This is a genomic window from Pseudomonas sp. 37 R 15, assembly GCF_900004865.1.
GTDB classification, from domain to species: Bacteria; Pseudomonadota; Gammaproteobacteria; order Pseudomonadales; family Pseudomonadaceae; genus Aquipseudomonas; species Aquipseudomonas fluorescens_AM.
The window spans coordinates 57672-115342 of sequence record NZ_CVTV01000020.1; the positions used below are offsets into that span (position 1 = coordinate 57672).

Genomic DNA, 57671 nt, shown 5'->3' on the forward strand with positions numbered 1-57671 from the left:
TCCCCCGTTCCTTGTACTAACTTATTCGGCGATCTGATGGCTAAGTAATGGCATTTTCCCGATATGGCAATAAGAGCTGACGTTCTATCTCCAGCCAGCCTGACGATCGCATGTCGACAGTAATGAGCGAGCCCCCAGCGCCGGTTACTGCTGCATGTCCTTAATGCCCGCTGCAACGAGACTACGAAAATGGATGTTCGACAATTCGCCTTCCTGGCCCGCCAACCTTCTGCTGCCCTGAAGCCGCGAAACGCATTCTTCGGCCTGCCCAAGCGCGGGCTGGCGTTGATCCTCGCCAACGCGCTGTTCTGGCAGCCGTTGCTGGCCCAGGCCGAGGGCATCGTGGTCAGTGCGCCGGGTACCACGGTGGGCGCGGCGGGCAATGGCGTGCCGGTGGTGAATATCGCCACGCCGAACGGCGCGGGTCTGTCTCATAACCAGTTCAAGGACTACAACGTCGGCCCCAACGGCGTGATCCTCAACAATGGCAACGGCCCTATGGTCAACACCCAACTGGGCGGGATCATTGTCGGCAACCCCAACCTCAAGGGCGGCGCGGCCAACGTCATCCTCAACGAAGTCAACGGCGGCAGCGCCAGTCAGTTGCGCGGTTATACCGAAGTGGCGGGGCAGTCGGCCAAGGTCATCGTGGCCAACCCGTACGGTGTGACGTGCAGCGGTTGCGGCTTTATCAATACGCCCAACGTGACCCTGACCACGGGTAAGCCGGTCATCGACCCGACCGGCCAGTTGAAAAGCTACCAGGTCGATGGCGGTGCCGTGACCATCGACGGCGAAGGCTTGAACGCCAGCAACGTCGAGCGCTTCGACATCATCACCCGCTCGGCCAAGATCAACGCACAAATCAACGCCCGCGAACTCAACGTGATCGCCGGGCGTAACGACGTCGATGCGCAAAGCCTGAAAACCAACGTGCGCGCTGACGACGGCAGCGCCAAGCCGGAGCTGGCGATTGACTCGTCGGCCCTGGGCGGCATGTATGCCGGCGCGATCAAGCTGGTGGGCACCGAGGCCGGTGTGGGCGTGAAGCTCGACGGTACGCTCGCAGCCAGTGGTGGCGATATCCAGCTCGACGCCAACGGCCGCCTGAGCATGGCGCAGGCGGCGGCCACCGGTAACGTCAAGGTCAGCGCACAGACCGTCGACCTCACCGACAAGGTCTACGCCAACGGCAACGTGCGACTGAGCAGCGCCCAGGCCCTGGTCAACCGCAAGAGCATTGCCGCCGGCCAGCGCATCGAGATCAACGCGACCAGCGTGAACAACCCCGGCATCATCGAAGCCGGCGTCGCTGCCGATAACACCCGCAACACCACCGGCGATCTGGTGGTGAGCGCGCAAACCGTCACCACCAGCGGCGACCTGCTGGCCAGCCGAGGCCTGGCGATTACCGCCGCGCAAGCGCTGACCAACCAGGGCGCGATCATCCAGGCCAAGAACATCGAGGTCAGCAGCGCCAAGCTCACCAACCAGGGCGCCACCGCGCGCCTGTTCGGCGAGCAGAGCCTGGTGATCAGCTCGCCGGCCATCGTCAACCTCGGTGGCCTGATCCGCTTCGGCGAAGGCCAGGCCGCCACGCTCAACAGCGCCTCCCTGGACAACCGCCAGGGCCGTATCGAAATGGCCGGCGGCAGCCTCGCGCTGACCAGCGCCGACCTGAACAACAGCGGCGGGCAAGTCATCGCCAACGACCTGAGCGTCAACGCCGGCAACCTGAACAACCAGAACGGCGTACTGGTAGCCAAAACCGCGACCGTCAATGCCAGCGACCTCGACAACAGCCTCAAGGGCCTGATCCAGGCTGACGGCGGCGCGCTCAACCTGGCCGTCGCCAACACCTTCAACAACAACCAGGGTTTCGCCCAGGCCAGCACCGACCTAAACGTTACGGCCGGCACCCTCAGCAGCAACGCAGACGGCGTACTGAGCGCCGACACCGGCAAGCTCACGCTGGCCGCCGCGCAACAGCTCAACAACGCCCAGGGCCGCTTGCAGGCCGGGCAGGGCGATATCGAACTGCACGCCGCCCACCTGGATAACCAGAGCGGCGTGATTGTCGGCAAGCAACTGCTGCTCGACGTGGCCGGCGGCGACATCGACAACCGTGCCGGGCGCGTGTTGGGCGACCGCCTCGACCTACGCGCTTCCGGCCTCGACAACCGCAATGCCGGCCTGCTGGCCGGTGGCGCCCAGGGCGTAAGCCTGCTGCTCAAAGGCCCGGGCCAGTTGCTCAACGCCCAGGGCCGCATCCAGAGCGAAGGCCTGCTGCAACTGCAGGGCGAGCGCTTGGACAACAGCGCCGGCATCCTGCTGGGCCAGACCGTCGACGTCACCGCGCAGACCTTCACCAACAGCAACAAAGGCGCGCTGGTCAGCGATGGCGGCGACGTGGTGCTCAAGGTCAGCGACCTGCTCACCAACGCCGGCGGCCAGATCGACGCGGGCGAACGCAGCGTGCTGGTCAAGCAACTCACCACCCTCAACAACGACGGCGGCACCCTGCGCGGCAAGCGCCTGGACATCGCCGCGCAGCAGCTGAACAACGACAACGGCCAGCTGCTGGCCGGTGCCGAAGGCGTGACCTACAGCGGCCAGGACCTGAGCAACCGCAAGGGCCTGATCCTCAGCAGCGGCGCCCCCACCGTGCTCACCACCACCAGCCTGCACAACCAGGGCGGCACCGTGCAGGGCGACAGCCTGAGCGTCACCGCCAACAGCGTCGATAACGGCAGCGGCGGGCTGATGGCAAGCCTGGTCGGCAACCTGCAATTGACCGTCGAAGCCCTAGCCAACCGTGGCGGCAAACTGTTCGGCAAAGAACACGTGACCGTCAGCGGCGCCACCCTTGACAACAGCGCGGGCGGCCAGGTCAGCGGCAATCAGATCAGCCTGACCTCACGCGACACCCTCGCCAACCAGGGCGGCCTGATCGAAGCCAACCAGGGCCTGACCCTCACCGGCGGCAACCTGGATAACAGCGCCAGCGGGCAACTGCGTGCGCTGGGCGGCACCAGCAGCAGCGTCAACCTCAGCGGTGCGTTGAACAACCAGAACGGCACCCTCGAATTCGGCAGCCAGGCCTTCAGCCTTGACGCCGCCAGCCTCAACAACCAGAACGGCATGCTGCAACACGCCGGCACCGGCCTGTTCCACCTCAACACCGCCAGCCTCTCCGGCAGCCAGGGCAATATCCAGGGCATGGGCAGCGCCGACTGGGCCTTCGGCAACGTCGACGGCCTGGGCCGCGTGCAACTCAACGATGTGCTCACCTACAACAGCGATCAGGCGCTGGCCCTCAAGGCCGGCGACCGCATGGCCAGCGCCAAGGGCTTGATCCTCAACGTGGCGAGCCTGAACAACGGCGGCGAACTGCTCAGCGACGGTGACATCAGCATCACCACCGGCGATATGAACAACAGCGGCCGCGTCTCGGCCCTGCAAACACTCACCGTCGCCGCCAACAACCTCAGCCAGAACGGCGGCCGCCTGGCCGCCACCAATACCCGCCTGACCCTGGGCGGCACCCTGGACAACCTCGGCTTCCTCACCGCCCGCCAGCAACTGGATATCGCCGCCGCGCAAATCAACAACCGTGGCACCCTCGGTGCCCAGGGCGCGGTGAACCTCACGGCGGTCAACGGCATTACCAATGCCGCCGATTCGCTGCTGTTCAGCGGCGGCGACATGACCTTGCGCGGTAACAGCTTCAGCAACCTTTACGGTGATGCCTACAGCAAGGGCAGCCTGACCTTTTCCGCCGTCAATGGCGGGCGCGCGGCAGGTTTCAGTAACCTTTCGGGTACTGTGGAAAGCGAAGGCAATATCGGCATCAATGCCGCATTCGTGGAAAACGCCAAGGCAGCGTTCGAACTGGGCCAGACACTGACCACTGGTCGTATAGAGTGGGTGTGTGGCCAGCATTGCGGCGGCCATGACTCGTTCAAGCGCGGGCAAATCAACATCTACCAGACCTACCTTGAGTCGGCGATCAAGGACTCGGCGCCTGCTCGCCTGGTCTCCGGCAAAGACCTGGTCATCCAGGGCGACAACGTTCAGAACCGCTACAGCCTGTTGGCTGCCAATGGCAACCTGAGCATCAGCGCCAATGACCTGCTCAATCAAGGCGCGGGCAGCCGCACCGGCCAAAACACCATCGTCGTGGGGACTCCCAAAAGGATCGACATCGACTACTGGGACCAGATGGAGTTTCGCGACATCCCAGCGTTCAACGCCGCCGTCGCTGCGGGCAACTTCGATCTGGCGCGGTTTGAAGCGCTCAAGGCGCGGTCTTCCGATGACCGTTTTGCCGAGGTCAGTAATGTCACCACTTGGACTGACAACGGTGGCCCAGGCTACGCGGCCACGCTGCAAGCCGGCGGCACGGTCAACCTCAACGTTGCTCGCACCCTGCAAAACGGCACCCTGCACGAAAACACCTTGGCGCAACTCACCGGCCGACTCGGCGACGACCAGACCGGCATCCCCGTCGGCGGCATCAACATCAACCTGAGCAAACACGCCAACGACCCGAGCGCCCAGGCCCCCGGCAGCGTCTTGCCCGTCGTGGGCGTGGCCCCCGGCGGCGGCTTCGTGCCGGTGGACTACACCGGCACCGCCTTCGCCCCGGTCGACCCCACCACCTCGCCCACCTTCCAACTGCCCAAGGGCGAGTACGGCCTGTTCGTCAAGAACGCCGACCCCACCAGCCACTACCTGATCGAGACCAACCCCGAATTCACCTCGGTGTCCGGTTTCTTCAGCTCCGACTACATGCTCGGCAAACTCGGCTTCAACGCCGACAACGCCTGGCGCCGCCTCGGTGACGGCCAGTACGAAACCCGCCTGATCCGCGACGCCGTCCTCGCGCAAACCGGCCAACGCTTCCTCGCCGGCGGCCTGTACAGCGACGCCGACCAGTTCCGCTACCTGATGGACAACGCGCTGGCCAGCAAAGACGCCCTGCGCCTGAGCCTCGGCGTGGCCCTCACCGGCCAGCAAGTCGGCGCCCTGACCCACGACATCGTGTGGATGGAAAACCGCGTCATCGACGGCCAGACCGTGCTCGTGCCGGTGCTCTACCTGGCCCAGGCCGACTCGCGCAACGTGCGCGGCAACAGCCTGATCCAGGGCCGCGACCTCAACCTCGTCACCGGCGGCGACCTGATCAACGTCGGCACCCTGCGCGCCAGCAACAACCTTACCGCCATCAGCAGCGGCAGTATCTACACCGGCGGCCTGGTCGAGGCCGGCAACAACCTGAGCCTGCTGGCCCAGGACAGCATCCGCAACGCCATGGCCGGCGAAATTCGCGGCAAGCAAGTCAGCCTCACGGCCCTCAAAGGCGACGTCACCAACGACACCACCGCCATCCAGGTGCGTGACGGCGTCGGCATGCGCACCCTCACCGACACCAGCGCCGGCACCATCGTCGCCCGCGAAAACCTCGCCATCGACGCCGGCCGCGACCTCACCAACCGAGGCGCGCTGGTAGCGGGCAACGACGCCAACCTCACCGCCGGCCGCGACCTCAATTTAGTCGCCGCCAGTGATACTCGCGTGAAGCACGAATTCAGCGACGGCGGGCACAAATCCAGCATCACCACCGACGTCAAAAACCTCGCCGCCAGCGTCACGGCGGGCGGCAACCTCAACCTGCAGGCCGGGCAAGACGTCAACATCATCGGCAGCACCGCCACCGCCGGCAAAGACCTCAACATCGCCGCCGGCCGCGACCTCAACGTTGCCTCGGTCAGCGACATGCACAACGTCGAAGGCAAGGAAAAACACGGCAAAAAACGCATCAAGACCTCGGACGACCAGACCACCCAAGTGGCAAGCGTGCTGACGGCGGGTGGGGATTTTGTCAGCCAGGCTGGGCGTGATACCACGATTGTGGCGAGCAGGATCAGTGCGGGGAATGAGGCTTATCTGTATAGCGGGGATAAGTTGAGTTTGTTGGCGGCTGAGAACAGTACGCATACGTTGTATGACATGAAGAAAAACAGCGGCTGGGGTTCCAAGAAAACCCAGCGCGACGAGGTCACTCGTATTACTAACGTCGGTACTGAAATCAAGACCGGCGGCGACCTGATACTCAAGAGTGAAGGAGATCAGACCTATCAACTTGCCAAGCTTCAAAGCGGCAATGACATCACTCTGGACAGTGGTGGCGCGATTACTTTTGAAGCGGTCAAAGACCTGCATCAGGAGAGCCATGAGAAGAGCAATAACAACGCGTTTTGGGTTTCTTCCAAGGGCAAGGGCAACACCGACGAGACCGTCCGCCAGAGTCAGCTGATCGCCGAAGGCAATGTGGCAATCAAAGCTGTCGCCGGTTTGAAGATCGACATTAACCAAGTCAATCAGGAGACAGTCAGCCAGTCCATTGATGCGATGGTTAAGGCCGATCCACAGTTGGCTTGGATCAAGGATGCCGAGAAGCGTGGCGATGTGGACTGGAGGCAGGTCAAGGAAATCCACGACAGCTTCAAGTACAGCAACTCGGGCCTGGGGCCTGCTTCGCAGATCATTATTGCGATTGTGATGGCGGCAGTGGTTGGGCCTCTAGCGGCAGTCGCGGCAGGTGGTGGCACTGTGGGCGCTGTCGCTGGTGCTGTAGCGGCGGGCGCGTCTACGAACGCGACTGTCAGCGTAGTCAACAATCGGGGCAACCTTGGCGCTGTGCTCAAGGATGTTACTTCTTCGGATGCTATGAAGGGGTATGTCATTGCCGGCGCTACAGCAGGTCTGACGGCGGAATATTTTGGTGATTGGACTGGAACCGAGACAAACACGGCAACTGGGAAAATCACAACGCCAGGAATACTGAATAGCTGGCGGGGTGTCGGCCAATTTGCGGCTAACCAAACGCTGCAAAGTGGTACTTCCATGTTGTTGAGCAAAGCACTCGGGCAAGGTGGTAGTGCCAGCGATGCGCTTAAAAATGCGTTGTTTAATACTTTGGCGGCAGCCAGTTTCAATTTGTTGGGTAATTACACGAAAAATGTGTTCGCAGATGGTTCGGCACCAAAGGTCGCGATTCATGCCATGGTAGGCGGGCTGTTAGCGGAGGCCACTGGTGGAGACTTTAAAACCGGCGCATTGGCAGCAGGTGCGAGTGAGGCTCTAGTCACTCATCTCGATTCCTTGGTCAAAGGCGACGATGACTTGCTTACGATGAGTTCGCAAATCGTCGGTGTGCTAGCTGCTGCAGCGCAAGGGGATGTCGATGCGTCCAAGCTGGAGAAGGGCAGTTGGGTCGCTCAGAACGGAACGCAATACAACTATCTAAACCACAATCAGCTTGAAAGAGCCGCCAAGAAAATAGCCGCGTGCACGGATACCTCCTGCATTGAAGACACCACTCGTAAATTTAAAGAGTTGAGTCTTCAGCAGGATATTGAAGCGATAGCGGGCTGTAAGGCTGATCCTTCGACTTGCGCGGCACGGTCGAAAGAAGTCGCCAATACCATGGCAGACCTGAACCCCATCAAAGATATTGTGGAATATGGCTCGCCGAAGGCTCGAGAAGCAGTACAGAACCTAATTAATTCAAACTTTGAATTCCAGGAGATGTTAGCAACAGCGACGACTGAGCATACTGTAGGAGCTATGGTCGATACGCTTAAAGCGAAATGGAACCTTAGTGATGCGCAGGCGCAAGAGATCACCAACGATTTGAAAATCGCTCTTGCGGTTGGCTTAGGTACAGCCGCTGGAGCCTTGGCATACAAACGCGCGGTTGCTAGCGCAGGAAAAGATGCTCCGACGAAAAATCATAATCCTACGAGTGCCAAGACAGACTCTGAACCAACGCAGAGCGAATTGCCGAAAATTTGGGATGTTCCAGACACCACGATTGCCAAATTTCCAGATACTTGGGCAGTAACGCCAAATAAGAAGGGGGTAGGATTTAGATGGCAAGATCCAAAAAATCAAGGTAATGGCGTACGGATAGATAAGGGCGAACCTGATATTAGCCAGCCTACTCAGCAAGTGGATCATGTTATTGTGAGGTCCAATGGCCGGGTGATAGGTAGGGACGGCAAGCCTGTTAGTGGATCGATTAAGGAACATGCGGAACAAGTCCATATACCTCTGAGCGAATATAAGAAATGGAAAAATTGGAACTCTCCGAACTGAAATTTCCTAGTATGAGAGAGGAGCTTATCTCATACTTGAGTGGGTTGTCTGACCTTGACTATCAGTACCAGGCTTGGGTAGAGAGGTCATCGCCGAGTTTAGATTATGACGAGTTTAATTACACAGTACATTTTTTATACGATGATACGAGTTTGGCTGAAAACGCTTCCGACTGGATAGGTTTGGTCCTCAGGGATGAAAAAGAAGCAAGGTCCATTGAAAACGTGGTAAGTGCTCTTAATGTGATTTTTGATAAATATGGCACTGAACTTTCTGATAGGGAATATTTGGAGAAAAATGAGTGGTTGTGGGTGGTTAATGCATCTAAGGACGCTCTAAGTATTCTGCTTTCAAAGTAGATTTATCTTCCTCCTTATTTTATATCGCCCGTTCATCGCTAAACGCTTATAGACCGTGAAGCGTGGGGGCGTGGCAGTGTGGAGGAATTTCGAAACTATCACAGCTTTCACTGAGGGGAATACTCATGCGTATACACCTCAGGAAGAATAGTGGGCTGCCCCCTATTTTTCGCTGACAAAGGTGCAAAAAAATTGCCACTTGACGTGCCCAGTATTAGTGGTGGTGTAGATGTCTTGGATTATAAGTCTAGGGTTGAGTTTGGTTGTAAGTTACTAGGCTATGGTGTCAGTCAAGGGTGTAAACCATGACGTTGAATACATATCCCCGAATAAAAGTTTTTTTCGCATTCATGTTGTGCCCCTTTTTTTCGGGGGTGGCCGCTGTGCCCTTAATGTTGATTTCGATATTGATAACGGTGTTTAAGAACTCATCATTAATTGGGGAGGTGAGAGGGGGTGAGGTTTTTTCGTTATTTATTACCATTCCCTTAATGGCGCAGTTGATTTTTTTCTTCCTGCATTAGTTTTTTCTCTAATGTTGGTTTTTGTAAAGCCTGTGGGCAGTTTTAAAGTGTACTTAATGATTTCAGTTGTCGGCGCAGTTGTTTCTACTGCATGGATGTTTGGTGTGGTTTTTTTCTTCATAAGTGAGGTTGAAAATTATCATGTGATGAGAAATATGTTTCCCGTGTTTTTGAGTTTTTTGTTAGGCGGAATCTCTACTTGGGCTGCTGCTTACTGGTGCCTCCCTAAAATAAAAAAATAACTAGAGTGGTTAATAAATGTCTTGGGGTTGAATGAATGGATGAGTCGTTGACAACTGTAACTAGAAGAATTAACTCTGAAGGAAAAGTCGAGTGTCATTTAGGCTTTTCTTCTGATTGGGATGGTTTTGACTCGATTGTAAAATATTTAAAAAAATATTGGCAGGCAAACCCAGTTCAATTTGCTGAAAATATTTATTCTCGACGTTGGGTATTGATATGTAATGGGGTCGCGTTAACTGTTTATCACGACAGTCAGATAGGGAATTATTTAGTTGTGGAAAATGGTGAAGATAAGGATAACTTGCTCGGTCAGATCGAGGCGGATTTGATTGAGCGGTTCCGTTGAATGCTAGCCAGTAACTTTTCTACCTTTTCATCTCCATAGAAAATTGCTTGAAAAGAGCGGGCGAGAGAGGGGGGCATTTTAATTCGAGATAGCAGTGAAAAGTCTATTAATAAATTTGTGCGCTTTTCTGTTGCAAAGCTCGAAAATTACTGTAGATGGTATCGTAGCGACGAAGATTCTGGATATCCGAGTTCAGCCTGGCGGGTTGTCTGATTCGAGTAAAATTATAGAGTATGGTAAGCAATGGAATATTACTGTCATCATTAAAGAATTTGGCAGCTAATCATATGTTTGAGGTTGAAATTGTTTTTAGTGAGGGCTTGTACGATAGCTCTCCAGCTGTATGGACGCGTTTAGAGCAACAACTCAATGACTTTAAAGGCTCCGAGGTGAACGATGGATTCACCGGTGAAAAAATGTTGCTTGCCAAAGTTTCGCACTACTTGAAACAGAATAAGATCAAGAGTTTTTTTGTTGAGTTAGCTGGTGGCTCTGTAGAATTTTCGCTTGTGGCGGATAAAGAACTGTGCCGATTAGATATAAAGAATATCGCAAATTCTCTTGAGATGGCGCACTCGTTGATTGCTGCATTAATAGATGAGCCAGCTTTCGTTCAGGCTCGAGTTTACGATGCTGAATATGATCGGTGGCAAAATGCCGAGAATATCAAACTCTTCGAAGTGGCCCATGTTGAGCACTCCCATCTGCCTAAAAAAAGCAATGGATTACCCTTTCCGCTTACCCAAGAGATTGTAGATATATCAAATAATCCTGGGCGCTGGGTTTTGAGGAAAGGTTATATAGAGGCTGTCGGTTCGCCAATGTGGGTTAGTAAGTCTTTGCTTAACTCATTAGGTGTTGACGAAAAAGAGTTAATGAATGTCGACGGGTTTTTCGTGGAAGATTTGGGTGATGTTTTGAAGATTGTTGCCTGCGAGCACTGTTTCACAGCTGATGTAGGAATCCAGGCTGAGAGGCAAGTCATGCTGAGAAAAATTTTATTTAAAGTGTGAGGGCTAGAGCCGCGCAATGAAAGCCGACTGAATAAGGGCCATAGAGACAGTAGAGAAGCGAATCAAATAGTGATGGAAAGTTATGTTGGATAAACAAGTATACGAACTAACGATTGATGATCTTGATAGTTGTGGTGTTTGGTTTTTTCCGATGGGCGACACCGCGGAGGATGAATTAACTGTACGCCGCGCCGAACAGGAAACGTGCTCAGACTTTCAGATTATCGTTCGAGCTGATTTTTTTGGTGAAAGGGGCTCTGTTTATCGCGGTTATTTGTATTGGGACACCAATTCAGCAATTGAATACTTAAAGCCTGTTGTATTGTCTGATAAGGGAGATGCCGTAAGTTTTTGGAACGGGATAGTAACTCCTGCGTGGGAAAGTTCGGAGTTCGCCGGTTCGATTAGATCCGAGTTGCCTATTTCTTATGCCTCAGAACCGGTGTTTGGCCTTTCTTCCATTTGCGGAAAACTGCAGGGGCTTTATTATCTTTCTGGTGATCACGTTTGCTGCGTGAAATGACAAAAAAAGTGGACTGATTTATTTAGTTGGATTGCTCACGCACAAAGCTGGCGACACAAAGGCCGCCCAATTTTCACTCAGGACGGATCGGCATAAGCCTGCGACCGATGACATCCAGCAAATCGCACCCATCGCGCAGCGGAATGGCCAGCAAGTGGGCGAAGTCTGAAAGTACTACCGCATCGCTGCTGAGGTGTTCGCGGAAGGCCAGGTTTTCCAGCAGTTGGGTGACGGCCCGAATGCGGTGCACGGCGGCGTCGTGAAGGACGTCGCGAGGTGCCTGGGTGTCGATGATCAAGGCTGGGATGGTGCAGTCGTGGCCGGTTAGGGGCATGTATCGATTCATCATTAAGCTCTCTGGATTATTGAGGGCTCGTTCTTCGGGTCGCCAAACCCGGTCGCCTTTTGGGCGACCGCCGGACTATAAGCCGCACCACCAAACCCACGCAAGGCATCAAAATGCTGCCCCGTCGAAGAGTGCCACCACGACTCCTAATGTCTTCCCACTCATTGCCGACATACTGCCGACGAGCAAACGCATCACTAATACGCCAATCCATAAGCCCCACCCCAAACATTAAAGGACCAATGTGAAAAACCTCCTCCTGATCCTCTTCACCACCCTCATCCTGGGCGGTTGCGTCAGCCACCCCCTCACTCCCGAAAACCGTGCCCAGATCAAGACCGTCAACGTTCTGCCCGTGAAGTGGGAAAAGAACATGGTGTACTTCGGCCGCGAGCAGGCTTGGGGCGCTGCCCTGGGTGCCGGGCTGGGTGCGGGTGCCGGCATGGCCAGCGGGGCGTCCAAGGTCGGCACTGCGGCGTTGAGCGGGGCCGGGTTTGCGGCCGGGATGAAGCTTGGGCAGTTGGCCGAGATGCCGACGCCGGTGGCCATCCTGACGGTGATGGAGGCGGAAAAACTCGATGTAGGCGTGTTGCTCAAGCAGGGCTTTGTGGATGCGCTGGGCAAGACTTCGACACTGAAGGTGGTCGGCGACGATGAACCGGCCGATGCGCAGATCCAGTTGACCGTGTCCGAGTGGGGCTTTCGCCTGACCCAGGGTTTCAGCAGCGTGATTTACCCGACCCTCAGCGTGGTGGCGCAGATGAATCGCGGCGATGAAATGATCTGGCGCACCTTTGAAACGGTGACGCCATTCAATGGCCAGAACGTTTATGGCTACACGCCGCTCACCTATCGCACAGACCCTGAAGCCTTGCGTCGGGCGTTGACCGGGATCACGCAGATTTCCGCGCAGTATCTGGTTAGGGAGCTCAAGTAAGTCTGTGCAAAGGCTTGCCGCTTTCGCAGGCAAGCCAGCTCCCACATTTGATCTTCGTTGCGTTGAGTATTGCGTTCGTTATTTCCCTTGCTGTTTCCCGCTGAGCGCCTCAGGGCGTAACGGTGGAGTAGCGTCCGTGGCCGTCGGAGCGGCAGATGTTGGTTGAGACGGGGTGGGTTTCTTGTGGGGATCCGGTGCCGCTGAGTGCCACCAGATCGATAGAGCAATTGGAGGCGTAGAAGTACGGCTTGTGAAATTCAATGCTCGCTTCGTAATCCTTCCCTGCTTGCGGGACGAACTGGACGGTGGGTGGGTAGCAGTATCCTTTATCGGTCTTATAGCCGATTTCGACCAGCACTGGCTGGTTGGCGGGAATGACGAATTCGTCGTAGCCCAGCCGGTCGGTTTTCACTGCTTCTGTATGGGCTGTGGCGGGGATGCCGATCACGCGGTTCTGGTAATCCTCGGCCTTCATATCGAGGACATTGGAGTTGCGCCAAAGGATGTAACGCTGTTTGGGATCGTAGGTACGGGTAGGAATATCACCCTGTAATCGACCATTTTCCGGATGGTTGTAGTAGGCCTCGCAGGTTTTGCCAGGTATATAGCGCGCATGCTTTTCCGGTGCGGAGTAGATGCGAATACGTGCGCTGGTAGCGGGGTCGTATTTGGCTGCTTCAGCTTCGTTACGCAGGGTGGCCTTGTCGTAGCTGCAGCCTATGAGAAGCAGTGCGCCTGCGGTGAGTATGAGCATTTTCATTGAATAACAACCCTCCCTGTCTTTTCTATCATCAGTACTGTTTGATGCGAAGACGCTTGAGCGTGCATCAATCATTTTGCTCCACTCTAAACTGCTTGCCTGCGTACTTGAGGATCAGATGCTTGCGCCAACAATGCGTCATTGCGCATTTGCGACTCAGCGCACATTTCATCTTGAACATTTTGTTTATCTCGATGTCTTTACCCCGCCCACCCGCAACCGGTCGGGCTGCATGGACTGCAGCGTTTTCAAATGACATTAAGGATTGATGTGAACCTCTCCCTATTACGGCCTCCTGTCTGCCACCGCCTGCGGTGCACTGGCTCGCGCCTGCGATTCCCAAGGACGTCGAGAGAGCCTCATTCGGATCGATTGATCCTTTCGTACAGCACACCTACTGCTGCCGGGCGTATTGGCGGCTTTGACTGTAGTTCATGGAGTTTGAAATGAAGCGCAAGCAGTTCCAGAAAAGTCTGTTGGCAATCATGGTCGGCGCAATCAGCACGCAGGTGCTGGCAGTCGAGTTCGACCTGGGTCAGGGCAAGAATATTTGGGCCAATGAGACGTTCAACGAGCCGGTCACCATTAACGGCAAGTTTTCCCGGGTGGTCGATTCCAACACCACTGATCCCGCCGGTCTCGGCTTTGTGAACACCAACATTCAAGGCTCGCTGATCAACCGCGCAGACATCACGCTGGACTCACAGGGCAAAACCATTCGCGCGATCGCCATCGACCCGATGTTCTGGTCTGGCCCTTCCAATCTGACACCCGGCACCATCACCGGGGATGTGGTTCAGGCGGGCAATATCCTGATGAACCATGGCGCCTACGAAGGGCTTGAAATCGGTGCCACGACCATCGGCGGCAGCGTTATCAACTCCGGCACCATCCGTTCCACGCCGCCGGTGAGCGCTGAGCCTTTTCCAGGCTATCTGGGCGGCGGCGAAGGCATTTACCTGCACGGCACCACCATTGCGGGCGACGTTTCCAACACCGGTGTGATCGACATGGCCGGTCCGGATGCGATTGGCTTGATCCTTGACGTCAGCGGCGACACGCCGACCACCATCGGCGGCAAGCTGCTGAACTCGGGCTCGATTATCGCCACCGGTGAAGGCGCCTGGGGCATGGAAGTGGAAACCGACACCAACCCCCTGCGTATTGAAAACAGCGGCCTGATTTCCGCCAATGGCAATGAGTCGAAGGGGCTGTTTTTTTACTCCGGCACCGTCGATTACATTCTCAACACCGGCACCATTGAAGCCAAGGGCGCGTCGGCCAATGCCTTCGACCTTTCCGGCGCCAGCTTCGCGCAGAACAGCGCCACGGGCGCACGCGGTATCGTCAACCGTGGGCTCATCGCGGCGGACGGCACGGCGATCCAGGTGGATGCGGCCAGGCAGGTCGCAGCGTTTGAAATCAACCAGCAAGCCGGCGAAATTCGCAGCAACAGCGGTATCGCCGTCGACGCCAACAACCTCGCCAGCCTGAACTGGACCGGCGGCAAAATCACCGGCGACCTGCTCAACCTCAGCGCCGTCAACATCGGCGGTCAGGCGGGTTTCAGCGGTAGCCGTATCATCGCGCCGGTGTCGGTCAACTCGGGTTCGCTGAACCTCTCGGCGCCCGGCACTGCTATCACCGGCGACCTCAATGTGGCCAGCGGCGCGGGCATTGATATGCACCTGGCCGACAGTGTGGTGCCGACCACGCCGTACCTCACCGTCAACGGCACGGCCAATCTGGCTCAAGCTTCCAAGCTGACGGTCAGCGCCAACCCGGGCGACTTCGCGGCGCCTAAAGCCGGCACGCAATACACCTTGCTGCAAGCCACCAACGTGCAGAACAACGGCGTGGCCGTCGCCAGCGCCTCGTCGTTGCTCAACGTGCTCAGCTACTCGGCCGATGCGCAGACGGTCAAGGCCGTGGTGGCGGTGAAAAGCGACCAGCAAGTTCAGCAGGAACTGGCGGGTGTCAGCGCGGGTGCGTCGGCGGCGACCGCCGTCAATGTGGTGAAAAACGAGGTGCTCGGCCAGCTCAACCAGAACGACCCGGTGTTCCAGAGCCTGGCCAACGCCGGGACTGCGCAGCAACTGGCGCAGCTCGCCGACCAGCTCACGCCTGACGTCAACCGTGGCGCCCTCGACGTGGCGCTGTCAGGGCAAACCGTGGTCAACGGCGCGATCTTCAACCGCCTCACCGACCAGCGTGAAAGCCACCAGGTCGGCGGCGTGTGGGTGCAGGGCCTGAGCAGCAACATGGACCAGGACGGCCGTGGCGGCAACAACGGTTACTCGGCCAACAGCAGCGGCATGGCGGTGGGTGTGGACGGTCGTGTGAACGACACCACCACCTTGGGCGTGGCCTACAGCTACCTCAATTCCAACATCCATTCCGACCTGGGCAACAAGACCGACGTCGAGGGCCACGCGCTGTCGCTGTACGGCAACTGGGCGCTGCAGAACTGGTTCGTGGATGGCAGCCTCAGCTACGGCCATAACGACAATGACAGCAAACGCCACGTCGCGGGCACCACGGCCAAGGGCAGTTACGACAGCAATGTGCTGTCTGCCAGCGTGATCGGCGGCTACAGCTTCAAGCCGACCCAGGCGGTGGTGATCGAGCCGCGTGTGGCCGCGCGCTATGCCAACGTGCGCATGGATGGCTACACCGAGAAAGGTTCGTCGGCGGCCTTGAGCACGTCTTCGCAGCGTTATGAAGTGGGTGAGTTGGGTGCTGGTGTGCGTTTGGCGGGCAACTTGCCGATGGGCGCGGGCAGCCTGCAACCGGAAGCGACCTTGATGGCCTACCACGACCTGATGGGCGATCGCGTGGCGCAAACCTCCAGCTTCGTGGCTGGCGGTTCGGCGTTTACCGTGACCGGCGCATCGGTGGCGCGTGACAGCTACGAGGCCAGCGTGGGCGTGAACTACCAAGTGTCTGACTTCACCGTCGGCGCCAGCTACACCCGCCAGGCGCGCAGCGGTTTTGACGCCGACGGCGTGATGCTCAAGGCCCGCTACGCCTTCTAAGCAACACCGCAAAACAACTGTGGGAGGGGCTTGCTCCCGATAGCGGTGGGTCAGTCAATGATGTGTTGGCTGGCTCGCCGCCATCGGGGGCAAGCCCCCTCCCACATTGGGTTTGCGTGAATCCGGAGCATCGGGGCCGGGGCAGCTTGCACTGTCTCAACCTGCTTACGCAGAGGGTGATGCCTCTGATACCCGTGTGGGAGGGGGCTTGCCCCCGATAGCGGTGGGTCAGTCTATGGATATGTTGGCTGGCTCGCCGCCATCGGGGGCTTGCTCCCGATAGCAGTAGACCAGTCAGTGATAGGGTTGACTGACCACATCGGATCTCCATGTTCTAAAGGTTTGTGTTGGATTCACTACTCGGGGCGAAACACCTTGAGAACGGCTCTCAACCCCGTAAAATGCCGCAGCCGTTGCATCACAGTCTTTCAGGGAAGAATTCAGGCCTGCGTGTTTTCCAGCGGCCTATCTCCTTGGAAAACGCAGCAACGCTGATTTCCTCACCCAAGGAGCACCCTGTGAAGACACTGTCCAAAATCCTGCTGTCGGGCCTCACCGCCGCGGCGCTGTTGACCGTGGCCGGTTGCGCCACCGAGAGCAACCGCGCAATGCCGGTGGAGCAAGTCGCCAGCGCCCATGTCGCCTATTCCGGCGTGCGTGTGCCGATTGCCGTGGGCAAGTTCGATAACCGCTCCAGTTACATGCGCGGCATCTTCTCCGATGGCGTTGACCGTCTCGGCAGCCAGGCCAAGACCATCCTCATCACCCACTTGCAGCAGACCAACCGCTTCAGCGTGCTGGACCGCGACAACATGGGCGAAACCTCCCAGGAAGCCAAGATCAAGGGCACCGTGCAGAAGCTCAAGGGCGCTGACTACGTGGTGACCGGCGATGTGACCGAGTTCGGCCGCAAGGAAACCGGCGACCGCCAGCTGTTCGGCATCCTCGGCCGTGGCAAGACCCAAGTGGCCTACGCCAAGGTCGCGTTGAATATCGTCAACATCAACACCTCCGAAGTGGTGTATTCCACCCAGGGCGCCGGTGAATACGCGCTGTCCAACCGTGAAGTGGTCGGCTTCGGTGGCACCGCCAGCTACGACTCCACCCTCAATGGCAAGGTGCTCGACCTGGCCATGCGCGAAGCGATCAACCGCCTGGTCGACGGCATCAACGCCGGCGCCTGGAACCCGCGTAACTGATCAGCCACACCACAAGGAGCAGTACACGGATGAGCAAGGCAGTGAAGTTGGCGCTGATGCTGACAGCAATCGCGACGGTAGCCGGGTGCCAGACGGCGCCCCAGCCCCTGTATCAATGGGAGAGCTACCAGCCGCAGGTTTACGAATACTTCAAGGGCGAGCCCAAGGAAGCGCAGGTGGAAGCACTGGAGCGCGATCTGCAGAAGATCAACGCCAGTGGCCGCAAGGCGCCGCCGGGTTACCACGCGCACCTGGGCATGCTGTACATGAACATGGGCAAGGATGACCAGATGGTGCAGGAGTTTCGCACCGAGAAGGCCCTGTTCCCCGAGTCCGCTGCGTACATGGACTTTCTGCTGAAAAACGCCAAGACCGGAGTCGCCACCAAATGAGCCTGTTAAAACTCACCGGCGCCTTGCTGGCCCTGGCGTTGCTCGGCGGTTGCGCGGCGCCCAAGACAGTTGATTATTCGGCGTACAAACAGGCACGGCCCAAGTCGATCCTGGTACTGCCGCCGATCAATGAATCGCCGGAAGTGCAGGCGTCCTACAGCCTGGTGTCGCAAGTCACCTACCCGCTGGCCGAAGCCGGCTACTACGTGCTGCCGATTGCCCTGGTGGACGAAACCTTCCGCCAGAACGGCCTGACCACCGCCAACGATATCCAGGCGGTACTGCCGGCCAAGCTGCATGACATCTTTGGTGCGGACGCGGCGTTGTACATTACGGTCAGTGAATACGGCACCAAGTACATGCTGATCTCCAGCGACACCTCAGTGACGGCCTCGGCCAAGCTGGTGGACCTGCGCACCGGCACCACCCTGTGGACCGGCGCGGCGCGGGCGTCCAGCGAGGAAGGCAACAACAACGGTGGCGGCCTGGTCGGCATGCTGATCACGGCGGCGGTCAAGCAGGTGATCAACAGCTCCACCGATGCGGCGCACCCGATTGCCGGTATCACCAGTGCGCGCCTGCTGTCGGCAGGGCAACGCACCGGAATCCTGTACGGCCCGCGTAACCCCAAGTACGGCACAGACTGACATTCTTCAAACACTGAAGATCAACTGTGGGAGGGGGCTTGCCCCTTCCCACATTGTTTTCTGCTGTCAGATAAATTGGGTTTAACCCGAACCTCGCCCACCTCGCGTCTGACCTTGTGAACGGCTCATTCATTCACGAGGCCCAGCCCATGTCCCGCCCTCTGCTCTTCCTGCGTCCTGCTGCCCAAGGCTTCACCGTTACCCTGCTGGTAGCGCTGGCCGGATGCGGGCTGTCGTCGTCCCCTGACCTGGCGAAACCAGCGGAGCCCATCGCAACGCTTCAACGCGCGCCGGCCCAGGGCGCAGTGGTCAAACGCATGGTCATGCCTGCCCCAATGATGATGCGGGAGACGGCGACCCTGGCTGAGCGCAGCGAACCCCGCGAGCAATACGCCAACCTGCCCGACAACCCCGTGCATCGCGTCGCCGAAGCACCGGTCTCCACCTTCAGCGTGGATGTCGACACCGGCAGCTATGCCAACGTACGACGCTTCCTCAACCAGGGCCGCCTGCCGCCCGAAGGCGCTGTAAGGCTGGAGGAAATGGTCAACTATTTCCCTTACGACTACGCGCTGCCTACCGATGGCTCACCCTTTGGCGTCACCACCGAAGTCGCCACTACGCCGTGGAACCCGCGCACGAAACTCTTGCGCATCGGCATCAAGGCCTCCGACAAAACCGTGGCAGAACTGGCCCCGGCCAATCTGGTGTTCCTGGTGGATGTGTCCGGCTCCATGGACCGTCGCGAAGGCTTGCCGCTGGTCAAAAGCACCCTGAAATTACTGGTGGATCAACTGCGTGATCAGGACCGGGTGTCACTGGCGGTCTACGACGGTGAGTCCCGCGTGGTGCTCAAGCCCACCTCCGGCCGTGACAAAACCACAATCCGCAACGCCATCGACCAACTCACCGCCGGTGGCGCCACCGCTGGCGCGTCGGGTATCGAACTGGCCTACCAGATGGCCCGCGAAGGCTTCATCGACCAGGGCATCAACCGCATCCTGCTGGCCACCGACGGCGACTTCAACGTGGGCATCAGCGACTTCGACAGCCTCAAGCAAATGGCGGTCGACCAGCGTAAAAGCGGCATATCGCTGACCACCTTGGGGTTCGGTGTGGACAACTACAACGAGCACCTGATGGAGCAACTGGCTGACGCCGGTGACGGCAACTACGCCTACATCGACAACTTGCGTGAGGCACGCAAGGTGCTGGTGGAGCAACTCAGTTCGACCCTGGCGGTGGTGGCGCGGGATGTGAAATTGCAGGTGGAATTCAACCCGGCCCAGGTCAGCGAATACCGCCTGCTCGGCTATGAAAACCGCGCCTTGAAACGTGAGGACTTCAACAACGATAAAGTCGATGCCGGCGAAATCGGCGCAGGGCACACGGTGACCGCGTTGTATGAAATCGTGCCGAAGGGCGAGAAGGGCTGGCTGGAGCCGTTGCGCTATGCCAGAGCGCCTGCGGCTGAATCCACCTCGGCCGAACTGGCGACGGTGCGCGTACGCTATAAACCGGCTGCGGGCGGTGACAGCCAGTTGATCGAACGGGCCGTCGGTAAAACGTCCACCGAGCCCAGCGACGACCTGCGCTTCAGTGCCGCCGTAGCCGCCTTCGCCCAACAGCTCAAGGGCGAAGGCCGCTACACTGGCAACATGAGCTTGCAGGACACCGCCGCCCTGGCCCGCTCGGCCCGAGGCGACGACCCGTTCGGCCTGCGCAATGAATTCGTGCAACTGGTCGAACTGGCCCAAAGCCTAAAACCCTGATCCCGAGCACAATGAGGATCAAATGTGGGAGGGGGCTTGCCACCGATAGCGGCCTATCATTACCAAATGTGCTGACGGACCCACCGCCATCGGGAGCAAGCCCCCTCCCACACTTAGATCTGCTTCGATCTGACAGAAGGAGTTCGCCCACTACATGGCCGTTCCAGACGATCCACCCAGCGACGAATCGCTGCTGGCCCGCTACCGCACCGGCGACGCTGCTGCGTTCGAAGCCTTGTACGCCCGGCACCGCCAGGGCCTGTATCGCTTCCTCGTATCCCTGTGCAACAAACCCGAACTGGCCGAAGAAATCTACCAGGACACCTGGCTCAGCCTGATCCGCAGCACCACCCTGCCACAAGGCCGGGCGAGTTTTCGCACCTGGCTGTTCCAGATTGCGCGCAACCGCCTGATCGACCACTGGCGCAAGCACGGCCTGCACAACCCGCTGCATGACAGCTACGACGAGTTGCTGCACGCCCAGCCCGACGACAGCGCTGGCCCCGAACAGCAACTGAGCCTGAACCGCGACCAGGCGCGCCTCGACGCCGCCGTGCAAGCCTTGCCCGAAGACCAGCGCGAAGTCTTCCTGCTGCGCCTGCACGGCGACCTCGAAGTCCCGCAAATCGCCACCCTCACCGGTGCCCCGCTGGAAACCGTTAAAAGCCGCTTGCGCTATGCCCTGCAGAAATTGCGGCGCTTGCTGGCCGACGAGGTAACTGTATGACCGACGCCCGAGACCCGAACGATCCGCGCGACGAAGCGCTGATCCAGCACTATCGCCAGAACAGCGCCGGCGAACCGCCCGCATTCCTGGACACATTCATTCTGAACGCCGCACGCCGCGAAGCGCCTGCCCCCAAGCCCAGCCTATGGCAACGCTGGCTGCGGCTGTGCCAGCAACCGCGTTGGCAGATGGCGTTTGCCAGCGTGGCCGGTGTGGCGCTGCTGGCGGGCGTGATCACGCGCAGCCCCGAGCTTGCCCCGGTACAAAACACGCGCCTCGCCGCCCCGGCCACGCTTTCCGCGCCTGCGCCCATGAGCGCGCCGCCGCGGGTCGAGTCGTTCAGCGCCGAAATGAACAGTGATGCCTTGCCCCAAGGCAAGCTGGCCAAGCGCGCAGTGCCTGACCCGCTGGAGCAGGGCTTGCAGGAAGTGTTGCGCCTGCGCGCGGCAGGCGATGAGGGTGCCGCGACGGTGAAACTGGCCGAGTTGCAAAAACGCTTTCCTGCGCAAAATCTTGAGGAGCGGCTCAAGGCATTGCAGCCTCACTGACCCCGTGGCGATGGTATCGCGCGATACCATCGCCCCTGTTCACTCATCTTGCACTGAACCTATTACGCAATAGCCCAATGCCATGGATGCTATTTGCTATCATTCGTCGAGCATGGTAGCCCAGAAGTCTAAAGTGAATTTAAAGTACGAGTTGATATGAGTAAAAAATATCTTATTGAGAATTTTATGATCTCCATTTTCATATTAGTTCTCTTCTTTACCGACATTTTTGGAGAGAGCACTTTTCTGGAGGATATTAGCTTCACTGCTCTGATGTTAGGAGCAGGCAGTATTTTCCTGTTTCCGTTCTCTCGATTTATAATCGAGCAGACAGCGCTTCGATTCACACGTCGTGAATTCTGGACGACCGGCTTATTGACGGAGTCGTCTGGGAAAAACGGGCTGTATGTGATTTTTTATATGGTTTGCATCGCTTTTGCCATTCCGGCCGTACTTGGGTATCTATTCTATTCAGCACTAAAAAAAGTGGCCTGAAAAGGCCACTTCGTGTTTTTAGAAAGGAAGCACCGCGTCGAGTGCATCGTTAAATTGCTTAACACGTTTATCGTCAATAAATGCACTGACAAATGCCATGATCAGCGCAAACGCTACAATCCCGACGGGTGACGAAACAGTCACGCCGAACGCGAAAGCAATCAGGCCTGTTGCTGCAGCACCTGCAAACAGTGTTTCCACTTTCAGTGCAGTGTTATTCCAATCGCCTGTCGCGTAGCTTTTACTCACTTCATTATGCAAGTCATAGGCATCAACGGCTTTGCCCACATAGCCAAAGCCTTTGGCAAACCTGTTCAGGTTTTTTCCCAGTTCAGCGCTATCAAGCGAATCCAGAGCATTGACGATGGCCGCGCGGTCAGCCGCACTGAATTTCTTATCCAGAGCGCCCTTGTATTGCTCAAAGGCATTCAGGGCCTCTTGTGCGCTGCGAAGCTTTTTGCCCTTCGCACTTTCGGCCAATTCTGCTGAGAGCGTAGACATTTGCTGCCCAAATTTTCCTCCGATCTCCTTGTAAAAATCAGCAGTGAATTTAATGGCATCTTTGATTTGCGCATCGGCCTTTGCCTGCTCTTCGGCAAGACGCTCCGCTTCAGCTTTTGCTGCGGCTTCGGCAGCCAGGCGTTCAGCCTCTGCCTGCGCCGCAAGACGTGCATCTTCCTCCGCTTGAGCGGTAGCGATCAAACCTGTCAAGGCGTTAGATTTTTCAGTCAACAATCGAATCTTTTCAGACAGGTATCTGCTTTTATAGGCCGCGCTATAGGAGTCGGCAAGTGCCTGATACGCGTGTTTGAAGCCCAACCGATCTTTATATTCAAGATTGACGAAATCCACCGCATTGTGCGGTATATCTTTTAGTAGAGGATCCCTGCCGAAGTAAGCGTTGGCCGCCGCAAGACTGGCAGTAAGGTCAGCCTGTGAGGTGTTGATTAGAGCATCAACGACGGTTTTTTCTTTCCTGGATTTTTCCAGTGCCGAAAGAGCATCCGCCCCAACGGCTGCGGCAACCTCCGAGTCGATCTCGGCCAGCAGGTTAGGCAGGTTGGCAGCGTACGAATCTGCAATCTGCTTTTGCGCCCTGACCGCCAGCGCCACTTTCGTCATCGTACTGTCAGGATGACTGAAGTTCATCTTTCGCATGAGCGCATCGATGTCTGAAAAATCAACGATTTTCCCATCCCACGGCAAAGGCTTGGCAATAAAATCTCCCCCTGGCAGCGGCCCAGGAGGAAGGGGCAGTGGCGGCTCTGGCGTTACGATAATTGGGGGTAGAGTAATGTCTGTCATGAAATATCTCCTTGATATTTAGCTTCCTTGAGAATGCCCACCTTCCTGACGATTGCAGGGGAGGGCAAACGGTGTGAGGCAGAAGCCATCACACCCACACTGTACATAAACACAGCATTAAGGCCAAGAAAAATATGCATTTGTGCATATTTCTGGAGGGGCTTCATCTGGCAAAACTAGAGAACAAAAAAGCCCCAGGTCTTTCGACCTGGGGCTTTTTCGTTCGTATATGGTGCCCGGCGGGGCTTCTTACCGGATCGCTATCCATTTGAAAATAAACGGTTTTTATTTCTGTTTTTAGGTTGGGGATACACATAGGGATACACCGAGGCAGGGGCCAGCCCTGCCTTGACAACCTGCTGAACCTTATCCGAAGGTGCTAACGGGAGGCTGGGTCTGAGCCTTGAATGCTTTTTCTGCAGCCTTTCTACGGGTAGCAATGTCGCTAGCAAATGTTCTCAACTCATTAATATGAATTTTTATCTCTGCTGGCGATGGCCTATTTTCTGATAGAGATCTAGATTTATCGTGACCATACATCCAGCTACTCGCAAGGGACATGTTAGTAGTTACTCGGTTAGCATCTGAAGGCTCAACTGTTATTTGACCTAGCCTAGTAGTTTGTACGCTGTTTCTTCCGCGGCTAACTATGTCGAAGAAAAGGTCCTGCTCAATCGAAGACTCCCAAGCCTCCCTTAGTAGGCAGTAAAGCATTGCAGATTTTTTATTATAATTTGAAATATCCGAATCATAAAGATCTTTGAAGGAGTTTAACTCCTGCTCTAAGTTGTGCGCTCTGCTATTTGTGCTCATTCCACGCCAAGGTGCTTCTATATGGCAGAATCCAGAATCTTTACCATTTCTTCTGACTGTAAATGAAGAAACGGCAGGGCGTATATTCTTACTTAAAGCCATTTCCGTACACTTGCCATCGATCTCCATAATAAGTGCTAAGTCGTGGGTGAAAATTATTATTTGTCTTGATAAGGCTTCCAAGCATAGACGGGACGCGATTTTTTCACGGTATACGTGATCAAGAGAACTAACTGGGTCATCAAAAACAATGGGTGATGAATTTGAGAATGTTTTAATTTCTGCAAGATACGCTGCCAGTGAAACAACTTTTTGCTCACCCTCGCTGAGAACTTTTCCTGGTTTTTGTGCACCTATTGAAAAGCTGTGGGAAGTGTCGCTGTCCTTAACGATTGGCGCTATATTAACTTCTAGTTCGATACCAAAGGCATCCAGCTCTGCTTTGAAATTACTAATAAAATCTGGCGTTACCAGTTCAGAAATAATTAACTTTGCCTTGCTGGAAAATCGTGTTTTTGTCTGTTTCAATGAGTTGATACCACTTTCTACATCTTTGTTGTGTTTGAGGTTGTTGATGTAGTTGATGATTTTCTCGGACGCGTCTGATAGCAGCTTCTTAGTGTTTTTCTTCTTTAAGTTTTCTTTGGCTAATTCGTATTTTTTGGGAGATACATTTTCTTGAAGTTCTTTAAGTTTTTTGTTGAGCTTCTCAGAGATGTTATCTTTTATAGATTCAGCAGAAATGTTGCTTTTGTTATATGGTGCATTATTAGGCTGTTCCGCTTTGAAAAACTCCTGTCTGGTCTTAAGTGTTCGGAAAGCTTCAGCCAGTCCAAAGTCTGAACCTATTGCCTCCGCCAACTCGTTACAAAGAGGTTCATAAGCTTCTGGCTCGGGTAAAGCCAGATTAATAATTTCATCTTTTTTGTTTTTTAAATTGGTACAAGCTTTGTCATAAGTTACTTTGCTCTCGTCTTGCATGAACTGCCAGAAGCGTTCAAGACGATCTTTTGCATGGTCGTCAAGTGGTTGCATACAAAGAACACACAACGCGTCTTCGCTAGTGTTCGGGAATTCGCTCTCGGTGTAGGCATGTGAGTTAGAAAAATCTTTGGCTGCGGTAAAAAGAATTTTCCAAGGGTCGGAGTGAACTCCCTCTAACGGATCTGCTTTGTCAAAAGTTGTGAGCGAAAAGTCGTAAGCTTTTTTTGCAGCGACTTCAGCAACTTGTAAGTTCTTAATTTCGTCAGGTTTTGTTTCATTTAATATTTTTGCGGCAGCAGCTAGTTTTTGGATTGCTCGGGGAAGCCGCTCCGTTGAGATTTTTGTTAATTTCGCAATGGTTTTTACTGTTGTGCCATTTTCGTAGTCGGTAACGGTGCCTGTTAAGTTTGTTAGGTCGCTTGAATCGTGCTCACTCCAAGTGAGAGTGAGTTTCACGTCGGCGCTGTTGGTTTTGTCCGACATACGATTTAACCATGCTTGAACTTCTATGTTTTCTTCCAAACCGTTTATAATTGGTTTCTTCGCGTCTCGTAGCTTTAATTGAATTGTATTTTTGACGCTTTCTATTGCTTGGGATACATGGTCGAAGATGTCCGCGCCTCGGGGCTTGTATGTGACGCGGTTGGTGCTATCAAGCAAGGTTTTTCCGCAGTCGGTATCAAATACATTAATTGAGGCTAATTCCGCATGGTTTCTTCCTGGAGTCCAGGTCCATTCCTCTCGACTGCCGTTTTTCAAAAAGCTTATGCGGGCGGATTGCTTGGATGTCTTTGGCTTATAAATGTTGCTAAGAAGTGTTGGTTCTACATGTTTTGCAAAACATGCGTTTTTTAATATCCTGCTGTATCCTGATTTTCCTGAGCCGTTTTCTCCGTATATTAGTGTGATTCCAGAGTGTCCAAACGGTAGTTTGGCTTCTGAATGAATGGCATTGATATTTTCTACAATGTCGATGCTACACAGTTTTATAGGTTCGACGGAGGTTTCGGCAATGGACCCGTCTAGTTGATACACCGGCGGTGAGCATTCCTTATTTTCATTATCATCATTAATGCCGAAGGCGCACAGTGCGTTTTTCGCAATTTGCTTAAGCTGGTCCGGACCCAACGCTGAGTCTTGTAAAAGGCGACGAACAAGGTCTGCTTCCCATTCTGGCAGGTCTTTTGCCGCCCATTCCACAATCGCTTGATACGAGTTCATGCACGTTCCTTGTGGTGGCTTTTTGATATGTTTTACTCGTAAAGCGCCTTGCCGTCTAGAAGTCATAAGAACGCTCAAGCTCAGCCACGAACGCTAACAATAATTAGTCTGAAGAAAAAACTGGGGTCAGACCACAATAGGAAATAGTGGCCCGTGATCTGGTCCGATCTTTCTATACTGGCCCTCCCAGGAGGGTACGTAGAGCTCCAAAATACGCCGGTTACGCTTAATCAAAACTCCCCAGTAATGTCAAACCGCACCTAACAAAGTGACCAGGACGATCTTTTCGCTATCCGAATCGAAGCCCTGCGCGAAAGTCTCGAGCACGGGCGATTTTATCCAGGACGGGGCGCGCGAGCGGTTTGTTAGCGGTTTTGAAGTCCATAACACCCATTACTTTGAGGTATCTGGAGACAGGTTTGGCTTTGTAGTGATCAAGCATCACCCGATGAACTCGTGCTCGACCACTTATACGTGAGGCCCAGCGCGCAAGGTTCAGGGATCGGCGCTGCCGTACTCACTCTGATTTTCAAAGCGGCGAATGCGGCTGCGCTCCCGCTTAAAGTAAGTGCCCTCAAAGAAAGTGCCTCTAACCGTTTTTACACCCGCCATGGCTTCCAGTTCGTCGAAAGCAGTGAGTTCGACAATTATTATTTCCGTCAGCACCTTACGACGGGCAACGCACCTTGCCAGCCCGGTGAAATGATTTGAACCCAGCTCGCTCCTTCTAGACAATGCCCGCCTTTGGCTCGAAAGGATGCGTGCAATGAAGTTCGACGGGACTTTCCAATACATGGGTAGCCACGGGATCGTGTTCAACGTCTCGCAGATCACCCTCACCGACAGCGAACGCGGGCGCCTCAGCGAGTTGCATTTTGGCGAAGCGAAAAGCGCCCACTACGAGGTCAACCGCAAGGTCGTCGAGGTGTACGACAAGATGCTGGCCAAGAACCTGCCGTGCCTGATGATGATCGGCATCTCCAAGCCGCTGACCCGGCAACAGGGCGATGTGCTCAACGCCCAACGCACCAAAATCGCTAACCTCGCGGCCTCGGCCTTCGCTGGTGCCACCTCTTATGTCGCCTCCCCCTACGTGGGTGCCCCTGTCGGCGCCGGTGTGCGCATGTATGTGAACGAAACCCTGCCCACCTATCATGCAGGCGATGTACTGGTCGGCATCGAGGCGCAGGTGAATGGCGGCATCGGCCCGCAACGTACTGCCTCGACACTGATCATCAAGACCTGACGGGAGAAACACATGGCTGACATTACCCAGCTGGTCATTGCCCTGGTGCTGTTCTTTTTGCTCGACCGGTTTGTTAAGTCGTACCCGCTTCGCAAATGGCTCGGGGTGGTGCTGGTAGCGATGGGTGCGGTCGGCTGCGTGGCTGCGAGCCAAATCCGCTTGTTTGGGCTTGACCTGGGGCTGCTGTCGATCTTTGCCGTCGCACTGGGGGTGGGGTTGTTCCTGAAGCGGCGGCGGTTCGAGCAGATGGGTTGAAGGGATGCAGGGATTCCAACCCTTGGCCAGAAGCCGCAGTAAAAAGGGGACGGATTTATTTGAAAATGGTTCCGTTCCCTTTCCGTTCTGGAAAATGGGGACAGATTTATTTACGTGTCAATCCAGCGCCCATTTACTGTATGCCACCGCGCCTCACGAAGGAGTGGGCAGTTTGCAGCCTAAGTGTGGACCCAGCCATCGCCTTGAGATCCAAGAACCCTGTGAGACAACGTTCTGGCAATTTCCAATAGTTGAACACAGGGCTTACAAAAATCACCCACAAAAAAGCCCCAGGTCTTTCGACCTGGGGCTTTTTCGTTCGTATATGGTGCCCCGGCGTCGTTTGAACTGGGTATTAAGATGCCCGTATTCATTGGGTGTGGTTGGTGGTGCTTCGGTTAGGCATACATGTGGGCATACACGGCGCTTCCTTCTGGCCACTTTTTCGTGGCATCCCCGTGGGGCAAAGCAACACCAAATCGTTACTTCTTCGTTCGACCTTCTGCCGCCAGTGAGGCGAGGGCAAGGGTGATGAATCCTGCATTCCCATCCAGGGTTTCTAATGCCCCTCGGATGTTCTGTGCCACTTCTGTAGATCCTCTTTGCTCAACCCAATTTGACAGCTCCTCGATAGCTGCCCCCAGCGCCAGTTGGTTTTCATTCATGCGCTTGAGTAATGACGCAAGCAAAGGTGTGTCTTCCATGATGTTCTCCCGCCGTGTTGTCAGGTAGCCAATCTACCGCGAGCCAGTGGCATTGCATATCAGAGGTCATCACCACCTGGTGATCGGAAATCACGCTGGTCATCTGGATTCCCTAGATGCGTAGTTGCATGGACTTAACCACCCATTCGACTTGACCAGTCGTTCGCATCGGATTTGACCAGCACACTGGGTGGCCTTGATCGGCAAAAAACGGCCAGGAGCAGACCTTCCTTAAATCTCCAAATAGGTTTACAAGCCAGATACGTTCACAAGTTTAGGCAAGACGGCATGACACTTTCCAAGGGCAGTATCATAAAACTGATCACTATTGACCGGGCGGCGGTGGTACTCAGGGACTGGATGAGCTCTCGGGCGGCGGCTCCTGGAGATATCGCCGTGGTGGAAAGGGTTTCAATGGGGGAGGCTGGATGTACCGTTCTCTTGTTGTGCGAGCCAGAAGTAGGATTCCTTGAGTGGAGAGCGTCATATTTTGAGGCTGGGTTGACTTATGAGGTGCTTAGTAACAGTCCCAATGACGTCGCCTCTTGAATGTCTGCTCAAGGCCGATTTCTACCTGCCGCCACCGCCAGCTTTGGGTCGACTTCTGCCAATCAGGGCCACCCAGTGTGCTGGTCAAATCCGAGGCGAACGACTGGCCGAGTCGAATGCAAATGAGTGGGCAAGTGCAATGCGTGAAGTGCAGTTACCCATCCTAGAGTCCAACAATGTGGTGTGGGGCCAATTTGGAAAGGCAGCATCAGAGCACATATCCAGCCCCCCTCCAAAACTGGTGTAACCGGTGTTACGAGTGTAACGCCCTTCACCAAGCTCCCGGTTTCATTGGGTTTCATGCCTGTTACACAGTTGAGCGTCATAGCGTACCCCCGATGTAACGCTGCCCCTGCGTGTAACGCTAAAGTCAGCATCCGGGTGTTGTGGGCAGGCGCTTTGCGCTCGAGCATACCAAGCGAATTTCGCTGGCTCCGCCTTTCGATGAGAGGAAATCACGCCGGGGACCCTGAGAGCTTTAGCTTCACACGGGGCATGAAACCCGCGGGATCGAGTTAGTGGGAGGCATTGGAAGTTACTGAAATTTCAATCGTTGAAATTGAAAGGATCTTGAAGAAAAAGGGCCATCGTTACAGCTTCGGTAAAGGTGGCTGTATCTGTTGCTGATAGTGAACACCTGCATAGCGTCAACCACGGTAATGGGTGTCAACCACGTCAACCTGTCAACCAACTTGAAAAATCCAGCCGCTAACACGAACGCGCGGGTTCTATGCCCCGTGTCTATCCGAAATGCCCAGGGTCCCCAGCGGCTTTCCGATTCATAGAGCAAATGCACTGGTGAACAGCAGTTCACCTGGTTCACCTGTTCACTAAGCTGGGCACCTTTCCGCTGACACGATCACGCGGGTTTCCTACCCCGTATTCACCAACCACCCCCGGGGTCCCAGGCGATGTCAGTACTCCGGCGGATGCATCTCCTCTGTCTGTTATTGGTAGACGGCACCCCCCATGCACTCTGGCGGCCGGCGAGGCAGGCGTTCGAATTCTGAATAAGTCGATACCAAGCCAGCATTGTTTTCGCTGGAGGCGCTATCACCGATGGGGTGTGGGGCTCGATAATGCGTGTTACAGGTGTTGCGAGTGTTACGAATGATATTAAATGATTGAATTTGTTGAGTTTTGTTAGTGTTACACGCTGTTCATCTTTCACGTGCAGCGGGTGTTACAAGCCAAGTGGGTGTTACGGTAATTTTTACAAATTTTGGGTCAACCACAGACCGCAATCGGGGCAAAGCGGTCATTTAGACCGTGTCTATTAAGTTCGGGCCGCTCGCTACCAGAATCGTTGTTGAGTGCTACGCTATGTGTTGCGTGGAAGCATGGCTGCCTCTCACTGATCGCTAACTGAGGCGGCTTTCATGAACGGCTATCAGGAAGATCGCATGCACATCGAACGTCTTGGTCTAGAGAACTTTCGTTGCTTTGGCCCTCAGCAAGTCCACGTTGCCCTAGGACCTAGTCTCGTAGCGTTTGTCGGCGATAACGGTACTGGCAAGACTGCGGTGATGCAGGCCTTACAACGGATGTTTGGTGTGACGTCAGAGCAGCGGCGGTTGCGCAAGCAAGACTTCCACATCCCCCGCAATGAGGCTGAACGGCCTTTGGCTCGCACGCTAGTGATTGAAGCCATCGTTGCATTCCCGGAATTAGATGACGACGTGGATAACGCTGCAGTGCCAGCGTTCTTCAGGAACATGGCTGCCGAGGAAAACGGCAATCTCAAGGTTCGTATGAGGCTGCAGGCAACATGGACAGATGATGGAACCCTAGACGGTGCGATCGAAGAGTCCTATTGCGCTGTACAGACGTTCGGTAACTTCGAAGAAAGTGACCTCCAGCAACTTCGTGGCCCTGATCGTTCGCGTATCCAACTCATCTACATTCCAGCGACACGGGACGGAGCCTCTCAGGTAACCTCCTTTATCCGCGGCCGACTCTGGCGCGCAATCAGTTGGTCGCCGGAGGTTAAGGACTCGTTAACCGATGCAGGCACTGCCGTGAATCGGGCGTTCTCAGCCGAGGCGGCCGTAGACAGTATCTGCTCTGCAGTGACTCGGAGGTGGCGGCAGCTTCATTCAGCTGGTACCGATACCACGCCGTTCTTCCGCCCCGTCGACACCCGTTGGCAGGAATTTATTCGGCGGGTTGAAGTGGTGTTCCATCCCGCTGAAGATGGACAAGACCGTGCACTTGAGGATCTCAGCGACGGTCAGCGCTCGTTGTTCCATATGGCCATGGTTTCAGCCACGCTGGATATTGAGGCGCGACTTGCGGGTGGCAATGCACCAGCAGGCTTCGCTGGTGCCGGTGTCGCGTTGCCCGCGCTGACTATCGTTGCCCTTGAGGAGCCGGAGAACAATCTGGCTCCGTTCTATCTGTCTCGCATCATCAAACAGGTGGAAGAAGTAGCCGCAGGGTCTAATGCTCAAGCGATAGTCTCCAGCCACTCGCCCAGCATCCTCGCACGGGTGGAGCCATCTAGTGTGCGGCACTTCCAGTTGAACCAGGGAAGCCGCTGCACTGAAGTTCGCCAGATAACTATGCCAGTCGGGGACGAAGAGGCTTCTAAGTTCGTTCGGGAGGCTGTGCGGGCCTACCCTGAATTGTACTTTGCGCGCTACGTGATACTTGGTGAGGGTGCCACTGAAGAAGTAGTGCTACCCCTACTGGCTAAAGCAATGGACTTCCCCATTGATAGATCATTCGTTGCTGTGGTGCCGTTGGGCGGGCGCCACGTGAATCACCTATGGAAATTACTTGGTAGCCTCCAAGTACCTTACGCGACTTTGCTGGATCTAGATTGGGGGCGAAGCGGTGGAGGTTTTGGACGTATTAGGACTGCGTGCGAGCAGTTACTGAACATCGGTTATTCGCCACAGCAGGTCTTTGCAGAGGTTCTACGGGAGGGAGGCCCAGAACAAAATCTCGCAGAGATTTCGGCAACTGAGGCTTCCGATATTGGCGCTCTACGCCGATGGACGCAGTGGTTAGAGCGCTTTCACGTATTTTTTTCAGACCCGCTCGACTTGGATTACACCATGCTCAAAGCCTATCCAAGAGCGTATCGGGTTCTCGAGCCGGGGATGCGTGGGCCAGCCGGGGCGGGGGAGCCTCGAGAGGCAGTCCTAGGCGCAGAAGGCTCTCCAGCCTTCTACGGTGTTGAAGAAGACAATGATCTACGTTGGTATCGGTATCTCTTCCTAGGGCGGGGAAAGCCCAGTACCCATGTGAGGGTTTTGAGCCAAGTCACACCCGCTGATTTGGTGGCTGCGGTACCCGAGCCTTTACAGCGATTGTTGGCGAGGGTTCGCACAGCCTTAGATCAGGCTGAGCAGCAATGACCTGGAGACCCCTGACGCCTGAACTATGGCTACCTCGCGGTATACCCAACCTGGAACCCAACGCTTGGATCGCCCTACGCCGCCCGGAGTCCACCTCTGTCGTCGCAGGTCCTGGCGCTGGAAAGTCGGAATTCTTAGCGCAGCGCGCGGCTTACCTATTGGAGACGGGACTGTGCAAAGCACCGCAGCAGATTCTGGCAATCTCGTTTAAGACGGATGCGGCAGCCAATCTCGCTGCTCGCGTTCGCAAGCGCTGTCCTCCTGAACTGGCCGGGCGGTTCATTTCCCTTACGTTTGATGCGTTCACCAAAAGTCTCGTTGATCGTTTCCAAGCGGCGATTCCGGAGCATTGGCGCCCTACACGCCCCTATGAAATAGGTTTCCCCACTCGGCGAATAGTGCAAGACGAGTTGAACCGCATTCGATTTATGGCTCCTCCGGAATGGCAGTCCAGGATTGCGCAGCTTTCGGCTGAGCGATTTGAGGCAGAAGCGATAGGTGGCAGTCGTCTGGCAGTGGACGCACTCCTGCAGCCCACCACAGCTGAGCAGCTAGCTGCTTATCAGTGGCTGCGACAACAGTTATACGGCACTAATGTGTCCAGACTCTCGTTCGTGACGTTGAATCGGTTGGCTGAGTTAATTATTCGGGCGAACCCTAAGATTGCGCGTGCGCTGCGTATGACCTACCCCTACGTGTTTGTGGACGAGTTCCAAGACACATCGTTTGCTCAATACGATTTCCTACTCTCTACGTTTGGCCAAGCAGGAACCGTCGTCACTGCGGTAGGAGATCACAAGCAGCGAATCATGGGCTGGGCCGGTGCACGTCAGGATGCCTTCGAACAATTCGAGGCGGATTTTGGGGCGCAACGGGTCAACCTGCTTTTCAACTTCAGATCATCACCGGAGCTGGTACGCGTTCAGCATTTCGTAGCGCAAGCTCTGGATCCACAATCGCCACAAATCCAGTCTCAAGCGGTGGGCCTGTTGAATAGGGATGTGGTTCAGGTCTGGAGTTCTCGCTCTACGGTGATTGAAGGGCGACAGCTTGCCCAGTGGATAGCAGCGGATTTGGTTACACGCCAGAAGCAACCGAGGGACTATGTGCTTCTAGTGCGTCAGCGCGCTGATCAGTTTGAGGAAGAACTGCAACCGATATTTACAGCCGCTGGGTTGAGTATTCGAAACGAGAATAAAGCGATTGGCCGAACCAATGTTCAGGACTTGATGGTCGATGAGGCCGCTACCATAGCGTTGGCAACTTTAAGATTAGCTAGCGGAGAGCGTAGCGCTGCAGCTTGGTCGACCTTGTCCTCTGCCGTTTATGCTATTCGCGGAGTCGACGAAGACGACGAGATAAAACGATATCGAGCTGATCAGGACATCCAAGGCTTCTTGGCCGCACTCGGGCAAGAGGTCCGTGCTCAAATGCCTACGGTTGAGTTTGCAACTGAAATAGCCCGGCGGATTTTTACTTTCTTGGACGTTAACGCCATGGCGGCTGCCTATGCCGCATACGCGCGAAACGATCTACTCGAAATTATGACTGAAGCGTTTTCACTGCACCTGCAGCATTCAGCCTATGAGGCTGCGACCTGGGCAGCCTGCATTGATCGGTTTTTAGGTACGCACGACATCTCGATGATGACCGTTCACAAGAGCAAGGGGCTCGAATACGACACCGTATTCTTTATCGGGCTTGACGATCAATCATGGTGGAGTCATACGCCGCGAAACCCGGAGGGCATCGCGACATTTTTTGTTGCGCTATCGAGAGCTAAGCAGCGAGCAATCTTCCTTTTCTGCGCGGGCAGAGGAAGACGTGAACGGGTTTCCGAGCTGTATCAGTTGCTGACCGACGCTGGTGTGGAAGAAATCGAGATTCGTTGAACTTTGAGCGAGCCGATGTCTCTCGGCCATAGATGCCGTCGTGCTAGCATCAAGCAAACCAGCCGGAGTACAGGGAAAGACCGCAAATGAGCATGGTAGAGTGGATACGTCGCGACAAAAACAAAAGCCTTGTGGTTTTTGTACATGGTCTGACAGGAGGAATGGGCACATGGGCATATGATGAGCACGTTTCCTTTCCTTCCCTTTTGTTAGTAGACCCACGTATCGATGGATTTGATATCGCGTGCTTTAACTATTTCACCACATTTACAAACATATATGGCACGTCCAAATCGATTATGGGGCGATTGTTTGGATCGCTTAAATCTTTCCGAAAAAATCTACCGGTTGAAGAAATTGGAGAACTTCTTAAGACGGAGTTTTCAGTAAATTTTTCTAGATATAAGAAGATTATAATAATTGCCCATAGTATGGGCGGGTTGATCTCAAAGTATTGCATTCTCCAACAGATTGAACACGATGGACGAACCCCAGTTACTGGCTTTATATCCCTAGCTGTTCCTCACCAAGGAGCCAAAGCAGCAAGTATTGCGAGCTTGATTTCTAGTAATGCTCATGTTGGCGATCTTAAAGTTCTAGGTGAAGCTATTGATAAGTTAAACCGATCTTGGAGTCAGACGACCGTTACTCCCGAGGTTAAGTACATCTACGGCGCGCACGATATTATCGTTGAAAAAAATAGCGCAATTCCTACTGACACTCTAAAAGCGAACGCGGTGGCAGTGAATGAAGATCATGTTGGAATATGCAAGCCCAAAGACAGCGAGCAGACTGTCTATGTCGCTGTCGTAAATTTTATCGAGGATCTCGCGATAAAATGCTCAGAGCAATTAGAGAAAAAAGAATTTATTGATAATCAGCAGTATGATGATCAATTTTTTGTTCTTAAGTTAATGCTTGCGGAGGTGGCCGAGGTATTAACCGGTAGCGCTAAGGAATATTTTTTTAATGCCGAGGAGGCGAGGAAAATATTTTCTAGTGATCATGATCGTGAGTTGCTTCAGAAGCTCTATGAGGATATCAGAACTCTTTATAGACTCGAGTACGAATATCATATTGCTAATGGCACCAGCACCACTCAACTAGTACAGTCTGTGCACAAGAAAATATTTGACGCGCAAGATGGATATCTTAAAACAACTCTTTCCCAATTGAATGACAGCCACAAAATGGGAATGATTCACCAACTGGCCAATAAGTCGGATACAAGAGTCGTTTGGTCAGAAGCTACTACACTGGAAGCATTAAAGAATTTGCATACAGAGGCAGCGGATAAGGTAAAGCGTCATGATTAGTAGCCTTCCATATCTGCCAATTGATGAGGAGTTTGACCTTAATGTTGCAATCTTAGCCCTGCTTCTGTTGAATATGGCTCAGAATGGTCGGGGCAATTTAGTTCTGGATTTTGAAAAGATACAGATTTTCCTTTATTTAATAAAAAACCCATCAAAAATTAGCAAGGTGTTGCGACTGGCTGACAAGCCAAACACACCTCTAGATAAAAGATTAACTTACACGATAGAAAGTATGTCTAGTAATGTGGATATACTCTTTGATCGTCGCAAGGTTAAGTTGCTGATAAGGCGTCTTGCTTCTTTAGGATTTCTAAAGTGTGAGGGAGATGCCAAGAGCAGTAGCATTAGATATGCATTATCCGATATAGGGAATAACTTTGCTTGTTCGCTCGCTGGCGAAGCAGCAGATAAGAATTACTTTTACTCTTTAATTGAAATTATATCCAAGCTTGGGCCTTTACAATCTCAGCCCACTACAAAGCTCAATGCTTGGTTGAACACGCTATTCAAAGGGAATTGATTTATGCATCCTCATCTGAACATCGATTTTTTGCATCTGGTCGGGCACCGAAAAAACTACAGCATCCAATTTTTCCCAGGTGTCAATATAATCTATGGGGATTCTGATACAGGGAAGTCTAGTATCTTGGAATTTATAAACTATCTTCTCGGAGCCTCATCCGTTGTAATGGCAGATGAAATATCATCTTCCATTACATACGCCGCACTAGAAGTCAGGCTCAATGGCATTGAGTACACGATAAAGCGAGATGTATTTAAGCCGACCGCGTTGGTAGAGGTTTATCGCTGTATTTTTTCAGAGTGTGCGAATAATTATCCTAAGAAATATGCACCGAAATTTGGTTCCGTGGAAGGTCCGGATGGATATCTCTCTGATTTTTTTATGAGTGCATTAGGGCTTCCAAAAATTAGCGTTAAAGTATCGCCATCTAAAGCTGACTCTAACTTGAAGCGATTGAGTTTTCGCGATTTATATAAGTTTTCATATCTTGATCAAGATGAGGTTGGCAGTAAAAACTTGCTGGACTCGGCGAACTGGAATGTATTTTCGACCAACAAAGAAGTGTTTAAATACATTTTCAATGTTCTAGATACCAGCATCTCCGAGTTGGAGCAGGAAATTTCTAAACAATCTCAAGAGGCTCGTCGACATAGAAATAAGTATGAGTCGGTTTCTGAATTTTTGCGAGAGACCGATTATGAAAGTCAGTCCTCGATTGATGATTCTCTAACATCTCTTGATGAAACTATTATCCAACTGGAAAGCGAGTTGAGTGAGACTAATGCGAGAATGGTTTCCAGTTCTAGTCAGTACGAGTCTTATAAAGCCGCATTTAATATGCTTTCGCTCAATGAAAAAGGGTTGTCTCAAGAGTTAACAAATTTAAGAGGTCAGCTAGATCGCTATGTTCGCTTAAAAAACGATTACGACAACGACATAGGAAAAGTTGAAGCGGCTCTATCCGCAAATCAGAAGATAGGCGAAATCACAAAGGTTTCGCAGCCATGTCCTATATGTGAAACTCCAATTCAGGACATTGCTGAAATTAAGCCCTTTGTTTCCAGTGGAATTTCTCCACTTTTGAACGAACTTGACTCGCTAAAGAAGAAAAGAAAGGGTATTCAATCGCTTATTTCTGAGCTTTCCGAAAAACAACGCGAGGCGAACGCTGCTTACTTTGCTGTTCATGAGGATCTTAATAAGGCTCGAGAGTTGATAGACACTGAAAGTGAAAGCATGATCACTCCTTACCTAACCCAAAGAGATGCACTGGTTAAAGAATTATCAGCAAGGCAACAGTTTCGAAGTCAGCTGATTGTTAATCTTAAAATAAGAAACTCTCAAAAAAGCATTCATGATCAGTACGAGCAGTGCAATGCTGTGGTTGCCCGTTTGGAAGAGCGGTTGGAGGAATTGAAGAAGTCAGCGCCAAGCCTAGCGAATGTACTGTCTGATCTTTCTGATAATCTCAACAAATTTCTCAAGAAGGTTAATATTAAAAATCGGCGAGGAATATCTGTAAGTTCAAAGAATTTCTTGCCGATAATCCGTGATCGTGAATACATGACAATTACTTCCGGTGGCCTGCGTACCATCTCTTCAATTGGGCTATTCCTGGCGATTCTTGAGTACGCCATTGATAATGAAATTAATTATCCTGCAATCCTGCTTATTGACACTGTAGGAAAATATCTCGGAAAGACCTCTAAAGCAAAGCATCAGGATGATACTGATACTGCTGCTGACGCAGACGAAGGACTTTCAGACCCTGACAAATACAAAAATATGTACGAATATATGTTTGAGCTGGCAGGGCGTGCACAAAAGAAAGACATAAGTTGCCAGATCATATTGGTTGATAATGACGTGCCTGAGTTCTTTGTTTCAAATTATAAGCCTTACATTGTTGCTCACTATAGCTCAACGGGTGAAAATGATCTGCCGAAAGGCCTGATTGACGATTATGACGAAAGATAAGCATTGTTTATTTGAACAAATGCTTAAGACTTGCGCTACTTACTATTTGGGGTGTTCGGCTCAGTAGGGATCGTTGATCTTAACCGGAAACTGCCTGTCGAACTTGAATGTGGCGGAAGCTTTCGCGAGCTTCCGCTTATCCTCATCACCGCTTTTTCAGCTTATGCTCGATTAGCCCCATTTCTGCCTTGATCGCATTGATGGTTAGCTTCTGCATCGCTGTGCTTTTTCCGATTTTGGTATCCACGAGCTTTAGTAGGGCGCCCAAGTGGGCTTTTCTTGCTTTGAGCGTTTCGGATATGGACGAGCTGTTTTGCGTCGTTGGGTTCATGGCTTCGATCCTTGGAGTGATTTAAACAGCCCGCGAAAGCAGGCTGTTTCAGGGTGAATCTACAGTTACATCGAGAGCAGGTCTTGCAGGTGATGCTGGCTCCCAAGGTCTGCCAGGTCACCCCATTTCCAACTCCCAAAGTTTTCACCTTGTTGAGGAATGTCGAGATTAAACAGCGATCTTGGATCCCGGTTGATCATGCGGGAAGCCGCGTAGAGCTTGCCGCCTACGTTTAGTAGCGCTTGGGCCGCTTCATTCCACTGTTGTTCCAAAACGTCATGTGCGAGGTGTAGCGCTATGTTCTCTATTTTTTTGTATTCATCTTGAGCTTCAGTGATGTGTTGATCGACGGTGATTAGCTCCAGTTCCAGGGCGGTAATAATCAGTTGTTGGCGACGATGTTGTTCAGTGGCGGTAGCGAGATTTTTCGCCGCTTTCTGAGCGTCGCCGCTAGCCGCTTTTTCGCCTTCTGCGTCGCCCCAGGCAACGGCTTGCGCATAAGCCGTGGCCGCTTGGGTCTCGGCTTGGCGAGCGCTTGTCATGTCTTCTTGTGCTTGCTTTCGGACTTCCTCCAGGCGGACGCTGAGACTTTCGCGTTTTGTATTGAGTTCGATCTCATCCGCAGCCCAGTTCGCCATGTTGGCGATGTATCCCGCCATCAGACCTTCACGATTCGCGACGTTTTCACGACGACGGATTTTCGGAGTCAGCTGGTAGATTTCCAGATCCAACGCATCGATCTTTCTTTTTCGCTCGTTGTATTGATCGCGCACTTCGCGTTCCCGGCCCTGCTCGATCGTGTCGGGGCTCTCAAGTGCCGATTCATAGGGAAGCAGTGCGGTTTGGAGATTTTCCATTTCACTGATCAACTGGTCACGGCGGTCTTTCATTGCTTGAATTTCGTTCATCTGTCTTGTCTCGGTGTTATTCGAAAGTGGGATGGTTGAGCGGCTGGCGAGGCCTGAGATTTGCCGGCGCTACCTCGAACATTTGGGCGGCTTTAGGCCGCCTGAGCCTCGCCCTCATCTGCTCCCGAAATCGTCTTCACCACATAGCAACGCTGAGTGCCCATCCCGGGTAAGCGGACAGAGCAGGAGGCTTTGCCGTTGGGACCTGGTTCAAGGACGCCACGGTGAATCAGCTCTTTGTTCACGGCATTGATGTTCATGCCCTTGAACACTTCGGAGCGCCATGACTCAGGCAACACGTAGTAGGTGTTGGTGGTGTGTAAGGCGTCGCCCAAGCCATGCTCCAGCGTCTTGCGAAAGCCCAGGCGGTCGATGGTGCGGGGGCCGTGTTCATCGATCTTCGCGGCCGCTGACTCCCAGCGGGTGAAGCGGCTTTCGCCAAAGCGTTCGATGACTTGGCGTAGCCGTGCCAGGATTGCATCACCTTCAAGATTTCCGGCGCCCCCGCGCTCATTCATCCAGGCACTGAGACACACCCGAGCGGCGGCGGTGGCGGTGCCGTCTGGCCATCCGGTAATCCCCATTGCGGTGGCCAGCTCACCAGCGGCCGCAGCCAGACCAAAGCGAGCGGCCGCGCGATGCGCCTGACCGCTGGCGGAGGCCGGTAATGCTTTAGCGATAAAGCCCTCTAAGGTGTGGCGTAGGATCGCCGACCAGCCATGTCGCTTGCCGGGCTCACAGAGCGCCGACAGGAAGGCGGTTAGCGGTGTGCCGTAGTACTTGGTCACCCGCGCCTTAAGTGCATCGGAGAGGGCGGCGGCGTCATCAAAACCATTCAGCACGTCGAACATACCTAGGCCTTTGCTGGCATCGGCTGGCACGGCGAGCATCCGCACCTCCATGCCAGCTTTCAGTTCCTTATTCGCTTCGGCCATGTGCTGCGCCAACGTCTTCTCGCCGGTCGAGAGAAACAGCAAGCGCCACTCCTGCACCTGTCGGCCTGCTTGTCCGCGATCATTGGCGCGTGCCTTGCCGGTGCCGTTGCCGAGCATGTACACCGTTTCGCCAATGATGCGCGGGTCGCACATGCCGATTTCATCCAGCACCAGGAGGCCGTCCGAGTGCGCGGCGGCGATGGATTCCAAGGCGTTATCCGTCGAGCGCCAGGAACGCACCAGACGCGGCCCACCGTATATCGAGGCGGCTACTTGCAGGTGGGTGGTCTTGCCGCCCGAGCTGTCACCGTAGAGGTGAAAGCCGCCCGATTCATGGCCGAGCATGTGCAGCAGCGGACCGGCAAACGCCACGCTGGCCACAAACGCCAAGCGGTGATTGCCGATGCACAAGGCGCCGATCTGTTCTTGCCACTGCTCCAAGGTGCCGGCTTCGCTGATCGGCGGGAGTTGCGCGCCGGCCTCATAGAAGTGCAGGTGTTCGGCGTGCGAACCGACCTGCTGTTCGGGTAGCAAGAAGGCGCTGTCATGCCAGCCCAAGCGGGTGACCAGTCGTGCGCGTTGGGCGCTGTCGAAGCCGCCGAGATAACTCTGCAGGTCATTGCGAGCATTGCGGCCGGAGCGGCTGCCAGCCAGACGCAGGCCCATATCCACGAGCGGGCCGAGCACGTCCTTGCCGAAGTCGCCGGTCATGGTCCGCGCCGGGATGTTCCAGCGTTTTTTCGCCCCGTCCGGATCGTCGAACTCGACCAGCAAACCCCAGTTATGTCCCTGCGCATCACGTGTGCGAGCCAGGATCTCCAATGGTGAGCACACCGGGCGTGCCTCGCCATCGTCACCGGAATAAAAAACGCCTTCAGGTGTAAGGCGGAAGCCGCCGGGCAGCAGATCGCTTTTGGGTTTCGCGGCCCGCTTGGTTGTCGGTTTTGCCTTAGGTTCGGATGGTTCGGCCGGTGCTTTCTCGGGCTCAGCAACGAACAATTTGCCACTGCGTTCCAGCTCGGCGAAATGCGCCGCTGTCCAGCCTTTGATCTGGGCATCTGCGGCGTCGTCGCCATCATCCCATTGACCACCTTTGGCAAAAGTGAGTTGGTCATTCTTGAGGGTGGGCTTTCGTTTGAAGACCTCCAGGGCGATCACGCGCACCGAGGCAGCGCCGATCTGGTGCAGCTGTACAGCGATGGCGTCCATGCAGCTTTTGCCACTCGCGTCGTTGTCTGGCCACAACACCACGGAGCGACCCTTGAGCGGTGTCAGATCAACTTTGTGCCAGGAGTTCGAACCGTTCGGCCAGCACGTGGCTACATGTTCGGGCATCAGTTCAGCGGCGGCGTCAGCAGCCTTCTCGCCTTCACACAGCACCACAGGCGCATCGGCCCGCCGTGCCAACTCATCCAGGCGCAGCAGTGGCCGAGGCTCCAGCAGTCCTTGCCAGCGCCATTGTGAGGTTTGTCCATCGGAGCGCTTGCACCAGGTCAACGGCGCAAAGACTTTTCGCGGTTTTCCGTCTTCATCTGTGCTCAAGTCGAATCGATACAGCGCCATGACAGGTTGGCCTTGCGCATTCCGATAGATCCAAACCTTGGACGGAACACCGTGTTGCCGGTGTTTGGTTGGGCACTTGTTCATGGCCTCTGCCGGGATCGGTTGAATCGCGATCCACTCCGGCGTTGCGCTTTTGGCCGGTGCGTTTTTGGTGGTCGCGGCACCGGCGGAAACGTTGAGCAGATCCGCCAGCTTTTTGCAGGCCTCAACGTCCGTGCCACCGTCGATGTAGCGCACCAGATCGATCAGGTCACCGCCTTTATCGCCGGTGGCGAAATCCGCCCAGGTGCCCTTGCCCAAATTGACCTTGAGTGAGCCTGCGCGTTTATCTTTACGTGTGGGGTTCGGTGCGGTGTATTCCTTGCCGCCGTCGACGCGTTTGCCGTTCGGCAGCCAGTGAGTAAGCACGCGGTCGATGTTCTTCAGGGCAGCGCTTTTTACGTCAGCGAAGCTCGGGCGTTTAGAGGTGTTGCCTGTGCGCTGAGTCATGGTGCGGTCCTCGACTCAAGCAACGCCTCGTTCACGTCGTCGATCAGCACCTTGGCCATCTCGCCGAGGTAGAACGCAGGCCAACTAAAACGCTCGCCCGCATCGCTGATGGCGGCGTCGAGGATCAGTTGATTCACGTGGTGCAGAATCTGGGAGACGGCTTCAAGTGCGTCTTCCCGTGGGATACCGGCATTCACCCGAAACAGGTTTTGGCCGTTACCGTTGGCAGGGGAAAACTTGGAGCGTCCACGTGTGCTGGAGTGGGTCACAGCGCACCGCCTTTCTGGCCCATCGGCACAGAGGAGGCATCACCGTACATGGTGAGTGTTTTGATCAAGCCCAAGGTGCCACGTACGTCCCAAATAACAGATGACAGCACGCGGTTGGAAAGCAGGGGTTTATCGCCGTCTAAGTGATCTTCCAACAGCATGAGCACCGAGTCGGCGCGGTCGAGCGCACAGGTGATGGCGTCGATAGGTAGGCCGGCTTCGGCGTCTTGGCTGACGCAGAGTAGATCCTCGGGAAGTGCAAATCCTGGGAGCTTGCTCATTGAGCACCCCCCGCGGCTTCCAGGGCTCTTGCCTTGGACATATGGGCGTTGTAACGGGAGAGGCGTGTAGCGAGGCTGGAGTTGGCGTGTAAAGCGGCGAGAGCCATTGCTCGATGAGCTGCGGCGCGAATTCGGGACGGATTCAGGGCGTGTGTCATGCGTGAGGCTCCTAACGTTGAGGAACCGCCACTACTCGCTGCAAAACAAGATTGGGTGGCGGCTGTACGCAGGTTTGCAGACCGGGACGTTAGGCACCCGGCGCGCTCGAGAGCGCCCCACGCACAGCCACCATAAAGCGAAGTTGCAGGCATAAAAAAAGCGCCTGCTTTCGAAACGGTGGCGCTCATGCGCCTAACGATGTTCGGGCTGCAAAACCCGGTCGCTGAATTTGCAGCGACCGGTAGAGAGTAACGTCCGTCTTTTGAAAGCGCAACCGTGCGGATAGCTTGCGGATTTTTTCGATGCGGCATAAATTGATTAGGCATGTAGATTTACCTCAACGCCTCCGGTTGCCGCCGGGGGCGTTTTCGTTTCAGGCATTGGCTTCCCAGCGCAGGGAGAGCAATGGGAGGAAGTTGCCGTCGAGGCAAGATCGTGCATCTTCGTAAGCGTCGACTTGTTGGCCTTCATCCACGATCACGGCACGCGGGGCTTCGCTGGGTACTGAAAGTGCACACCAAGTGCCGTCTGCCCATTGCATCACTACAACTACTCGATTCAGGCGTTTTTGTTGCGTTCTGTGAACCTCGAAACGTTGCATCCACCGCGACGAGAAACCGACTTTTCTGAGTACAGAGAACGGCTGCAAAATGGCCTTATTAGCGACACGGTTCGTCATGCCGCCACCCGGTTGCGGACCGCGATACGCGCACGCGTCCAATTCAAAATTTCGGCTAATACCCAAGCGACCGGAGCCCCACGTGCATTGCTGTCGGTGAGCTTCACGGCTTGCGGAAAGCCGCTCTCTGGCTGGCTCATAAGTTTGTAAACCGTTGCGCGGCCGATACCTGTCAGGGCCATGACTTGATTGATGCGTATCAGCGTGGCGGCTGGATCGAACTGTCCCATTTCCGTATGAGTCGCGATGATCGGCACGCATGCGGATCCGCTATGGGCTTTTTGGTGACTTTCTCGTGGAGTGGAGGGAGCAAGCCCCACGACTTTTGCAGATTGCTTTAGGGCGCTCATCAGGTCCTGTCTCCAGCGGTTTTTGCAGGTGAGCACACTTGGCTTTCAAGCCACGCGACCACGTCTTGGGAGCGATAACGAACCCGAGACCCGGTTTTGACGTAGGGAAGTGAGTTGCTGCGAGAACTTCGCCAGGCGGCGAGCGTTCGGCTGGATAGACCTAGGGCGGTAGCGACTTGGTCGGTGGTCAGTAAATCGACGGGATTAAGAGAGGTGGCAGAAGGTTCTAAAGTGTCGTGGCGCGTCATTGGGGAGTTTCCTGTCGTAGTTCGTACAGGCCCCAGCTATGTAAACGATTTTCTATTTTTTTAAAGTTATATTTTTACGGTGTTCGACGCAGTTTTCTCGATTAACCCAATTGAATTTGGAGGAATCGCTGCAAAGTTTTTAACTTTATGGAATTTGTCCCACCTGTCCTGCTGGTTTTTCATACAGTAAAAAATCGAAGATAGAAGATTGCGAGCTGTCTGTATCAGACGAATGGTAGTTCCCCGAGCCCCCTCTGGTAGTCCGATGACAGCGGCGCCTCCTCAGTGTGGGGCGACCAATAAGAGGTGGCCGACAGAGGTATCGGGAGTCTTAGGCGTAACACGGTTTTGACGCGTAACACGTAGTGTACGAACGTCTTTGAATACGTGTTACGCAATTATTGTTCAATAAAATCAATTAGTTGGTATGTTTTGTAACACGCGTAACACCAGTAACACCGATTTTTGATGCGGGTGGGGTTGGCGTGTTCAGCCCGCCTTCCCAAACTGTCCCTGAATAATGTTGCCATCTACTAGCTCATCCAGATGATCTGCGTACCACTGCATCATCACTCTGCGCTGAGGCAGGTAGACCGCCTTGTTGTACACCCCTGCAATTCCTTCCTTTGCGTGAGAGAGCTGGGCCTCAATGTGATTCTCATCGAAACCCTGCTCATTGAGTATGGTGCTCGCGATGTGACGAAAACCGTGGCCTGTTTGCCGACCGGCATATCCCAGTCTGCGGAGCGCCATTAGAAAGACGGTGTTACTACGGGGGATTGTCCTGTCTTTCCTGCCTGGAAATAGGAGAGGGTACGCACCTGTAAGTGTTCGTAACTCAGTGAGCTCTTCGATTGCCTGCCGAGAGAGAGGCACCACATGTTCGCGACGACGTTTCATTCGCTCGGCTGGGATGGTCCATAGCTTTTTGGAGAGATCGATTTCTGACCAGCGTGCTTCTCGGATCTCGCTCGGGCGCGATGCTAATAAGGAAAGCAAGCGAAGCCCTATACGAACGTCCTTTGCGTGAGGGTAGGAGTTGATCGCTCGAAGTAGCGCAGGAAGTTCTTCAATCGAAACGTGTGCATAGTTTTCAGCGCTACGTGATTGCAGGAATTTGCTGAGACCTTCAAGGGGGTTGTGGACGGCTCGTCCTGTTACTCGGGCCAGGTCATAGATCTCTTTGCAAAAGGCACGAACTCGGCCCATTTGTTCAATGATCCCCTTTTGCTCCATGCCGCGTAGAAACTCCATCCATTCCAGGGGCAATATTTCTGTGTACACGCGTTTGCCGAAGACGGGGAACACGTGAAGCTCAAGTGCGCCAAGCACTCGTCGAGACGTACCTGATTCCCAGCTTGTGCGTCTGGCCTCAAACCACTCGCGGCCTAATGCTTCAAAGGTGTTGTTGGCAGCGACCTGGTCTGCAACCTTCCGAGCTTGCTTGCTCACCAATGGATTTTTGCCGGTCGATGCGTCTTCCCGCAGTTGAGCTGCTTTCTGTCTCGCCAATGAGCCACTGATTTCCGGGTAGCCGCCGAGTCCCAGCCAAGACCATTTCCCGTCTGGCTTTTTATAGCGCAGCTCCCACGATTTTTGCCCGTTAGGTTTCACACGGAAGTACAGGCCATTCCCGTCCTGCTCCCTATATGTCGCTTGCTCAGGCTCCAGGCCCGCAAGCGTGGTATCTGCTAAGGGGCGGCGTTTGATTTCAGAGCGCTTCACTTCCTGTATGCCTCCAGTTATAGGAATCTCAAAGCATACACGTGGGCATACACGGCGGGAAGTTATAGGGGTAGACAGGGATGGATAGCCAGAAACAAGAAAGCCCGCACAGGGCGGGCTTCTTGAGGTGTTTCGTAGACTGTCTGAGACAGCCCGAGACTGCTATATGGTGCACCCGGCGGGATTCGAACCCACGACCCCTGCCTTCGGAGGGCAGTACTCTATCCAGCTGAGCTACGGATGCTTGTGCGGGCGACATCATACCCATGTCGACCTTGGGCGTCCATGCCGGTCTTTGGGCCTTTAAGTGTAGGAGTCTGCCGTGCGCAAGCTCTGGGCCGGGGACCACCGATCAGTGCGGTGAAACCCAGCGCAACTACCCTGATCAGAAAACTCTGACAGATGCGTCGATTTTGTTCTTTTTTTCGAACATCCTATTGCCCTGTACCCCCATTGATCCTAGGATTCGTTTGAGATTTCAAACGCTCTGTCTCCCGCGTGCTCTTTCATTTCTCCCGCGCGCTGGGGCTGATTTCCCTGACGGCAGCCCACCAGGCGCCTTTCAACAACTCTAATTTGCTCCGCGTGCGCGCGGTGCTGTTAAGGAAAGCCGACATGCAGCTCAAAGATACCCAGTTGTTCCGCCAGCAAGCCTTTATCGATGGCGCTTGGGTCGATGCGGACAATGGTCAGACCATCAAGGTCAACAACCCGGCCACGGGCGAGATTCTCGGTACCGTGCCAAAGATGGGCGCTGCGGAAACCCGCCGTGCCATCGAAGCGGCCGACAAGGCTCTGCCGGCCTGGCGTGCACTCACCGCCAAGGAGCGCGCCAACAAGCTGCGTCGTTGGTTCGAACTGCTGATCGAAAACCAGGACGACCTCGGCCGCCTGATGACTCTTGAACAAGGCAAGCCGCTGGCCGAAGCCAAGGGCGAAATCGTCTACGCCGCGTCCTTTATCGAGTGGTTTGCCGAAGAAGCCAAGCGCATCTACGGTGACGTGATTCCCGGCCACCAGCCCGACAAGCGCCTGATCGTGATCAAGCAGCCGATCGGCGTGACTGCTGCCATTACCCCGTGGAACTTCCCTGCGGCGATGATTACCCGTAAAGCCGGGCCGGCCCTGGCTGCCGGCTGCACCATGGTGATCAAGCCCGCGTCGCAGACCCCGTTTTCGGCCCTGGCCCTGGTCGAGCTGGCGCACCGCGCCGGTATCCCCAAAGGCGTGCTCAGCGTGGTCACCGGCAGCGCCGGCGATATCGGCGGCGAGCTGACCAGCAACCCGATCGTGCGTAAATTGTCCTTCACCGGCTCCACCGAAATCGGTCGCCAGTTGATGGCCGAATGCGCCAAGGACATCAAGAAGGTCTCCCTGGAACTGGGCGGCAACGCGCCGTTCATCGTGTTCGATGACGCCGACCTGGATAAGGCCGTCGAAGGCGCGATCATTTCCAAGTACCGCAACAACGGTCAGACCTGCGTGTGCGCCAACCGCCTGTATATCCAGGATTCGGTGTACGACGCGTTTGCCGAAAAACTCAAGGTGGCCGTGGCCAAGCTCAAGATCGGCAATGGTCTGGAAGAAGGCACCACCACTGGCCCGCTGATCGACGAAAAAGCCGTGGCCAAGGTCCAGGAGCACATTGCCGACGCCTTGAGCAAAGGCGCCAAGCTGTTGGCCGGCGGCAAGGCGATGGAAGGCAATTTCTTCGAGCCGACCATCCTCACCGACGTGCCGAAAAACGCCGCCGTGGCCAAGGAAGAAACCTTCGGCCCACTGGCGCCGTTGTTCCGTTTCAAAGACGAAGCCGACGTGATCGCGATGGCCAACGACACCGAGTTCGGCCTGGCCTCGTACTTCTATGCGCGTGACCTGGGCCGTGTGTTCCGCGTGGCTGAAGCGCTGGAATACGGCATGGTCGGCGTCAACACCGGGTTGATCTCCAACGAAGTGGCGCCGTTCGGCGGCATCAAGGCCTCGGGCCTGGGCCGTGAAGGGTCCAAGTACGGGATCGAGGACTACCTGGAAATCAAATACCTCTGCCTGGGCATCTGACCGGCACGCGATTGCAGCAAACGCAGAGGGCACGAGAGCGCTGTCCCTTTGCGTGTTTCACACCGTTATTCGCAGTGGCCGGGAAAGCTGTGGCAGTCGATCATCGCATGCTGCCGTAGTTGCCTCTCCGCCACCTATCCTTGAGCCACGCCGCCCGATGAGCGGCGAATGAGGACTTTATGAGCAAGACCAACGCATCCCTGATGAAACGCCGCGAAGCCGCTGTACCGCGCGGTGTCGGCCAGATTCACCCGATCTTCGCCGAATCGGCGAAGAACGCCACCGTGACCGACGTTGAAGGTCGCGAGTTCATCGACTTCGCCGGCGGTATCGCCGTGCTCAACACCGGCCACGTGCACCCGAAAATCATCGCGGCGGTGACCGAGCAACTGAACAAACTGACCCACACCTGCTTCCAGGTACTGGCTTACGAGCCCTATGTGGAAGTGTGCGAGAAAGTCGCGGCCAAGGTGCCAGGTGATTTCGCCAAGAAAACCCTGCTGGTCACCACCGGTTCCGAAGCGGTGGAAAACGCCGTGAAAATCGCCCGCGCCGCCACTGGCCGTGCTGGCGTAATCGCCTTCACCGGCGCTTACCACGGCCGCACCATGATGACCCTGGGCCTCACCGGCAAAGTCGTGCCGTACTCGGCCGGCATGGGCCTGATGCCGGGCGGCGTGTTCCGTGCGCTGTATCCGAACGAACTGCACGGTGTGAGCGACGACGACGCCATCGCCAGCATCGAGCGCATCTTCAAGAACGATGCCGAGCCGCGTGATATCGCTGCGATCATCATCGAGCCGGTGCAGGGCGAGGGCGGTTTCTACGTCGCGCCTAAATCGTTCATGAAGCGCCTGCGCGAACTGTGCGACAAGCACGGCATCCTGCTGATCGCCGACGAAGTGCAAACCGGTGCCGGCCGTACCGGCACGTTCTTCGCCATGGAACAGATGGGCGTTGCCGCCGACCTGACCACCTTTGCCAAATCCATCGCCGGCGGCTTCCCGCTGGCCGGTGTGTGCGGCAAGGCCGAGTACATGGACGCCATCGCCCCGGGCGGCCTGGGCGGCACCTATGCCGGCAGCCCGATTGCTTGCGCCGCCGCGTTGGCGGTGATGGAAGTGTTCGAAGAAGAGCACCTGTTGGACCGCTGCAAGGCCGTCGGCGAGCGCCTGGTGACCGGCCTCAAGGCCATCCAGGCCAAATACCCGGTGATCGGCGAAGTGCGTGCCCTGGGCGCGATGATCGCGGTTGAGCTGTTTGAAGATGGCGACAGCCACAAGCCGAACGCCGCTGCCGTTGCAGCGGTGGTGGCCAAGGCGCGTGACAAGGGCCTGATCCTGCTGTCCTGTGGCACCTACGGCAACGTGTTGCGCGTACTGGTGCCGTTGACCTCGCCGGACGAGCAGTTGGACAAGGGCCTGGCAATCATTGAAGAGTGCTTTGCCGAGCTGTAAGCGGCAAGCCACAAGCTTCAAGTAATAAACGCTTGCAGCTACTCGCTCCCACCTCGCTGCGCAAAGAAGCCGCCCCCTGAGCAAAAAACGCATATGCGGTTTTTTGTTCACGGGGCGGCTTCTTGCGTGATGTGCAGGCATTACCGCTGGCCTGCTGCACCTCTTACCCCATCCAGGACGGGGCAGGGCCGATCTGGCGCCGGCAAGACGATGGGACCTCGCACGAGGCTTTCCTGCCGGTGTCTTTATCTGACGGGCTCATCCCAACTCATTATGCGAAGCGGATGACATACATCTGCCTGGAGATCAGGCAGAGTTCCTGCTATCCACCCGTATATGCAGGAGGTTTTTCACTCATGGCTCAACCTCATGGCTTCTTCCAGGGTAAAACTGTCGCAGAGCTTTCCCGACAGGTGCGCAACCAAGAGGTACGTTGCGTTCAACTCACTCAGGCGGCGTTGGACGCTATCCATCAACTGAACCCTGCGATCAATGCCTTCGTCTCGCTTAACGTGGCTGAGGCACTTCACACCGCACAATTGCTCGATAGGGAGATCGACGAGGGTCAGTATCGCGGGCCGCTGCACGGTATCCCCATCGCAATCAAGGACAACATCGATACTCGGGGTATGCCTACGACGTATGGTTCTCACCTGTTTCAAAACCACTGGCCTACGGCTGATGCGCGTTGTGTCGCCCAGCTCAGGACAGCCGGGGCGGTGGTGGTTGGTAAAACGCTGACCAGTGAGTTTGCGCTCGGCCCTACGGGCGAATTTTCATTTCAGGGGCCGTCTCACAATCCTCACGACCTGAACAGGGTCACGGGTGGGTCCAGCGCAGGGAGTGCCGCAGCGGTTGCCGGGGGCATGGTCCCCATCGCGATCGGCACTGATACCGCAGGGTCCATTCGTATTCCAGCGTCTTTTTGTGGCGTGGTTGGGTTCAAGCCTAGTTACGGGCGCATTTCTCTTGAGGGGGTTTACCCTGTCAGCGCCACCCTGGACCATGTCGGTCCACTGGCTCAATGTGTAGAAGACATTGCCATACTGCTGGAGGTACTTAGCGTCTCGCCAATAAGCTGCGTGAAACCTGCCGACAAACCTCGGGCGGTATGGGTGGACCCCAAGGCGATCCACGATGTGGACGAGCGCGTGCTTGCATGCTGCCGTGCACGATTCCACGCGATATTTGGTACCGAACAACGGGCCGTCGATTTCGAAGCGTTGATTCCAGCGGTTCAAAGTGCTTTTAAAACCATTCTGCTCGCAGAGGCTTACGCCGTGCACAGTGCTTACCTGGAGGATGAGGGCAGCCATTTCAGCAGTGAGCTGAGAACTCGCCTCGCATCGGGCAAAGCGATTAGCGCCTGGCAGTTTCTGAATGCGCTGGGAAGCCGTAAGTTGCTGCAGAGCGAAGTGGCTGAACTATTCAAAGCAACCGATTTGCTGGTAATGCCATCCACCGCGATTACGCCACCACGGTTTGGTCTCAAGAGCGTCACTGTCAACGGCGTTGAACATCCCATTCGAGAGGCCATCAATGGCTTGACGAGCGTCTGGAACCTGCTTGGTTTACCCGCCATCAATGTCCCCGCCGGAACCGTGGATGGTCTGCCCTGCGGGTTGCAAATCATTGCTGGCCCGAACCAGGATGAAAAGTTGTTGGCGTGGCTGGCGGCGCTGCAGGTTTAGTCTGCGCGCTCCGGGGTTGGCGGCTGCGAACCTGGGCGACGATGCAGGCATCACTGCCGCCATCGTAGGCCAGGTTGCAGGTGTGTATTACGGTGCGCAGGGCATTCTGCAGGTCTGGTTAAACGCACTGTGGATGCGGGGCCAGATCCACGCCATTGCCTTGGCGCTGATGCAGGTGCCGCAACAGGAAACCAGCCCATTCTGATGCGTTAATCCGCAATCACCATACCGATCAAAGGTACGATCAACACCGTACTGATCGCCATGGACAATACGTTGCCGATATACGGATGCATGTAGTCAGGCAGGCGCCCGGCAATTGCGGAGGCCAGCGGCGGGGCGATCAGGGCTCCCAACAATGCGCTGGTTACAATCACTGTCGCGTTTCCGCCATAGGTCAAGACGGCAGCGGGCACCACAGACACGAGAGGCACATAGGTTGGGTACCAACCACGCTCGCGCCATTGCCGGCGCCACAGGATGATGCCGATCAGAGAAGTCAGCGCTTGACCTGCAATCAGGTGTGGCAACCATCCAGATCCATAAGCGGGGCTCATGGGATTTAATGCATAGGCCAGCAATACCCCGGCGAGCAAACCCAGGCTGGCCCACTCATTGCCAAAGAATGGGGCTTCGGAGAAGTCCGCCAGCACGCGACGTAACGTCCAGCGTATGCCGTAGTCGGGTGTTTTCAGCGGGGGGGCGGGGGGAGGGATGCCGGCCTTGGTTTCAGTTGCACGGCTCACCAGCGCCGGGAGTGCGCGGCAGAGTAAAAATGCGACCACGCTACCTAACGCCATGCCCAGGACATTTCCAATCACCACTGGCAAACCCAGGGGAATACAGAGGTAGTTGACCATCAGCAGACAGCTCGGCGTCACCAGAAGCGCACCGAGCAAGGCGCCGTTGAGCGTGACCTTCCATCCCCCGCCAAACAGCAACACCATGGCCGCCGGAAGTGACACAAATGCAGCGAACGTTGGTTGCCAGGAATCCGCTGTCAGGGTCCAGCCCCAGAGCGCGTTGCTCAGCAGCAGTCCCAGCAATGAACTGGTCACCAACCAAGGCCAGAGCCCCGTGCCGTAGGCGATGCTGAAGCCTTGCCAGGCTTGCGCGTACCGACTGGCCCAGTAACCGAAAGCACCACCGAGCAGCAGACCGAGTGATGCGAACTCGTGTTTGTAGAAGGCCACTTCGCTGATATCGCCGACCACCCAACGTAACCACGCTGTTGGCGAGGGCAGGCTGTCCATCATGTCGTTGTAACCTGGCCAGAGTACCGGTGCCGAGGTGGAGTAAGACACCGACAACGCAGTGAGTGACGCGACCAGGATGAGCGTAGCCGAGATCAGCATGACAAGGTGGCGAACAGATGAGTCCGATGACACTTTTGTGGGTATGTAATCCATGATCGACCCTCCGTCAGCGTGGCAGGCACGGGTGAAGGTGGTAGCCGAGCATCGTGTCATACAGGTCGCTCCGGCGATCCCGTTGCAGGTCGTTAAGGCTGTTCCAGATCGGCGCGCTGCGGGCGCTGGACAAGTCGATGTCGGCGTAAATGATCGCTTGCTCGTCGGATGAGGCGATTTTGCCGATGGGCCAACCGTTGGTGCCGGCAATCAGCGAGCACCCCAGGTAACGCGCATCCTGTTCTTCCCCGATGCGGTTTGCGGCAGCAATGAACACGTTGTTGGCGTGGGCGGCGGTCATGGTCAGGTAAGAGGCCATGCATTTGCCAGCTTCGTCGAACAGGGGCGGCGGGGTCCACACCCAGTTGTTCAGGCTGCAAATGATGTCGGCGCCTTGCTGAGTCAGTATGCGTGGGACTTCGGGGAACCAGATGTCCCAGCAGATCAGTAAGCCTATGCGGCCTATGGATGTTTCAAATACGGGGAATCCAAGGTTGCCAGGGGTGAACCAGAGTTTTTCCTTGTTCCAGAGGTGGGCCTTGCGGTATTTGCCAATCAGGCCATCGGGGCCCAGCAGCACTGCCGTGTCGAACAGCTGCATGCCTTCGCGCTCGGCCAGGCCCGCCACAAGATGTACTTGGTGAGCCTGGGCGAAATCCATCCACGCCCGCAGGCTGGGACCGCCTGGAACGGGTTCGGCATGTAGATAGGCATCATGGCGATTGTTGAATAGATAACCGGTATTGGCCAACTCCGGAAGCACAATCAGATTGGCGCCATTATTCACCGCTTGCAGGGCAAGACTGAGGCTGGTTTCCAGGTTGGAGGCGCGATTGTGGGTACCGACTTGCGGATCAAATTGCACAACGGCGACGCGTACTGGGCTCGTGGAATCGTTCATCGTGTAGACCTCTTTTTATTGTTATGAGCCCACCGGAGCAGGTGGGCGTTTAATAGAAAGTCTTTTTTGCTTGTGCGTCAGTAGGCTGTTTCCGTTAGGGTCGTAGGCAGCTGCTCTATCGATTTAGCGGCCCTTGATACCGGGGATAGTCATCCAGGGTAAAGCCCCCGTTGAACTTGGCGAGGGTGGTACTGCAGAGGTTGATCACTGCGTCGACGGCGCCACGTAGGCACGGCTCGGTCCAGCCCGCATCCACGGAAAACGATTCCCCGGCCAGATACAGGCCGCTGACATGGGCATAGTCCCGGTTGTACTGCATCAAGCTGACTGCGTCGTAGTAGGTCCCCGCGCGATAGAGCTTGGCGCAACCTAGTGCGTTCTTGTCGGTCACCCAGCGTTGGACGATGGCGTTTTGTTTGTCGATGTAGGGCGATATCGTCGCTTTGATATTGGCGCTGCGTAACAGGATGCGGTCCAGTTCCGTGACGCACTTATCGACCAAGGTTTGGTCGTCGAAAGAAGCCAGTTTGGTCGCGTCATCCTCCCAGGTGTAACTGAGCAAGATGCAGTCATAGGGATAGGCGTTGTGGTAGCGGTAGGTGTACACATCGTGGATAAAGCTGTCGGTGACCATGATCTGGGGGATTTTTTTGTTTTTCGACAGAAAGCTTTTCTTGAGCGGCGCATAGACCTTGCAACTGGTTTCCCAGTGGGCGGTTTTGTAAGCATTGGTGACGGAATACGGCAGCATCGCCTGGCTGAAGTTTTCCAGCTGAATGTGTGTTTCGATAATCCAGGATGGCAGTGTCATGATCACGGCATCGAAATCTTCATGGCGTTCTGATGTGGCTCTGGGACTACTGACCTGCCAGTCATAGGTCAAGCGGATTTGGCCGTTTTCAAGCTTGGTCAAGCGAGTCACTGAGGTGTCGGTAAGAAAGCCCTTCCCGCGTTGCCGACTGTGATCATAGAAGGACTTGCCGTTTAACTTGGCCTCCATAAAAAGCAGGCACTCGTCCAGTGCCGTTAGCCCCAGGTAACGCGGCGCATCGAACGGCAAGTCATTGCAGTCTTTGAGGGTGGTTTCCCCTAGATACGGTGACGGAGCGGGATTGCCGTTAATGCCGACGCGCCCATGCACCAGTTGGAGTTGACTGCTGAAACCGAAGATCGCAGTACGTAAAGGATAGAGGCAGCACACGTCATAAAATGCCCCCCAACTGCCATCGCCGATACCGATGGAATAGAAAAGTGTGGACTCTTCCTGGGTCATGCCGAGACCGCCAAAGTCCTCAGGAGTACGGGTGCTCCACGTAACGCTCGCCAACGCCACCAAGTCACGAAAGGACAGGCTTTGGTAACGCGCGACGATAGCGGCCCATAAGGATTCCCATAGTGGCGTGCCATACATCTGGGCGACTTCGTGCGTCATCTGATCGGCAAAACGGCGCCACTTGGCATACACCTCCTGCAATTTTTCTGTCGGAGGTGGCGTGTGGCCTTGCGGGTTTTTCCAGATAAGCATCTGTGGCTGTGGCGTTCCCTCAAGTAACCCTTCGCGCAGGTAAATGCCTGTGTCGCGTACATGCGATGTGCCTGGGTTGGGAAAGTCGGACAGCTGCAGTTCAAAGAGTTTGCAATAGTAGGCCAGCAGCGATTGCCCATCTAAAGGCGATTCACCTGCCTGATTGAACATGGGCATGCGCATGGCGCCCATTTCGAAGGGGGTCTGGCCCAGCATTGGAGATTGGCCGCGATTGAGCATCGATAGGTGACGCCCGCCAACCCGGTGAGACTGTTCCAACAATGTGACGTTGTTGAATCCGCACCGGAGTAATTCGCGCGCAGCGGTCAATCCGGTGATGCCAGCGCCAACGATGCAGATTTTGTAATCGGGTTGGGTTGCCTGGGCGATGCCAAAATCTTGTTCGACCAATTTGCGATAGTTGAAGCACAAGTCCGGAGGACTTGGGAACCGGCCTCGCCATGACGATGGGGCGTGGGCTGTTAAGTGCTTGGCGACCAGGGCGGGGTAGTCGTAGGTGGATCCGATGGTCATGGTTCATGCTCCAGAGTCTGCCCGGTCGGGAGGAATGACCGGCGGCAATGGCGAATGAATTTAGTACCGCGAGGAGGTGGCGGGGGGGTAGATCTTTGTGGTGAGGGTTGGGCGTCCGCTGGAGCGCGGGGCTGCCATCTTTCGACGGTCGTCCTACAGAGAAAATGCTATGAGTGATTGTTGTAGCCCAAGCGCAAAATGCGTTTTGGCGCAAGCTGCGCAGCGTGGAATAGAGACCTTGAAAAAAGCTGCGGGCAAGCCCCGTATTGCCCCCGACCTAACCCGCAATCACGCGGTTCTTGCCCTGGCGCTTGGCCTCATACATCGCCGCATCGGCGCGACCGAACAGTCTGTCGAGCGTTGAGTCATCTTCGCGCAGGCTGGTCAAACCCTGGCTGACCGTCACGGTAAACCCGTGGCCTTCGACGCTGAAACTCAGCGCCTGGATTTCCCTGCCCAGCCGCTCGGCCACCTGCAGGGCCATCTCCGGGGCGCAGCCGGGCAGTACGGCGGCAAACTCTTCTCCACCGATACGCCCGAACAGGTCGCCACGGCGCAACACCCCGCGCCCGCTTTCGGCGATACGTCGCAGCACCTGGTCGCCTTCCAGATGGCCGTAGGTGTCGTTGATGTCTTTGAAATCATCGATGTCCAGCAGCAGGAACGCCAGCGGCGTGCCCTGCGCACAGGCGCTCTCAAAGGCCTGATTGGCGAGCTCGAAGAAGTGCCGGCGGTTGCTGCTCTGGGTCAGCACATCGGTGGTGGCCAGGCGATGCAGTTCCAGCTCCAGGTGCTTTTTTTCGGTAATGTCCTCGGCCATGCCCACGACGATCATCGGCTTGCCTGGCTCGGCCTGCTGGTTGATATAGCATTTGTCGCTGAGCCAGCGAATCTGCCCGTCGAGGGTGACGATGCGGTATTCGCGGTCTTCCACGGCGCCCTGGTCCAATACACGGGCCAGGCTGTGTTCGGCATAGTCGAGGTCTTCGGGGTGGATGCTGTTGCGCCACTCCCGATGGTCGGCCAGCAGCAAACCGGCGCTGCGGCCGAATATGCGTTCGTACGCGGGGCTGACGTACAGCACGCGACGGGTTTCCCAATCGATGGCCCACAGCACGGCATTCACGCTCACCAGCAGCGAGCTGAGCAGCTGCTCACGCTCACTCAGGCGCTCGACCTCACCCTGGGCATGCATCAGCGCCAACAGCGTCGACGCCGCCGCCGGGCGCGGTGGCTGGGCAGAGGACACATCAGGCGTGCAGGGCTTTTCGTGAACCATCGGAACAACTCTCTCTGGGCGCGCCGCAGGATGGAACAGCGGTCACTACAAGGGGTCACCATGATGGCGAAGTGTTCTTTGAGAGAGGGGAATTGCAGTGAAGTTCCGTGATCGGGCTGGATTGGCGGTGCCCGTAAAATGGCGTCAGAAAGCCAGTGTGCGGGAGGGCAAGCCCTCCCGCAGTCGTGTCAGACCCCTGCGGGGCGCAGTGAATAGGTCTTCAATTGATGGGCAAAATCGCGCAGGGATTGGATACCGCTGGCTTCGGCTTCGTGTACCCATTCCTTGATCGCCGCCAGCATGTCGTGGCCATTGGTGCTGGTCTTGAGCCAGATCTGCTGCAGCGCCAGACGCTTCTCGTAAATCACGCTCAGCGCTTGGCTGTGCTCCAGCATGCTTTGAATGCGCACGTGGTGGCGATCGCTCAGCAGGCTGGTTTCCCGCGACAGCAGACGCTTGGCGCGGTGGAACTGGTGGCGGACCGAGTGATCGACTTTCTCCAGCTCCTGCTTGACCAGCGGGCCGATCACCAATTTGCGGTATTGGGCCATGATCTGGAAGCGGTTGTTGAGGATCGCCATGGCGGTGTCCATGTCCAGGTGACCCTTGCCTTCGACGCGGTGGGCGATCGGCGCGACGCGCTGCACCTTGGCCAGGCGCAGGAAGCTGAAGACCTTGATCCAGGCCCAGCCCAGGTCGAACTC

Annotated in this window: 44 protein-coding genes, 1 tRNA gene and 1 pseudogene (1 of these 46 only partly in view); 26 read left to right on the forward strand and 20 right to left on the reverse strand. The window is 55.4% G+C overall.

Annotation, left to right across the window (positions count from 1 at the left end):
• The first annotated feature begins 189 nt into the window (after positions 1–189).
• The 5 genes from BFQ04_RS05540 to BFQ04_RS28310 all read left to right on the forward strand — a co-directional run bounded on the left by BFQ04_RS05540 (position 190) and on the right by BFQ04_RS28310 (position 11171).
• Positions 190–8163, forward strand: a complete 7974-nt coding sequence (locus BFQ04_RS05540) for a two-partner secretion domain-containing protein (RefSeq protein ID WP_256544556.1) — start codon at positions 190–192, stop codon at positions 8161–8163.
• Positions 8136–8522: an SCO4402 family protein gene (locus tag BFQ04_RS05545; protein WP_083207984.1), complete on the forward strand. Its 387-nt coding sequence runs from the start codon at positions 8136–8138 to the stop codon at positions 8520–8522. The genes BFQ04_RS05540 and BFQ04_RS05545 overlap by 28 nt, the downstream gene beginning before the upstream one ends.
• Positions 8523–9323: 801 nt before the next feature.
• The gene (locus BFQ04_RS29185) at positions 9324–9635 is read left to right on the forward strand and encodes a hypothetical protein (protein ID WP_139111899.1); all 312 of its coding nucleotides are present in this window, start codon (positions 9324–9326) and stop codon (positions 9633–9635) included.
• Positions 9636–9922: 287 nt separating this feature from the next.
• Positions 9923–10648, forward strand: coding sequence for a hypothetical protein (locus BFQ04_RS05555; RefSeq protein ID WP_065949938.1), 726 nt, complete (start codon positions 9923–9925; stop codon positions 10646–10648).
• 82 nt (positions 10649–10730) lie between these two features.
• Entirely contained in the window at positions 10731–11171 is a 441-nt protein-coding gene (locus tag BFQ04_RS28310; RefSeq protein ID WP_083217926.1) for a hypothetical protein, read from the forward strand.
• A 73-nt stretch (positions 11172–11244) separates the two neighbouring features.
• Here BFQ04_RS28310 and BFQ04_RS05560 read toward each other — a convergent pair whose 3' ends face one another.
• A complete protein-coding gene (locus tag BFQ04_RS05560; protein ID WP_065949939.1) occupies positions 11245–11505 on the reverse strand; it encodes a hypothetical protein in 261 nt (86 codons plus the stop codon).
• Between the two features lie 256 nt (positions 11506–11761).
• Between BFQ04_RS05560 and BFQ04_RS05565 the strand changes: the two genes are divergently transcribed.
• A complete protein-coding gene (locus tag BFQ04_RS05565) occupies positions 11762–12454 on the forward strand; it encodes a hypothetical protein (RefSeq protein ID WP_065949940.1) in 693 nt (230 codons plus the stop codon).
• Positions 12455–12563: 109 nt separating this feature from the next.
• On the opposite strand, the gene BFQ04_RS05570 is transcribed toward BFQ04_RS05565, so the two are convergent.
• Positions 12564–13214, reverse strand: coding sequence for a hypothetical protein (locus BFQ04_RS05570; RefSeq protein WP_065949941.1), 651 nt, complete (start codon positions 13212–13214; stop codon positions 12564–12566).
• 446 nt (positions 13215–13660) lie between these two features.
• On the opposite strand from BFQ04_RS05570, the gene BFQ04_RS05580 reads away from it, so the two are divergent.
• From BFQ04_RS05580 to BFQ04_RS05615, 8 genes are all read left to right on the forward strand, one after another.
• Positions 13661–16249: an autotransporter family protein gene (locus tag BFQ04_RS05580; protein WP_065949943.1), complete on the forward strand. Its 2589-nt coding sequence runs from the start codon at positions 13661–13663 to the stop codon at positions 16247–16249.
• Between the two features lie 518 nt (positions 16250–16767).
• Positions 16768–17448, forward strand: coding sequence for a CsgG/HfaB family protein (locus BFQ04_RS05585; RefSeq protein WP_065949944.1), 681 nt, complete (start codon positions 16768–16770; stop codon positions 17446–17448).
• Between the two features lie 29 nt (positions 17449–17477).
• Entirely contained in the window at positions 17478–17840 is a 363-nt protein-coding gene (locus BFQ04_RS05590; protein WP_057010471.1) for a DUF4810 domain-containing protein, read from the forward strand.
• Positions 17837–18487, forward strand: a complete 651-nt coding sequence (locus tag BFQ04_RS05595; protein ID WP_065949945.1) for a DUF799 domain-containing protein — start codon at positions 17837–17839, stop codon at positions 18485–18487. Before BFQ04_RS05590 ends, BFQ04_RS05595 begins: the two co-directional genes overlap by 4 nt.
• A 149-nt stretch (positions 18488–18636) precedes the next feature.
• Positions 18637–20259, forward strand: coding sequence for a vWA domain-containing protein (locus tag BFQ04_RS05600; RefSeq protein ID WP_065949946.1), 1623 nt, complete (start codon positions 18637–18639; stop codon positions 20257–20259).
• Positions 20260–20413: 154 nt separating this feature from the next.
• On the forward strand, positions 20414–20986 hold the full coding sequence (locus BFQ04_RS05605) for an RNA polymerase sigma factor (protein ID WP_065949947.1): 573 nt from the start codon (positions 20414–20416) through the stop codon (positions 20984–20986).
• Positions 20983–21534: a hypothetical protein gene (locus BFQ04_RS05610; protein ID WP_065949948.1), complete on the forward strand. Its 552-nt coding sequence runs from the start codon at positions 20983–20985 to the stop codon at positions 21532–21534. The genes BFQ04_RS05605 and BFQ04_RS05610 overlap by 4 nt, the downstream gene beginning before the upstream one ends.
• Before the next feature lie 156 nt (positions 21535–21690).
• A complete protein-coding gene (locus tag BFQ04_RS05615; protein WP_139111900.1) occupies positions 21691–22029 on the forward strand; it encodes a colicin E1 family microcin immunity protein in 339 nt (112 codons plus the stop codon).
• An 18-nt stretch (positions 22030–22047) separates the two neighbouring features.
• On the opposite strand, the gene BFQ04_RS05620 is transcribed toward BFQ04_RS05615, so the two are convergent.
• Both BFQ04_RS05620 and BFQ04_RS05625 read right to left on the reverse strand, forming a co-directional pair.
• Complete coding sequence (locus BFQ04_RS05620) at positions 22048–23334, reverse strand: colicin-like pore-forming protein (protein WP_065949950.1); 1287 nt, start codon at positions 23332–23334, stop codon at positions 22048–22050.
• Positions 23335–23700: 366 nt separating this feature from the next.
• Positions 23701–26352: an AAA family ATPase gene (locus BFQ04_RS05625; protein ID WP_065949951.1), complete on the reverse strand. Its 2652-nt coding sequence runs from the start codon at positions 26350–26352 to the stop codon at positions 23701–23703.
• 291 nt (positions 26353–26643) lie between these two features.
• Between BFQ04_RS05625 and BFQ04_RS28315 the strand changes: the two are divergent.
• From BFQ04_RS28315 to BFQ04_RS05635, 3 genes and pseudogenes are all read left to right on the forward strand, one after another.
• A pseudogene (locus tag BFQ04_RS28315) lies at positions 26644–27063 on the forward strand (GNAT family N-acetyltransferase).
• Positions 27064–27118: 55 nt separating this feature from the next.
• Positions 27119–27598 carry a hypothetical protein gene (locus BFQ04_RS05630; protein ID WP_065949952.1) on the forward strand — a complete coding sequence of 160 codons (480 nt, stop codon included), beginning with the start codon at positions 27119–27121 and terminating at the stop codon, positions 27596–27598.
• A gap of 12 nt (positions 27599–27610) precedes the next feature.
• A complete protein-coding gene (locus BFQ04_RS05635; protein WP_065949953.1) occupies positions 27611–27853 on the forward strand; it encodes a hypothetical protein in 243 nt (80 codons plus the stop codon).
• Positions 27854–28335: 482 nt separating this feature from the next.
• Here BFQ04_RS05635 and BFQ04_RS05640 read toward each other — a convergent pair whose 3' ends face one another.
• Entirely contained in the window at positions 28336–28557 is a 222-nt protein-coding gene (locus tag BFQ04_RS05640) for a hypothetical protein (protein ID WP_065949954.1), read from the reverse strand.
• A 1928-nt stretch (positions 28558–30485) separates the two neighbouring features.
• Between BFQ04_RS05640 and BFQ04_RS05650 the strand changes: the two genes are divergently transcribed.
• The 5 genes from BFQ04_RS05650 (at position 30486) to BFQ04_RS05670 (ending at position 38176) form a co-directional block, all read left to right on the forward strand.
• Positions 30486–32468 carry an ATP-dependent nuclease gene (locus tag BFQ04_RS05650; protein WP_218187754.1) on the forward strand — a complete coding sequence of 661 codons (1983 nt, stop codon included), beginning with the start codon at positions 30486–30488 and terminating at the stop codon, positions 32466–32468.
• Positions 32465–34360 (forward strand): UvrD-helicase domain-containing protein, encoded by a 1896-nt coding sequence (locus tag BFQ04_RS05655; RefSeq protein WP_065949957.1) that lies wholly within the window; start codon positions 32465–32467, stop codon positions 34358–34360. Before BFQ04_RS05650 ends, BFQ04_RS05655 begins: the two co-directional genes overlap by 4 nt.
• Before the next feature lie 86 nt (positions 34361–34446).
• Positions 34447–35676: an ABC-three component system protein gene (locus BFQ04_RS05660; protein ID WP_065949958.1), complete on the forward strand. Its 1230-nt coding sequence runs from the start codon at positions 34447–34449 to the stop codon at positions 35674–35676.
• Positions 35669–36196, forward strand: coding sequence for an ABC-three component system middle component 4 (locus BFQ04_RS05665; RefSeq protein WP_065949959.1), 528 nt, complete (start codon positions 35669–35671; stop codon positions 36194–36196). Before BFQ04_RS05660 ends, BFQ04_RS05665 begins: the two co-directional genes overlap by 8 nt.
• Before the next feature lie 3 nt (positions 36197–36199).
• Positions 36200–38176, forward strand: a complete 1977-nt coding sequence (locus BFQ04_RS05670) for an AAA family ATPase (RefSeq protein WP_065949960.1) — start codon at positions 36200–36202, stop codon at positions 38174–38176.
• A gap of 145 nt (positions 38177–38321) precedes the next feature.
• On the opposite strand, the gene BFQ04_RS05675 is transcribed toward BFQ04_RS05670, so the two are convergent.
• The 10 genes from BFQ04_RS05675 to BFQ04_RS05710 form a co-directional block, all read right to left on the reverse strand.
• Complete coding sequence (locus tag BFQ04_RS05675; RefSeq protein ID WP_065949961.1) at positions 38322–38507, reverse strand: hypothetical protein; 186 nt, start codon at positions 38505–38507, stop codon at positions 38322–38324.
• Positions 38508–38572: 65 nt separating this feature from the next.
• Positions 38573–39415, reverse strand: a complete 843-nt coding sequence (locus BFQ04_RS05680) for a chromosome segregation protein SMC (protein ID WP_065949962.1) — start codon at positions 39413–39415, stop codon at positions 38573–38575.
• A 92-nt stretch (positions 39416–39507) separates the two neighbouring features.
• The gene (locus BFQ04_RS05685) at positions 39508–42402 is read right to left on the reverse strand and encodes a DUF927 domain-containing protein (protein WP_065949963.1); all 2895 of its coding nucleotides are present in this window, start codon (positions 42400–42402) and stop codon (positions 39508–39510) included.
• On the reverse strand, positions 42399–42671 hold the full coding sequence (locus tag BFQ04_RS05690) for a DUF3077 domain-containing protein (RefSeq protein ID WP_065949964.1): 273 nt from the start codon (positions 42669–42671) through the stop codon (positions 42399–42401). Before BFQ04_RS05690 ends, BFQ04_RS05685 begins: the two co-directional genes overlap by 4 nt.
• The gene (locus BFQ04_RS05695) at positions 42668–42952 is read right to left on the reverse strand and encodes a hypothetical protein (protein WP_065949965.1); all 285 of its coding nucleotides are present in this window, start codon (positions 42950–42952) and stop codon (positions 42668–42670) included. The genes BFQ04_RS05690 and BFQ04_RS05695 overlap by 4 nt, the downstream gene beginning before the upstream one ends.
• Before the next feature lie 532 nt (positions 42953–43484).
• Complete coding sequence (locus BFQ04_RS28320; protein WP_083217928.1) at positions 43485–43790, reverse strand: hypothetical protein; 306 nt, start codon at positions 43788–43790, stop codon at positions 43485–43487.
• Positions 43787–44020, reverse strand: coding sequence for a helix-turn-helix transcriptional regulator (locus BFQ04_RS05700; protein WP_065950179.1), 234 nt, complete (start codon positions 44018–44020; stop codon positions 43787–43789). Before BFQ04_RS05700 ends, BFQ04_RS28320 begins: the two co-directional genes overlap by 4 nt.
• A 119-nt stretch (positions 44021–44139) precedes the next feature.
• Complete coding sequence (locus tag BFQ04_RS28325) at positions 44140–44388, reverse strand: helix-turn-helix domain-containing protein (RefSeq protein WP_083217929.1); 249 nt, start codon at positions 44386–44388, stop codon at positions 44140–44142.
• 489 nt (positions 44389–44877) lie between these two features.
• Positions 44878–46113 carry a tyrosine-type recombinase/integrase gene (locus tag BFQ04_RS05705; protein WP_065949966.1) on the reverse strand — a complete coding sequence of 412 codons (1236 nt, stop codon included), beginning with the start codon at positions 46111–46113 and terminating at the stop codon, positions 44878–44880.
• A 167-nt stretch (positions 46114–46280) separates the two neighbouring features.
• Positions 46281–46357: transfer RNA gene (locus BFQ04_RS05710), tRNA-Arg, on the reverse strand.
• 371 nt (positions 46358–46728) lie between these two features.
• Between BFQ04_RS05710 and gabD the strand changes: the two genes are divergently transcribed.
• The 4 genes from gabD (at position 46729) to BFQ04_RS05730 (ending at position 51524) form a co-directional block, all read left to right on the forward strand.
• Complete coding sequence (gabD, locus tag BFQ04_RS05715; RefSeq protein ID WP_057725341.1) at positions 46729–48171, forward strand: NADP-dependent succinate-semialdehyde dehydrogenase; 1443 nt, start codon at positions 46729–46731, stop codon at positions 48169–48171.
• Between the two features lie 179 nt (positions 48172–48350).
• Positions 48351–49628, forward strand: coding sequence for a 4-aminobutyrate--2-oxoglutarate transaminase (gabT, locus tag BFQ04_RS05720; protein WP_065949967.1), 1278 nt, complete (start codon positions 48351–48353; stop codon positions 49626–49628).
• Between the two features lie 356 nt (positions 49629–49984).
• On the forward strand, positions 49985–51319 hold the full coding sequence (locus BFQ04_RS05725) for an amidase (protein ID WP_065949968.1): 1335 nt from the start codon (positions 49985–49987) through the stop codon (positions 51317–51319).
• Positions 51320–51335: 16 nt separating this feature from the next.
• Positions 51336–51524, forward strand: a complete 189-nt coding sequence (locus BFQ04_RS05730; RefSeq protein WP_065949969.1) for a hypothetical protein — start codon at positions 51336–51338, stop codon at positions 51522–51524.
• Between the two features lie 4 nt (positions 51525–51528).
• On the opposite strand, the gene BFQ04_RS05735 is transcribed toward BFQ04_RS05730, so the two are convergent.
• From BFQ04_RS05735 to desA, 5 genes are all read right to left on the reverse strand, one after another.
• Positions 51529–52728: a hypothetical protein gene (locus BFQ04_RS05735; RefSeq protein WP_065949970.1), complete on the reverse strand. Its 1200-nt coding sequence runs from the start codon at positions 52726–52728 to the stop codon at positions 51529–51531.
• Positions 52729–52741: 13 nt separating this feature from the next.
• On the reverse strand, positions 52742–53629 hold the full coding sequence (locus tag BFQ04_RS05740; protein WP_065949971.1) for a nitrilase family protein: 888 nt from the start codon (positions 53627–53629) through the stop codon (positions 52742–52744).
• Positions 53630–53744: 115 nt separating this feature from the next.
• Positions 53745–55688 (reverse strand): flavin monoamine oxidase family protein, encoded by a 1944-nt coding sequence (locus tag BFQ04_RS05745; protein ID WP_065949972.1) that lies wholly within the window; start codon positions 55686–55688, stop codon positions 53745–53747.
• Between the two features lie 277 nt (positions 55689–55965).
• A complete protein-coding gene (locus BFQ04_RS05750) occupies positions 55966–56967 on the reverse strand; it encodes a sensor domain-containing diguanylate cyclase (RefSeq protein ID WP_065949973.1) in 1002 nt (333 codons plus the stop codon).
• Between the two features lie 188 nt (positions 56968–57155).
• Positions 57156–57671, reverse strand: partial view of a delta-9 fatty acid desaturase DesA gene (gene desA / locus BFQ04_RS05755; protein WP_057725344.1) — the end only. 669 nt of this gene lie beyond the right edge of the window; 516 of the gene's 1185 nt are visible here — the last part of the coding sequence; its start codon lies beyond the right edge, outside the window; the stop codon is at positions 57156–57158.

Bases quoted from the DNA above. Each gene is read 5' to 3' on its own strand.
- BFQ04_RS05610 (WP_065949948.1), top strand. From the start codon at position 20,983: ATGACCGACGCCCGAGACCCGAACGATCCGCGCGACGAAGCGCTGATC.
- BFQ04_RS05665 (WP_065949959.1), top strand. From the start codon at position 35,669: ATGATTAGTAGCCTTCCATATCTGCCAATTGATGAGGAGTTTGACCTT.
- gabD (WP_057725341.1), top strand. From the start codon at position 46,729: ATGCAGCTCAAAGATACCCAGTTGTTCCGCCAGCAAGCCTTTATCGAT.
- BFQ04_RS05615 (WP_139111900.1), top strand. From the start codon at position 21,691: ATGAGTAAAAAATATCTTATTGAGAATTTTATGATCTCCATTTTCATA.
- BFQ04_RS28320 (WP_083217928.1), bottom strand. From the start codon at position 43,790: ATGACGAACCGTGTCGCTAATAAGGCCATTTTGCAGCCGTTCTCTGTA.
- BFQ04_RS05680 (WP_065949962.1), bottom strand. From the start codon at position 39,415: ATGAACGAAATTCAAGCAATGAAAGACCGCCGTGACCAGTTGATCAGT.
- BFQ04_RS05650 (WP_218187754.1), top strand. From the start codon at position 30,486: ATGAACGGCTATCAGGAAGATCGCATGCACATCGAACGTCTTGGTCTA.
- BFQ04_RS05670 (WP_065949960.1), top strand. From the start codon at position 36,200: ATGCATCCTCATCTGAACATCGATTTTTTGCATCTGGTCGGGCACCGA.
- BFQ04_RS05600 (WP_065949946.1), top strand. From the start codon at position 18,637: ATGTCCCGCCCTCTGCTCTTCCTGCGTCCTGCTGCCCAAGGCTTCACC.
- BFQ04_RS05625 (WP_065949951.1), bottom strand. From the start codon at position 26,352: ATGAACTCGTATCAAGCGATTGTGGAATGGGCGGCAAAAGACCTGCCA.
- BFQ04_RS05750 (WP_065949973.1), bottom strand. From the start codon at position 56,967: ATGGTTCACGAAAAGCCCTGCACGCCTGATGTGTCCTCTGCCCAGCCA.
- BFQ04_RS05560 (WP_065949939.1), bottom strand. From the start codon at position 11,505: ATGCCCCTAACCGGCCACGACTGCACCATCCCAGCCTTGATCATCGAC.
- BFQ04_RS05590 (WP_057010471.1), top strand. From the start codon at position 17,478: ATGAGCAAGGCAGTGAAGTTGGCGCTGATGCTGACAGCAATCGCGACG.
- BFQ04_RS05545 (WP_083207984.1), top strand. From the start codon at position 8,136: ATGGAAAAATTGGAACTCTCCGAACTGAAATTTCCTAGTATGAGAGAG.
- BFQ04_RS05685 (WP_065949963.1), bottom strand. From the start codon at position 42,402: ATGACTCAGCGCACAGGCAACACCTCTAAACGCCCGAGCTTCGCTGAC.
- BFQ04_RS05700 (WP_065950179.1), bottom strand. From the start codon at position 44,020: ATGGGACAGTTCGATCCAGCCGCCACGCTGATACGCATCAATCAAGTC.
- BFQ04_RS05605 (WP_065949947.1), top strand. From the start codon at position 20,414: ATGGCCGTTCCAGACGATCCACCCAGCGACGAATCGCTGCTGGCCCGC.
- BFQ04_RS05735 (WP_065949970.1), bottom strand. From the start codon at position 52,728: ATGGATTACATACCCACAAAAGTGTCATCGGACTCATCTGTTCGCCAC.
- BFQ04_RS28310 (WP_083217926.1), top strand. From the start codon at position 10,731: ATGTTGGATAAACAAGTATACGAACTAACGATTGATGATCTTGATAGT.
- BFQ04_RS05630 (WP_065949952.1), top strand. From the start codon at position 27,119: ATGAAGTTCGACGGGACTTTCCAATACATGGGTAGCCACGGGATCGTG.
- BFQ04_RS05660 (WP_065949958.1), top strand. From the start codon at position 34,447: ATGAGCATGGTAGAGTGGATACGTCGCGACAAAAACAAAAGCCTTGTG.
- BFQ04_RS05595 (WP_065949945.1), top strand. From the start codon at position 17,837: ATGAGCCTGTTAAAACTCACCGGCGCCTTGCTGGCCCTGGCGTTGCTC.
- BFQ04_RS05640 (WP_065949954.1), bottom strand. From the start codon at position 28,557: ATGGAAGACACACCTTTGCTTGCGTCATTACTCAAGCGCATGAATGAA.
- BFQ04_RS05555 (WP_065949938.1), top strand. From the start codon at position 9,923: ATGTTTGAGGTTGAAATTGTTTTTAGTGAGGGCTTGTACGATAGCTCT.
- gabT (WP_065949967.1), top strand. From the start codon at position 48,351: ATGAGCAAGACCAACGCATCCCTGATGAAACGCCGCGAAGCCGCTGTA.
- BFQ04_RS05620 (WP_065949950.1), bottom strand. From the start codon at position 23,334: ATGACAGACATTACTCTACCCCCAATTATCGTAACGCCAGAGCCGCCA.
- BFQ04_RS29185 (WP_139111899.1), top strand. From the start codon at position 9,324: ATGGATGAGTCGTTGACAACTGTAACTAGAAGAATTAACTCTGAAGGA.
- BFQ04_RS28325 (WP_083217929.1), bottom strand. From the start codon at position 44,388: ATGACGCGCCACGACACTTTAGAACCTTCTGCCACCTCTCTTAATCCC.
- BFQ04_RS05725 (WP_065949968.1), top strand. From the start codon at position 49,985: ATGGCTCAACCTCATGGCTTCTTCCAGGGTAAAACTGTCGCAGAGCTT.
- BFQ04_RS05580 (WP_065949943.1), top strand. From the start codon at position 13,661: ATGAAGCGCAAGCAGTTCCAGAAAAGTCTGTTGGCAATCATGGTCGGC.
- BFQ04_RS05655 (WP_065949957.1), top strand. From the start codon at position 32,465: ATGACCTGGAGACCCCTGACGCCTGAACTATGGCTACCTCGCGGTATA.
- BFQ04_RS05745 (WP_065949972.1), bottom strand. From the start codon at position 55,688: ATGACCATCGGATCCACCTACGACTACCCCGCCCTGGTCGCCAAGCAC.
- BFQ04_RS05695 (WP_065949965.1), bottom strand. From the start codon at position 42,952: ATGAGCAAGCTCCCAGGATTTGCACTTCCCGAGGATCTACTCTGCGTC.
- BFQ04_RS05635 (WP_065949953.1), top strand. From the start codon at position 27,611: ATGGCTGACATTACCCAGCTGGTCATTGCCCTGGTGCTGTTCTTTTTG.
- BFQ04_RS05740 (WP_065949971.1), bottom strand. From the start codon at position 53,629: ATGAACGATTCCACGAGCCCAGTACGCGTCGCCGTTGTGCAATTTGAT.
- BFQ04_RS05675 (WP_065949961.1), bottom strand. From the start codon at position 38,507: ATGAACCCAACGACGCAAAACAGCTCGTCCATATCCGAAACGCTCAAA.
- BFQ04_RS05570 (WP_065949941.1), bottom strand. From the start codon at position 13,214: ATGAAAATGCTCATACTCACCGCAGGCGCACTGCTTCTCATAGGCTGC.
- BFQ04_RS05540 (WP_256544556.1), top strand. From the start codon at position 190: ATGGATGTTCGACAATTCGCCTTCCTGGCCCGCCAACCTTCTGCTGCC.